This window comes from Lachnospira hominis (ex Hitch et al. 2025) (genome assembly GCF_040096395.1).
GTDB lineage: Bacteria > Bacillota > Clostridia > Lachnospirales > Lachnospiraceae > Lachnospira > Lachnospira hominis.
In genome coordinates, this window is the sequence record NZ_JBBMES010000005.1 from 1 (window position 1) to 57,671 (window position 57,671).

The 57,671-nt window shown below is 42.8% G+C and carries 55 protein-coding genes and 2 pseudogenes (1 of these 57 running past the window's edge); 2 read left to right on the forward strand and 55 right to left on the reverse strand.

Annotated elements, in window-relative coordinates; translation table 11 throughout:
* The 8 genes from WMO38_RS06100 to WMO38_RS06135 form a co-directional block, all read right to left on the reverse strand.
* Nucleotides 1-709, reverse strand: a 709-nt coding sequence (locus WMO38_RS06100; protein ID WP_349161897.1) for a hypothetical protein, incomplete at its 3' end; no start/stop codon positions are given.
* Between the two features lie 40 nt (nt 710-749).
* Entirely contained in the window at nt 750-1,439 is a 690-nt protein-coding gene (locus tag WMO38_RS06105) for a hypothetical protein (RefSeq protein ID WP_349161898.1), read from the reverse strand.
* Nucleotides 1,440-1,641: 202 nt separating this feature from the next.
* Nucleotides 1,642-2,433 carry a hypothetical protein gene (locus WMO38_RS06110; protein WP_349161899.1) on the reverse strand — a complete coding sequence of 264 codons (792 nt, stop codon included), beginning with the start codon at nt 2,431-2,433 and terminating at the stop codon, nt 1,642-1,644.
* A gap of 29 nt (nt 2,434-2,462) precedes the next feature.
* Nucleotides 2,463-3,218 carry a flagellar filament capping protein FliD gene (fliD, locus tag WMO38_RS06115; protein ID WP_349161900.1) on the reverse strand — a complete coding sequence of 252 codons (756 nt, stop codon included), beginning with the start codon at nt 3,216-3,218 and terminating at the stop codon, nt 2,463-2,465.
* A gap of 21 nt (nt 3,219-3,239) precedes the next feature.
* On the reverse strand, nt 3,240-4,016 hold the full coding sequence (locus WMO38_RS06120; protein WP_349161972.1) for a FlxA-like family protein: 777 nt from the start codon (nt 4,014-4,016) through the stop codon (nt 3,240-3,242).
* Nucleotides 4,006-4,221 carry a hypothetical protein gene (locus WMO38_RS06125; protein ID WP_055238207.1) on the reverse strand — a complete coding sequence of 72 codons (216 nt, stop codon included), beginning with the start codon at nt 4,219-4,221 and terminating at the stop codon, nt 4,006-4,008. Before WMO38_RS06125 ends, WMO38_RS06120 begins: the two co-directional genes overlap by 11 nt.
* Nucleotides 4,222-4,298: 77 nt before the next feature.
* The gene (locus WMO38_RS06130; protein ID WP_349161901.1) at nt 4,299-5,669 is read right to left on the reverse strand and encodes a sensor histidine kinase; all 1,371 of its coding nucleotides are present in this window, start codon (nt 5,667-5,669) and stop codon (nt 4,299-4,301) included.
* Nucleotides 5,666-6,379 (reverse strand): LytR/AlgR family response regulator transcription factor, encoded by a 714-nt coding sequence (locus WMO38_RS06135; RefSeq protein ID WP_055068080.1) that lies wholly within the window; start codon nt 6,377-6,379, stop codon nt 5,666-5,668. Before WMO38_RS06135 ends, WMO38_RS06130 begins: the two co-directional genes overlap by 4 nt.
* A 466-nt stretch (nt 6,380-6,845) precedes the next feature.
* Here WMO38_RS06135 and WMO38_RS06140 point away from each other — a divergent pair, with 466 nt between their 5' ends.
* Together WMO38_RS06140 and WMO38_RS06145 are read left to right on the forward strand one after the other, a co-directional pair.
* Nucleotides 6,846-7,187 (forward strand): MobC family plasmid mobilization relaxosome protein, encoded by a 342-nt coding sequence (locus WMO38_RS06140; RefSeq protein ID WP_186867623.1) that lies wholly within the window; start codon nt 6,846-6,848, stop codon nt 7,185-7,187.
* The gene (locus WMO38_RS06145) at nt 7,136-8,506 is read left to right on the forward strand and encodes a relaxase/mobilization nuclease domain-containing protein (protein ID WP_349161902.1); all 1,371 of its coding nucleotides are present in this window, start codon (nt 7,136-7,138) and stop codon (nt 8,504-8,506) included. Before WMO38_RS06140 ends, WMO38_RS06145 begins: the two co-directional genes overlap by 52 nt.
* Nucleotides 8,507-8,552: 46 nt before the next feature.
* Here the strand turns inward: WMO38_RS06145 and WMO38_RS06150 are convergent, their stop codons facing one another.
* From WMO38_RS06150 to WMO38_RS06385, 47 genes and pseudogenes are all read right to left on the reverse strand, one after another.
* On the reverse strand, nt 8,553-8,855 hold the full coding sequence (locus WMO38_RS06150; RefSeq protein ID WP_270466657.1) for a PDDEXK nuclease domain-containing protein: 303 nt from the start codon (nt 8,853-8,855) through the stop codon (nt 8,553-8,555).
* 75 nt (nt 8,856-8,930) lie between these two features.
* Complete coding sequence (locus tag WMO38_RS06155; protein ID WP_008118600.1) at nt 8,931-9,137, reverse strand: transposon-transfer assisting family protein; 207 nt, start codon at nt 9,135-9,137, stop codon at nt 8,931-8,933.
* 4 nt (nt 9,138-9,141) lie between these two features.
* Entirely contained in the window at nt 9,142-13,200 is a 4,059-nt protein-coding gene (locus tag WMO38_RS06160) for a YodL domain-containing protein (protein WP_349161903.1), read from the reverse strand.
* Nucleotides 13,201-13,343: 143 nt separating this feature from the next.
* On the reverse strand, nt 13,344-21,872 hold the full coding sequence (locus WMO38_RS06165) for a helicase-like domain-containing protein (protein WP_435390995.1): 8,529 nt from the start codon (nt 21,870-21,872) through the stop codon (nt 13,344-13,346).
* An 85-nt stretch (nt 21,873-21,957) separates the two neighbouring features.
* Nucleotides 21,958-22,254 carry a hypothetical protein gene (locus tag WMO38_RS06175; RefSeq protein ID WP_349161904.1) on the reverse strand — a complete coding sequence of 99 codons (297 nt, stop codon included), beginning with the start codon at nt 22,252-22,254 and terminating at the stop codon, nt 21,958-21,960.
* A 128-nt stretch (nt 22,255-22,382) separates the two neighbouring features.
* Nucleotides 22,383-22,802 carry a nuclear transport factor 2 family protein gene (locus WMO38_RS06180; RefSeq protein WP_006573504.1) on the reverse strand — a complete coding sequence of 140 codons (420 nt, stop codon included), beginning with the start codon at nt 22,800-22,802 and terminating at the stop codon, nt 22,383-22,385.
* Between the two features lie 74 nt (nt 22,803-22,876).
* Complete coding sequence (locus WMO38_RS06185; RefSeq protein WP_349161905.1) at nt 22,877-23,116, reverse strand: histidinol dehydrogenase; 240 nt, start codon at nt 23,114-23,116, stop codon at nt 22,877-22,879.
* Between the two features lie 75 nt (nt 23,117-23,191).
* Complete coding sequence (locus WMO38_RS06190) at nt 23,192-25,303, reverse strand: DNA topoisomerase 3 (RefSeq protein WP_349161906.1); 2,112 nt, start codon at nt 25,301-25,303, stop codon at nt 23,192-23,194.
* Between the two features lie 2 nt (nt 25,304-25,305).
* Nucleotides 25,306-27,051: a CD1107 family mobile element protein gene (locus WMO38_RS06195; RefSeq protein ID WP_349161907.1), complete on the reverse strand. Its 1,746-nt coding sequence runs from the start codon at nt 27,049-27,051 to the stop codon at nt 25,306-25,308.
* Complete coding sequence (locus tag WMO38_RS06200; protein WP_055264214.1) at nt 27,026-27,289, reverse strand: DUF4315 family protein; 264 nt, start codon at nt 27,287-27,289, stop codon at nt 27,026-27,028. The genes WMO38_RS06195 and WMO38_RS06200 overlap by 26 nt, the downstream gene beginning before the upstream one ends.
* An 18-nt stretch (nt 27,290-27,307) precedes the next feature.
* Nucleotides 27,308-30,016, reverse strand: a complete 2,709-nt coding sequence (locus tag WMO38_RS06205; RefSeq protein ID WP_349161908.1) for a CD1108 family mobile element protein — start codon at nt 30,014-30,016, stop codon at nt 27,308-27,310.
* Between the two features lies 1 nt (nt 30,017).
* Nucleotides 30,018-32,489, reverse strand: a complete 2,472-nt coding sequence (locus WMO38_RS06210; RefSeq protein WP_349161909.1) for a VirB4-like conjugal transfer ATPase, CD1110 family — start codon at nt 32,487-32,489, stop codon at nt 30,018-30,020.
* Nucleotides 32,428-32,844, reverse strand: coding sequence for a PrgI family protein (locus tag WMO38_RS06215; RefSeq protein WP_227700716.1), 417 nt, complete (start codon nt 32,842-32,844; stop codon nt 32,428-32,430). Before WMO38_RS06215 ends, WMO38_RS06210 begins: the two co-directional genes overlap by 62 nt.
* Before the next feature lie 12 nt (nt 32,845-32,856).
* A complete protein-coding gene (locus WMO38_RS06220; protein WP_147619525.1) occupies nt 32,857-33,729 on the reverse strand; it encodes a VirB6/TrbL-like conjugal transfer protein, CD1112 family in 873 nt (290 codons plus the stop codon).
* 3 nt (nt 33,730-33,732) lie between these two features.
* Nucleotides 33,733-33,948 (reverse strand): Maff2 family mobile element protein, encoded by a 216-nt coding sequence (locus tag WMO38_RS06225; RefSeq protein ID WP_178803090.1) that lies wholly within the window; start codon nt 33,946-33,948, stop codon nt 33,733-33,735.
* A 134-nt stretch (nt 33,949-34,082) separates the two neighbouring features.
* Nucleotides 34,083-34,907: pseudogene (locus WMO38_RS06230) on the reverse strand (VirD4-like conjugal transfer protein, CD1115 family); the annotation flags it as partial.
* Nucleotides 34,908-34,937: 30 nt separating this feature from the next.
* Entirely contained in the window at nt 34,938-35,126 is a 189-nt protein-coding gene (locus WMO38_RS06235; RefSeq protein WP_055163299.1) for a transposon-encoded TnpW family protein, read from the reverse strand.
* A 252-nt stretch (nt 35,127-35,378) separates the two neighbouring features.
* On the reverse strand, nt 35,379-36,644 hold the full coding sequence (locus tag WMO38_RS06240; protein WP_227589489.1) for a virulence-associated E family protein: 1,266 nt from the start codon (nt 36,642-36,644) through the stop codon (nt 35,379-35,381).
* 16 nt (nt 36,645-36,660) lie between these two features.
* A complete protein-coding gene (locus tag WMO38_RS06245; RefSeq protein WP_055163298.1) occupies nt 36,661-37,281 on the reverse strand; it encodes a CHC2 zinc finger domain-containing protein in 621 nt (206 codons plus the stop codon).
* A gap of 60 nt (nt 37,282-37,341) precedes the next feature.
* A complete protein-coding gene (locus WMO38_RS06250) occupies nt 37,342-38,577 on the reverse strand; it encodes a plasmid recombination protein (RefSeq protein ID WP_055163297.1) in 1,236 nt (411 codons plus the stop codon).
* Nucleotides 38,578-39,040: 463 nt separating this feature from the next.
* A complete protein-coding gene (locus tag WMO38_RS06255; RefSeq protein WP_055163295.1) occupies nt 39,041-39,403 on the reverse strand; it encodes a hypothetical protein in 363 nt (120 codons plus the stop codon).
* Between the two features lie 42 nt (nt 39,404-39,445).
* Entirely contained in the window at nt 39,446-41,950 is a 2,505-nt protein-coding gene (locus WMO38_RS06260) for an ABC transporter permease (RefSeq protein ID WP_055163294.1), read from the reverse strand.
* Nucleotides 41,950-42,630 carry an ABC transporter ATP-binding protein gene (locus tag WMO38_RS06265; protein WP_055163293.1) on the reverse strand — a complete coding sequence of 227 codons (681 nt, stop codon included), beginning with the start codon at nt 42,628-42,630 and terminating at the stop codon, nt 41,950-41,952. The genes WMO38_RS06260 and WMO38_RS06265 overlap by 1 nt, the downstream gene beginning before the upstream one ends.
* 100 nt (nt 42,631-42,730) lie before the next feature.
* A complete protein-coding gene (locus WMO38_RS06270) occupies nt 42,731-43,738 on the reverse strand; it encodes a sensor histidine kinase (protein ID WP_055163292.1) in 1,008 nt (335 codons plus the stop codon).
* A gap of 1 nt (nt 43,739) precedes the next feature.
* Nucleotides 43,740-44,408: a response regulator transcription factor gene (locus tag WMO38_RS06275; protein ID WP_055163291.1), complete on the reverse strand. Its 669-nt coding sequence runs from the start codon at nt 44,406-44,408 to the stop codon at nt 43,740-43,742.
* Nucleotides 44,408-44,656: a helix-turn-helix domain-containing protein gene (locus WMO38_RS06280; protein ID WP_055163290.1), complete on the reverse strand. Its 249-nt coding sequence runs from the start codon at nt 44,654-44,656 to the stop codon at nt 44,408-44,410. Before WMO38_RS06280 ends, WMO38_RS06275 begins: the two co-directional genes overlap by 1 nt.
* 216 nt (nt 44,657-44,872) lie before the next feature.
* Nucleotides 44,873-45,163 carry a hypothetical protein gene (locus tag WMO38_RS06285; RefSeq protein ID WP_055163289.1) on the reverse strand — a complete coding sequence of 97 codons (291 nt, stop codon included), beginning with the start codon at nt 45,161-45,163 and terminating at the stop codon, nt 44,873-44,875.
* Nucleotides 45,156-45,434 (reverse strand): hypothetical protein, encoded by a 279-nt coding sequence (locus WMO38_RS06290; RefSeq protein ID WP_070101529.1) that lies wholly within the window; start codon nt 45,432-45,434, stop codon nt 45,156-45,158. The genes WMO38_RS06285 and WMO38_RS06290 overlap by 8 nt, the downstream gene beginning before the upstream one ends.
* Before the next feature lie 122 nt (nt 45,435-45,556).
* A complete protein-coding gene (locus WMO38_RS06295; protein ID WP_055163288.1) occupies nt 45,557-45,838 on the reverse strand; it encodes a DUF6809 family protein in 282 nt (93 codons plus the stop codon).
* Nucleotides 45,839-46,237, reverse strand: a complete 399-nt coding sequence (locus tag WMO38_RS06300) for a TnpV protein (RefSeq protein WP_055163287.1) — start codon at nt 46,235-46,237, stop codon at nt 45,839-45,841.
* Complete coding sequence (locus tag WMO38_RS06305; RefSeq protein ID WP_055163286.1) at nt 46,234-48,102, reverse strand: recombinase family protein; 1,869 nt, start codon at nt 48,100-48,102, stop codon at nt 46,234-46,236. The genes WMO38_RS06300 and WMO38_RS06305 overlap by 4 nt, the downstream gene beginning before the upstream one ends.
* Before the next feature lie 43 nt (nt 48,103-48,145).
* A pseudogene (locus tag WMO38_RS06310) lies at nt 48,146-49,168 on the reverse strand (type IV secretory system conjugative DNA transfer family protein); the annotation flags it as partial.
* A gap of 38 nt (nt 49,169-49,206) precedes the next feature.
* On the reverse strand, nt 49,207-49,680 hold the full coding sequence (locus WMO38_RS06315; protein ID WP_349161910.1) for a PcfB family protein: 474 nt from the start codon (nt 49,678-49,680) through the stop codon (nt 49,207-49,209).
* A gap of 83 nt (nt 49,681-49,763) precedes the next feature.
* Nucleotides 49,764-49,949 carry a hypothetical protein gene (locus WMO38_RS06320; protein ID WP_349161911.1) on the reverse strand — a complete coding sequence of 62 codons (186 nt, stop codon included), beginning with the start codon at nt 49,947-49,949 and terminating at the stop codon, nt 49,764-49,766.
* A 122-nt stretch (nt 49,950-50,071) separates the two neighbouring features.
* The gene (locus WMO38_RS06325) at nt 50,072-50,491 is read right to left on the reverse strand and encodes a methionyl-tRNA formyltransferase (RefSeq protein ID WP_085980127.1); all 420 of its coding nucleotides are present in this window, start codon (nt 50,489-50,491) and stop codon (nt 50,072-50,074) included.
* Nucleotides 50,492-50,526: 35 nt separating this feature from the next.
* A complete protein-coding gene (locus WMO38_RS06330) occupies nt 50,527-51,273 on the reverse strand; it encodes a hypothetical protein (RefSeq protein ID WP_349161912.1) in 747 nt (248 codons plus the stop codon).
* Between the two features lie 17 nt (nt 51,274-51,290).
* Nucleotides 51,291-51,617 carry a DUF6050 family protein gene (locus WMO38_RS06335; RefSeq protein WP_227700726.1) on the reverse strand — a complete coding sequence of 109 codons (327 nt, stop codon included), beginning with the start codon at nt 51,615-51,617 and terminating at the stop codon, nt 51,291-51,293.
* Entirely contained in the window at nt 51,598-52,686 is a 1,089-nt protein-coding gene (locus WMO38_RS06340; protein ID WP_227700727.1) for a DUF6017 domain-containing protein, read from the reverse strand. The genes WMO38_RS06335 and WMO38_RS06340 overlap by 20 nt, the downstream gene beginning before the upstream one ends.
* Nucleotides 52,687-52,702: 16 nt before the next feature.
* On the reverse strand, nt 52,703-53,581 hold the full coding sequence (locus WMO38_RS06345; RefSeq protein WP_227700728.1) for a ParB/RepB/Spo0J family partition protein: 879 nt from the start codon (nt 53,579-53,581) through the stop codon (nt 52,703-52,705).
* Complete coding sequence (locus WMO38_RS06350; protein WP_158436725.1) at nt 53,574-54,356, reverse strand: ParA family protein; 783 nt, start codon at nt 54,354-54,356, stop codon at nt 53,574-53,576. The genes WMO38_RS06345 and WMO38_RS06350 overlap by 8 nt, the downstream gene beginning before the upstream one ends.
* Before the next feature lie 25 nt (nt 54,357-54,381).
* Nucleotides 54,382-54,558 carry a hypothetical protein gene (locus tag WMO38_RS06355; protein WP_349161977.1) on the reverse strand — a complete coding sequence of 59 codons (177 nt, stop codon included), beginning with the start codon at nt 54,556-54,558 and terminating at the stop codon, nt 54,382-54,384.
* Complete coding sequence (locus WMO38_RS06360; RefSeq protein WP_349161913.1) at nt 54,555-55,019, reverse strand: DUF6075 family protein; 465 nt, start codon at nt 55,017-55,019, stop codon at nt 54,555-54,557. The genes WMO38_RS06355 and WMO38_RS06360 overlap by 4 nt, the downstream gene beginning before the upstream one ends.
* A gap of 486 nt (nt 55,020-55,505) precedes the next feature.
* Nucleotides 55,506-56,741: a site-specific integrase gene (locus WMO38_RS06365; protein ID WP_349161914.1), complete on the reverse strand. Its 1,236-nt coding sequence runs from the start codon at nt 56,739-56,741 to the stop codon at nt 55,506-55,508.
* 15 nt (nt 56,742-56,756) lie between these two features.
* Nucleotides 56,757-56,996, reverse strand: a complete 240-nt coding sequence (locus tag WMO38_RS06370) for an excisionase (protein WP_349161915.1) — start codon at nt 56,994-56,996, stop codon at nt 56,757-56,759.
* Between the two features lie 11 nt (nt 56,997-57,007).
* The gene (locus WMO38_RS06375; RefSeq protein ID WP_349161916.1) at nt 57,008-57,220 is read right to left on the reverse strand and encodes an excisionase; all 213 of its coding nucleotides are present in this window, start codon (nt 57,218-57,220) and stop codon (nt 57,008-57,010) included.
* Nucleotides 57,221-57,241: 21 nt separating this feature from the next.
* Entirely contained in the window at nt 57,242-57,463 is a 222-nt protein-coding gene (locus WMO38_RS06380; RefSeq protein WP_349161917.1) for an excisionase, read from the reverse strand.
* Between the two features lie 97 nt (nt 57,464-57,560).
* A protein-coding gene (locus WMO38_RS06385; protein ID WP_349161918.1) for an excisionase crosses the window boundary here: on the reverse strand, nt 57,561-57,671 show its end. The gene runs 117 nt beyond the window's last position; only the last 111 of its 228 coding nucleotides appear in the window; the start codon falls outside the window, past its right edge; the stop codon is at nt 57,561-57,563.

The window sequence follows — 57,671 nt, forward strand, 5'->3', positions numbered from 1 at the left end:
TAGTCACAGATCCTGCTACAAGGCTTTGTGTCATACTTTTTACATCAGTACCAGTTACGGATAAGGTATAATCACCCATTTCCTTTCTTTCTGCCGATTTTTCTGCACGTTTCTTTGCAGCTTTTTCTTCCTCTGCTTTTTTAGCAGCTCTTTTCTCTTTTACTTTTTTCTCTTTTTCTCTGTTCTCTTTTGCTTTTCGTTCAGCATTCTCTTTCGCTATTTTCCCATCTGGATCATTTGTACAAGATGCTGTCTCTATAATATTTCCGTTTGCATCAATCATATAACTCTGATTTGTCACAGTGCCCAAACATCCATTAATCGTATCTTTTGTACAATCCGGAATGGCTGCTAAGTTTTCCTCCAAATACTTTGCTTTTTCCGGATCATTCATGCATTTTTGTAAAAATGCACTTGAAACAGATACCGTTGTCGGAATACCCTGCATTGAAGTCAGCCCTATATTCATATAATGGTATTTTCCTTGCAAGTATTTTGAATAATCATTTACATTACTATACCCTGTCTTAATCTGCTCTGTTTTTGTCACACCGGGACGTGATGTTTTTAATTCAACTGTACTTGTTGTCACGTTGCCATCTTTTGTATTTGTACTATCCTTTTCACTATCTGTTTTTTTTACAGTATTCTTATAATTTGAAGCATAATACGATGTGTAACTGCTGTTATTGATACCCGTAATTGCCATAATCCTACCTCCCTGTTATTGAAACTTAAAATAATTTCTATTATATTGAACGACTTGGATATTTAATTTCCGTTGATGTAAATTCATCTTCTGCCGAAACATTGATATGCCCACTGCTGTCAATGGCATACTCTTTACCATAAACAGAAAACGTATCTCCTTCTTTATATCCGATTTCTATCCAGTTTATATCATTTAACTGTTTTATCTTTGCGTCAACATTTATGGTCTTTCCTGATTCCTGCAATAAATAAGTGTATTTTCCTGCTCCCGCATCTATAGAAAAGAATCCCGGAGAAATCCCGACTTTCTCACAGACTGACAGTACTTCCTCATTACTGTAGAGATAACCCCACACACTCTTTCCCTGTGCCAGATCAGATAAAATATTACTTGCTTTGTGCATTTCCCACTTATAATTTGTCCCTTTTTGATTTGTATTCTCTGCAAGCAACGATTCCGAGGCTGCCCAGCCTATCCTTCCATTGTTGACCGTCCATGTATATTTACCGCCACTTGATGTTGTCCATGAATAATAACTCTTATTACTTAATACCAAAGAATTATTTGCAGCACAAATGCCTGACATGGTGCTTGTATTCATTTTCGGTACTGCATAATTAGGTACTACCTGTCTGCTCCCATTAAGGTCAAAGGAAATAACCCCGTACTCCTTAAAATCAGAATTATATCCACAGGAAACATTCTCCCCAAAATTGATTGCATCCAAAATAGCACTTGAATTATTATAGTTTGCAAAATAATAAGCCAATTCACTGTTAGAAATATTCGCATTTTTATCTATCAGTGCAGCTATTGATTGCTTTTTGGTGTATTCCTGCCTCTGCTTGCTTTGAATATGTCAATAGCTGGTTTACTGTGTTTACATCTGTTACTGTCTTCATAATTATTCTCCAAACCCTTTTTCAACATTAAACGCCAAACATATGCTGCAATTTGTCCAGCATATTATTTACTCTGCTTTCAACAGCTTCTGGCTGATTCCTTAATTCATACCTGCTTCCATAGTAATCATTTAAACGGTCTTTCATTTCATTACAAAATAATTTTTGATCTGTTTTACTTCCAATTCCAACAACCATGTAATCTGGTGTCATTTTCTCCATGATAGAATTACGTGCCGAATCATTAAAATGAACATATTCGTCAATCATGTCTGAAAAACCTGCTTGTAATTGCTCTGGAACATACATTTCATTTACTTTCCTTAGTCCCGCTTCACTTGCACTTAACAAAAATACGGATTCATAGGAAGTTCCTCTATATCCCTCTTTGGCATTTAAAGAGTCCATATCTGCTGTCATTGTATTAATTTTCTCTTTTAAATCTTTCATTTCATCTTCTGTCAAATATTCAGAAGCATTTTCGTCCAGCCATTTTCCAAAAACCTCTGACTGATTTTCCAAACAGCCTTCAAACGCACTTTGTTCTCCAGAAATGGAAGCTGCTTTCAAATCTAATTTGAATAAATTTTCACATTTGTATTCTGCTGGTATTTCTTTTATCTCTCCATTGATTGACGAAAAATGCATTGCCTGAAAATCTGAGACTTTATCACGAGCAGTCTCAACTAACTTTCTTGCTGAATCACTGATTTTCACATCATCCTCCGAAATAATATTCTGAGAAACAGTTGTTTTCTTCTCAACCTTATTTTTTATCATCTCTGGATTATTAATATACCTATTTCCTTGAACTTTCATAGCAACCTCCTTAAGTTAGTCCACACTTTCTATACTTCTTTATCTATCTTGCTTGATGTCAAAGAAAAATCCGTCTTAGAGTATGTACCATTATTTGTATAGGTTGCACTCGCCCGGTTTGCAGCATTCGATATACCAGTTGCTTTCTGCGATATTTTGCTTACAAAAGAATTATATCCTGTAAAGACCGTTTTCAGCGAACTGATATCTGCCTGCTTTAAAGCATCCTCATCTAATTCCAACTTGTTTCCTTTTCCTATGGTAATACCTATTTTGGCAAGCATATTACTGTTTTTGTCTGTCATTCCAGTCATCCATGAAGCATTTCGCAATACATCCTTTGTATTAGATTCTCCGGCTTCCTTAACTACATCATTATAATCTTCAACAAAAGATTTTACTGCCTTGGTGATTTTATCCCAGTCATAATCCTCTACCTCAATCTCTTCCCCCGTTTTTTCATCTTTCTTTTTTATTTTCTTTTTTTCCCAAAGAGAAGAGTCATTCAAAGCATCTGCTGATTTTTTCAGAGAATCCGCACTTGTTTTCATCAAGGTAATTTTTTGTGAAGTATCACCTTTTCCCGATAATTTTTCAGCATCCTGTTTTGCATAATATGCTTTCATAAGTTTTCCATAGCTTCCATTTTTGATTGCAGCATAATCAGAAAGCATATTTGTATTGCCTACTGATGAACTATCTGACGTTCCACTAAACAACGCTGAAAAATCTACATTGCTGTTATATTTACTTGTATAATCACTAAAACTTTTGATTTCTGACATAACACCAGCCTCCTTTCCGAACTATAAACGTATATCGATCGGTGTATATACTACCGACTGTCCACTTTCTGATGCTGGATTTTTTATTGTTTCTGCTGTTTCTGTTTTAACATCTGCATTCTCTGATGCATCTGTTGCCGTATCTGCATTTTCCTGTGTATTCTCTGCTTTCTGCGTTTGATCCTTCTTTGTTTCTGCTGCATCTGTACGGTTGTCTGCCTTTGCTGCTTCTTCCATAGATTTATTTGCATCTGAAAGTGAAGACATCTGTGATGCTGTTGCAGACTGCACTTTTGCCTGCAAATCTGCCAGTTCTTCTTCTTTCTTTTCGGTATTGCCTTTTCCAGCATCCTGCTTGATTTCAGACTCAAGCACACCGGCTCTTCCTTCCATCTGTGTTGCCATACTACCCTGCACTTTTGCTTGCTTCATAGATGAATCTGCGGAAATCATTGCCCGCATACCTGCCTGTGACAAGCCTGTTCCTTTCTTTGCAGATGTATTTTTTGTACCAGCCACCATATCATCCATAGATGACTTTTTACTCTGCTGCTTACTTCTCTGCTCGATCTGGTGCTGTCTTAACTGTTGATTGAGATTTGTAATTTCCTGTTGTATCTCCTGACGTTTCTTCATCTTATCCTCTAATGACAGTTCTTCATTTGATGATAAGTCCTGCAATTTCTGCTGTGCATTTGCAATCTGATTCTGAATATTTTTACTCACAGAATCATTCGCCTGTGCCATTCCCATTGCTCCTGTCTGCGTATTCGTTCCGTTAAATCCATTAATTTTCATCATTTCGTTGTCCTCCTTGAGCTAATACTCTGAAATCCGTTTCCTGAAAATCTGTATAACATGATTTCTCTTTATTTTTTCTTTCGGCATATCTTTCTTCACAATAAACTGTGATGTTGTGAACCGCCCTTTTTTCGTTGTGAAGCAGTCTGAAAATGCTTTTCAGACTGTCGCAGTGCTCCTCAAATATTGTTGCAAGCAACATATCTTCATCGCTACCTGCACAAAAAAAGCACTACATATTTCTGTAATTTACAAAATACATAGTGCCAATTTATTTCTTTATTCTACCTGCATCATAATGCTAAGGATTACTTCCTCATTTCCCTGCTCCAAAGATATATCTCCCATATACATTCTGGCAACCCGGCGAATGTTATTCAAACCCATTCCATGTTCCATCCCAGATTTGGTTGTTTCTGGCAAATCGCTATCACCAAAATTAAGCTGACCCCCAAAACTGTTTTTTATGGTTATCATAAAGATACTGTTTTTCCGAAAAGAAGAAATGCTGATATACGGATCATCTCCACTTACATTTTCCATGCAGTTATTCAAGGCATTATTCATGATCACACTCAAATCAAATGCATTTAACTTCGTATTCTGCGGATAATGAAAATCCGACAGAAACCGAATCTGCCTTTCTTTTGCTTGTCTCAGCTTTTCCATCAAAATGACATCAATTACCGGACTTCCTGTCTTTATCTCCGGAGATACCTTGTCCCATTCATTTTTCAGATGTTCCAAGTATTCTGTAGCATCATCCATATTATTATGTGCCACCAGATGTTCCAGTGTCTGTATATGATTTCCCATATCATGGCGCATGGAGCGGATATCCCGATACAACTTTTCGACTTCCTCGATATGCTTTTTCATGTCACTGATCTGATTTAATACCAGCTCTTGTCCCCGCTGTTCTTCCTGCATCTCTTTCCAGTTTTGAAACATTACAATCACAACAAAAATAGCAACTATGGAAATCAGATAGTGTAAAAAGCTTAAAGCTCCATAAAATCCATATGTATCAATCAAGTTCTTTCCAGTATCTCTTTCGTATATCATGAGATAATATTGTAAAATGCCATACCCAGTGACGCCTACAAGTGAAGGTATAATAAGCATTACCATCTCTTTGACGCTCATTTCATCTTTTTTGTATATGTACGCTTTATTGATCAGTCCTATTGCAACCGCAATAAAAGCAATACAAAGTACAATATCCAAAACTCTGGTTCCAACATATAGTCCGTACTGCAACCACACTTTTTCTGCACTCATATTCCGAAATACAAGTGCTTTTGTAACAAGATCATCAAGTCTGGCTGCCATTGCAACCGTTAACCATCGGATCGAAAAGAACGTAATTGCAAGAAATATTTTCTGATATATATTTCTTCTGTCCTCTACATACATCACAAGAAACGCTGCTATAACTCCAATCAGATATGCGGAAAAATTATCAATCTGTGGCGGAATCATATATAAAACAAGCATAATCGTAATATAAACAATACTGACTGCCACAGCCCCTTTTTTCTTTTTTATATAGGGACAAACAAATTTTCCAAAATAGATTCCTGTAATCATAAGGAGTGCAATAACAGAAATTTTCGATGTAACCATCCAGCATTTTTCTACCAAACTCATCCGATTTCTTTTCCTTTCCTCTGATTATATTTCAAATATTGTTTTACAAACTCAGAATAATTCTGTTTTGCAATCAATGCAGTTCCATTTTCCATCGTCACACAATTTGCATCATATTTCTGAACATATTTGAAATGTACGAGGTAGGCTCTGTGTGTACGAAAAAAATCTGCTCCCGCAATTTCACTCAGTTCCTGCAATTTTCCATAATATTCAATATTCGTATCCCGTGTATGGATAATGACTTTTCGATTATATACCTCAGCATACACAATATCCTTCAAAAACACTTTCATATGGCTTCCTCCGGACTGCACCATCATGTATTTTTCATCCAATTGATTTTCAGAATATTCTTTAATGCTTCTGACTGCACGTTTCACAACTTCCTCAAATTTTTCATCTGAAAACGGTTTCACCAGATAATGAAATGCTGCAACATCAAATGCCTGAAAAACATACTCCTCCACAGCAGTTACAAATATCAATACCATTCTTTCATTTTTCTGACGCAGAATCCTTGCCGTTTCCATTCCATCCATTCCTGGCATCTGAATATCCAAAAATAGAATATCCGGCTCACAACCACTTGCAATCAATTCATCACCAGATAAATATTTTTCTATTACTGCATCCGGTAATAATTTCTTTATTTTTTCTTCTAATATCAATCCTATAGATTTTTCATCATCGCAGATTGCTATTTGCATCTTGTCACTTCCTTACTTACATACAATTATATTTATTATATCGGAAAAAGTCTTTTAATAGCTAGCCGCCATGTTGTGAACCGACCTTTTTTTGTTGTGAAATAACATATCACATATATCGCTTTATTTGCTTTATTTGCTTTAATCTGTTCTATCTGGCACACCCTCCGCGAGTGCCAAAAACAACCTTAGCAAGCACTGCCTGTGTCATGACACAGGCGAAATTTCCCACACTTTCCTATCTATCGTCTGTACGGGTGAATTTCCATAGGGAAGTGTCCCTAACCCTCTTTTCATTTTTCTTTGGTTCTGCACCGGAACACCTTGACCTTTTCTGCCGCTTTTGCTACAATTTGCTGTGGGTGATTGTGTCCAAAACTGAATAAAACTTGAAACAGACTGTTGTAAAATCGAACATTTTACAGCAGTTTTTTTGTACCCAAAAGAGAGAAAGGAAGTGGCAGAAATAGCAAAGCGAAACCGCACCAATCCGGTGCAATTTTATCTCAGCGATGATGAGCAGTACATCCTCAATACCAAGTTCAAAGCATCCGGCATGAAGAGTATGTCTGCGTTCCTGCGCAAGCTGATCTTATATGGATATGTGTATGATGTTGATTACAGTTACCTGCGAAATTATAATACGGAGTTGGGACGTATCAGCTCCAATTTAAACCAGATCGCAAAGAGGGTAAACAGCACCGGAAACATTTATCAAGAGGATATAAACGAAGTAAAGGAGTTGATGAATGAGGTATGGCATACACAAAAATCCATGCTATCAAAGCAACCGTTGATAAAGCCATAGAATATATCTGCAACCCGGACAAAACCGATGAACAAATCTATGTTTCGTCTTATGCGTGTGCGCCTGAAACTGCGGCAATTGACTTTAAATATACGCTTGACCATTGCAGGGAAAACAGTCCCAACAAAGCCTATCATCTCATACAGGCTTTTGCTCCGGGCGAGGTCGGTTATGAGGAAGCGCACCTCATCGGAAAGGAGCTTGCAGACAAGGTTTTAGAGGGGAAATATTCGTATGTTGTCACCACGCATATTGATAAGGGGCATATACACAATCATATCATCTTTTGTGCGGCTGACAACATTGAATACAACAAATACCATGACTGTACACAGACCTACCACCGCATCCGTCACCTGAGTGATGAACTGTGCAAGGAACACAATCTTTCTGTCATCATTCCCGGCGGTGAACGTGGCAAAAAATACAAGGAATGGCAGTCTGAGCAGAGCGGTTCTGCATGGAAAACGCAGATCAGAAAGGACATCAATTTCTGCATCAAGTCGGCTTCCACTTATGAAGAATTTCTGCTTCTGATGAGAGCCAAAGGGTATGAAATCAAAGGGGAAACTTTTGAAGAAGAAGCTGCCAAATACATCTCATTCCGTCCTCTGGATAAAGAGCGTTTTGTGCGTGGCAGTGCGAAGTCTTTGGGTAAGAAATACACAAAGAAGCGTATCAGGGAACGCATTGAAAGGAAGCGGGAACGAAAGGCAGTTATCCCGAAAAAAGACTACTCTGCCCGCAGGCTCATTGACACCTCGGACGAGAAATTCCAGAACAGTCCCGGACTACAACAGTGGGCAGCAATCGAGAATCTGAAAATCGCCGCACAAAGCTATAATGAAGCTGGTTCTCTCTCCGATCTGGAAAATAAAATTACTGTAAAAACCGAAGCGGTCAAGTCCGCCAGACAGAGCGTTGTGGAACTGGAACACTACATGAAAGACCTTGCGGAAATCATCAAATATGCCGAGCAGTACAAAGACAACCGCTCCTATCATATCGCTTACAAGAAAGCCAAGAACCCGGACGCATATTTCCGCAGATACGAAAGCCAAATTATCCTTTATGGTGGCGCAAGACGCATGCTTGAACAAGCGGGCATAAACTTAAAGGGCTTGAATGTCGATAAGCTAAAAGCAGAGTATCAGGAACTGATGAAGCAGAAAAGCGAGCTGACTTCCACCTACAAGAAATGTGAAAAAGAGGTTCAATCATTAAACCGAAAACTGGAAAATCTGAATCAATACCTCGGTCAGACGCAGCCCGATCCGGTGCAGGCACAACAGACAAAAAACAGAAATCACAGCTTATAAAAATGGGGGAGAATCCTATCCCATAGATAGCACTCTCCCCTCTGAATCAATTTTGTTCTTCATCTAACCATTCTTTTAATTTTTTCTGTAACAGTTTCTTATCCGGCAAATATAATTTATACTCTTTTGCATAAATATTAGCATTTTCCGGAAGTGTCAAATCTACCAGAGCCTCATCACTTTGCTTGCAGAGTAAAATACCTATTGTTGGATTTTCTCCCTCAATTTTTTCATAGCGATCATAATAATTTACATACATCTGCATCTGTCCTAAATCCTGATGTGTAAGCTCATCAATCTTAAAATCAATCAAAACATAACACCTTACCCCATGATTTTTCTCAATCAATTTTATATGTCAAAAATTTGCCAAATTAAAAAAGCAGGTAGCCAGCCATTGCAACTGACTACCCACTCGATACCGCTATTCTTCTACCGCTTCTAATGAATTTTCCGCAAATTCCTTATCTGTCATGCCATCCAACTTTCTCAACACCTGCCTAGAAAGATCTTCCATATCGCTGTCCTTTATGTACGGCATTATCCGTCTGATTTCTTCCATCATCTTCATTCTGTTCTGTGTCTCAAAAACACACATGAAATTGATTTCTTCTACTGTGAATTTATTCATCAACCTACATCTCCCTATGCGAATTTTTTGATTTTTCCTGTTCCTTCGTATCCTTATTGTTTCCCTGTGTTGCTTCCTTCTGCTTGGCTGCCAGTCGCTCCTTTAAGGAAGAACGTGCCTGTGGCTTTTCCTGCTGTTCTTTCTTTTCTTCCTCACGATTGAATTTTTCCACGCCATTGTTGAGTCTCTCATCAATCATGTTATAATTCTGTTCCTCCAGTTCCTCGATCTTAGCAAGCGGCTTGTATTCTGCCAATTTCACAAGCAGTTCCTTTGCCTGTCTCTCACTGTCCTCGTCTATCCCCTCGTCAATAGATGCCTGTAAGAAAATACTTAGAGGTTTCACATTTCCAGTTCTTATATCATCAGCAATCATTTGTATCTGTGATTCTCTGTCTGATACCGAATCTCTATATCCATATGTATCAAGCTCATAAGATAACTGGTCAAGTTCTGCCGCAAGTGTCTGTATCTTCTGCTCTTTTGTCTCCATATCAATCACATCTTTCTCCGGATATGCCGCAATCAGCTTTTTAATTGCGTCCTGCACCTTTGGTGTATCACGAAGCTCCGGTGTATAATTCAGGAAATCCACATCAATTCTCTTGCCGCTTACAATGTCTGCCTGCTCATCTTCCCATTCTTCAGTCCCCTCGATGTGCATATTTACACCAATAGAAGGAATCCCATGCATACGGGAAGGATCAATGGCATTGTAAAGTTTCATAGCTTCCTCTATCGTTTCAATGCCCTCATGGTATTCACCCATATTGTGAAATTCCCCACACTCCGCAACGGTAAATGTGATATGGACTGTCTCTGGTTCAATTACAGGCTCTTTTTCCAGTTCAGAAAGCACTTTTTCTTCTGATACAAGTGCGTTTTGTTCCTGCACCAATTCTCTCCCCTGCGTGACAAGCTGATTGTTGATCTGCTCCTGCTGTGCCTTCTCATGCAGATAAATTTCCACCTCTGGAAGATAAGTCTCCAATGTTCCGGTTCTGCCCTCTGTAATCGGGTTAATATCTACCTGTATGCCTGCAATATAAATGCTGTCCTCATGAAGCATATTGAAAAGGTCATCTTCTCTGGTGGAGCCTGTGTATTCCACAACCACATCCAAATCCGAATTTTCCTGCTCAATACCTCTGCATCGGCTACCGGCTACCACTACATCCACAATCTCTGCATCCAGACCGTACTCGTCAATCTGCGATTGCACATAAGCATACACTGTTTTTTCAATATCTTCCGCACTCTGTCCGTCCAGACTGTGAAACAGTTCTTCCGTCCTTGCCCGGAAATCTGCAACCACATCCGGATTGTTCTCCCTAAATTCTGCCTGCTTTGCTTCCAAATCTGCCTGTTCCACTTCCTCGGCTTTCTCCGAAAGTTCCTCAAAATCAACAATCTCTGCTTCAGAACCTGCATACACCTCGCCCTGCAAAAATTCATCACGATAATACTGCTCTGTGACCGCTGAAAACCTCGGTTCTTTCAAATCCGCAATCACCATATCCATTGCACGCTGAATCGTAATATCAGGATTATCGTAGACACCGCCATCTAGCAAGTGATACTGTTCATTCAGAATGGAGTAATCGTATCCTTCATCACATTCATGCATGAGAATATAGCGGTCTGCGATATGTACCGCAAGCTCTGTCTCTATCTCATTTTCCTTGCCCTCCAGTGTCAGCATGAACTTCGGCAGTTCTGTAAATCCAAAAGAATCTACAAAGTGTGCGCTGTTTTCCCCGTTCTCATGTAATACCACAATATCGCTGACCGACAGTGAATGTGCCTTGTAGTCTGCCGGATGGTCAATATTAAGCTTTTTATAGATTGCTTCCAGTGTTTCCGATTGCGTCCGTCCCTGCAATTCTGACAATTCGCCCAAATACACCAGTTTATAATTTTCCGGCAATACCGCATCAAAATTGTCTTTGGTTATTCCCATACGCTTCAGGCTTTCCGTTCCCTCAAAGCGGAACTTGTCCAGTTCGGGATTATCCTTTAACTGGTAAATACCGTATTTATCGGTATTTCCATATAAAAGCAGTGCTTCCCTGTTGGAATTACTCTCTGTAAGTTCTTCCTGCATCATGAGAAGTTTCCGTTCATTCTGCCAGTCCCCTTTTTCTATTCCGCACATTCCATCATGCTCTAAAATCTGTTTTCTATCAGCTACAGTACTCTCGGAACCATCCGTATGCAGAAGATACACAGGCAAGTCATGGTCAAATAGTTCCAATGCCCTCTCCTGCGTCAGCGGAAGCATTTCATTCCATGTATAGCCATACTCCTGCATTTCAGATATTCCGACCATGCTATCCGGCAGTGCGTCGATCTCTGCCTGTGCATCTATCATTGCAAGTGCCACATCCTGATTGCCCTCTGTCTCCTGTGCATAGATATGTTCTGCAAGCTCCCTTGTTTTCTCCACATTACTCAGCTTATAAGCATAATTTACAATCAAGTTTCTTTCATCATCGGAAAAGGCAGGCTGTCCATGCTCCAACCGGTTAATGATATGCTCTGCCTGTTGCATGACAGACAATTTCTCCGCATCCGTCAGACCTGCATCAAAATCGTATTCATAATCCCAAAAGTCCGGCATATTTCCGTTTAATTCCTTACTACTGGACGCAAGTAACGTGATTTCCGCTCCCTGTTTTTCCATATATGAAAGGTAATTGCCATCCCATTCTTTTTCATCAAGAGAAGCCATATCTTTGAGCATTTTTCTGACATCATCCCTCAACATATTTGTGATTTTCAAAACCTCCCATTCGCTTTCAAAAATGGAAGCGAACTTAACAACCACATCATCGGCATTGATCGGCTCCATTGCCTTATCATAGACCGCCTTTCTCTCCTTCATATCAATCAGCTCATCTGTATCTGTGTTATAACGCACATCCAGATGATACTCTCCGTACTCTCTGGAATCCTGATTGCCGATTTCCGTTGTCCATGCACCCCTGCTTTCCAAATATGCCTGTATGCTCAACTTGTCATCGTCTGTCATTTCTGACAATGCCTGCATCAGTTCCGGTCTGTCCATGCCATATACATCAAGCAGACTGAACTCTGAAAGGTCAGTATTCTGTATGAGGAGAATACTTTCCTTTGTCTGTTCCTGTGATACTTCCCTGTTCCTTTGTAATTCCTGTAATTGTTCCTCTATCCCGGTAATCAACTCCGAAGCTGTCCTCCGTATCGTATCCATGGAAGCTCTCAGTTCCTTGGTATCTCTGCCACTGCTCCATCCGGCAATATATCCAAAGGAATAATCGGAAGTGTCCACTCCAAAATGCTGGCATACCGTATAAGCAATGCTCTCCGCTTCCACCTCTTTGGTGTTGCGGTCTTTTTTCATCTGCTCGTCCTGCTCCACTTCCTTGCTGTGCAGCTTAGAATGAGCCACCTCATGGATCATGGTCTTTAATGTCTGACTCTCGCTCATGTTTTCCTGTACCGCAATCCGCTTTGCTTCCCTGTCATAATAGCCTTTGGAATCTCCGGCTATCTCCTCCAGTTCAATCGGTACTGGTGAAATGGCTTCTACCGCTTTGATCATATCCTGATACCCTTCCACATCTGAAAGAAGCTCCTTTGCCGCAAGTTCCGGTATCGGCTTTCCGTCTGTCTGTGACACATCAAAAACAGATACTGCCCGGAATGCCGGAATTGTTATCTCGACTTCCTCTTTCTGCGGATTTCCGTCCTTATCAAGCAACAACTCTTGTGTAACCGGATCAATCTTATCCCGTTCCTCTTTAATTTTATAGGGTGCAGGTGCAAGGATACGGATTGCCTTTTCCCCTTTATTTACATGACGCTCAAAATTCTTCTGCCAAGCCTTGTATCCGGCCACTAGCGTAGCGTCAGGCTTTTGCATCGCAATTAATAGCGTGTTGTTAAAACTATAATTATGAAATTTTGACATCGTGCTAAGATAATTGCAGTAACTGTCACTGTTGAATAAATCCTGCAATCCCTGCTCCAGTTTATCCGTAAGCTCCTGCACACGCTGTTTTTCTGTATTATTTTCTGCCATAAATGACCTCCATTTTGTACGATAAAAGGCAGCCACTACTGACTGCCCTTACATCAACTGCTATAACATTTTTAATAATCCTGCTTTTATTCCCAACCCGAATAGTTCTGACAGGTTGGGAATAAAGTTGGGAATAAAACTTTTTATAAAATCTGATCTTTCCCCTTTGCCTTATCCACTGCATCCCTTTCTGCAGGTGTCCCAGACACTCTTGCCTTCATTACTGCGAGCCTTTCTTGCAATGAAGTCCGTTCTGCTGGTCGGTCTGACAGCTTATCATCCGTAATCGTTTTTCCAAGATTACTCTGCTTTGCTGGCATATCAGCAACCTCATCCCCTTTTTCATCCACCGATTTCACATCTTCATGTGGTTTTTCCGGTTCCGTGGCTTCGTCATCCATGCCAATCGCATCATCGCCCTTTTCATCCATGTTAAGCAAGGCATTAAGTTCTGCAAGACGTTCCAGTTTCTCGGAAAGTTCCGCTTCCTGCGCAAATGGTTTATTTACCTCCGCTTTCGCTGTTTCAAGCTGATGTTCCACATTGGAAAGTTTCGTCTGTGCTTCCTCAAGCTGTGTCGGCATTGCTTCCAGTGCATTGTTGATACGGGTGATATTGCCGAGCGGATCAGAGCCTACTTCCATCGGGTGGCTCATGGCACCTTTGACATTCATCACAAACTTGTTATTGAAAGAATCAAAGGTTACATTCAGCTTAAATCCAAGATATTCTCCCACATCAGCACTGGCATTGATGCCTTTAATCTCCTTGCACATGGCTATGATTGCAGTTCCAGCTTCCTTTTTGTCGGTGTATGATTTTCCACCCACCTGCATAAAGAACTGCTCCTTATCCTCCGGCTTATTTTTCGCATATTTATTCATATCAGCGGTAAAGCCTTCGATACGCTCCTTGAAAATGGCGATCTGATGCGGATAATGTTGTGTGATGTTATCCTCCAGCCTGTACTTCTGACTGGTATGGTTTGCCTTCATCAGTTTCAGCTTTGATACCTGAATATCGAGATCCATCTTTTCTTTTATATAGGGATTGCCTGTGGCAAGTGCCTTGACCTCCGCATAGGAAAGTGCCGCTTCATCCACATCCTCACAGCTTCGTACCGGGGATTTACTGGTCATAATCTGTCCGATGAATTTCTGCTTATTCTCAATGAGCTGCCATGAGTAACTGTCAAATGTACCTTCCGTAACATAACGAAATATCTTGACCTTATCATTCTGGTTGCCCTGTCGTAAGATTCTTCCCTCCTGCTGTTCAATGTCAGAAGGTCTCCAAGGCACATCCAGATGATGCAATGCAATCAGTCTGTCCTGCACATTCGTACCGGCTCCCATTTTGGCGGTGGAACCTAATAAAAAACGAACCTGTCCGCTTCTTACTTTTGCAAACAGCTCCGCTTTTCTTAGTTCTGTATTGGCATCGTGGATAAATGCGATCTCCTGCTCCGGCACTCCTTTTTCCATGAGCTTATTTTTTATATCCTCATACACATTGAAAGTGCCATCGCCCTTCGGTGTCGATAAATCACAGAAAATCAACTGTGCTGACTTCTGCTCTTTGGTATTCTCCCATATCTCATAGGCTTTCTCCACACAGGTTGCCGCTTTGGAATTTTCCTCATCCGGCAACATATCGTTGAGCAGCCTCTGGTCAAGTGCCAGCTTTCTTCCGTCATTTGTAATCTTTAGCATGTTGTCCTCGTAAGGCTGTACCTGCCTGTCCCGGACTGCTTCGGCACGTTCCGCTAGGGACGCTACCATGTCTTTCTGGAACTCGCTCGGCTTTAGAACCACATTTTCATATTCTGCTTCCGGCACAGGAAGTTTTAACATATCCGGTGTCTGAATGTCCGCACTCTCCTTGAAAAGTGCAATCAGCTCCGGCAGATTGAAAAACTTCGCAAATCTTGTCTTTGCCCGGTATCCGGTTCCTTCCGGTGCAAGCTCTATGGCTGTCTGTGTTTCTCCAAAAGAAGCCGCCCATGCGTCAAAATGTCCCAGTCCCAGCTTTTGGAGCGTTCCATACTGAAGATAACGCATATTCGTGTAAAGCTCCGTCATGCTGTTGGAAATTGGCGTTCCGGTCGCAAAAGTTACACCCTTGCCGCCCGTGATTTCATCAAGATACTGGCACTTGGCAAACATATCAGATGACTTCTGTGCTTCTGTCTGTGCGATACCTGCCACATTCCTCATTTTCGTATAAAGGAACAGGTTCTTGTAATTGTGGCTCTCATCCACAAACAGCCTGTCTACCCCCAACTGCTCAAAGGTTACGACATTATCTTTCCGGCTCTGGTCATTTAATTTGTCAAGCCGCACCTGCAATGCTTTCCTCGATTTTTCCATCTGCTTAATGGTATAACGCTCCCCGTTGTCTCTTTTTGCCTGATCAATAGCAAGCTCAATCTCATCAATCTGTTTTTCGATTGTAGCTGCCTGTCTTTCCTGTGATAACGGGATTTTTTCAAACTGACTGTGCCCGATGATAACGGCATCATAATCGCCTGTGGCAATACGGGAACAGAATTTCTTACGGTTGGCAGGTTCAAAATCCTTTTTCGTTGCCGCAAGGATATTTGCTCCGGGATATAACCGAAGGAAATCACTTGCCCATTGTTCAGTCAGGTGGTTCGGCACTACAAATAATGACTTCTGGCATAGTCCCAGACGCTTGCTTTCCATTGCCGCCGCTGTCATTTCAAAGGTTTTTCCGGCACCGACGCAGTGCGCAAGCAGGGTATTATCTCCATACAGCACATGGGCAACCGCATTTTTCTGATGCGGCTTTAATTCAATATCCGGTGTCATGCCTGGAAATTTCAGATGCGAACCGTCATATTCTCTTGGTCTGGTGGAATTGAAAAGCTCATTATATTTTGCCACAAGTGTCTGCCTGCGTTCCGGATCACAGAATACCCAGTCCTTAAATGCCTCCCTTATTGCTTCCTGCTTCTGGCTTGCAATCATGGTTTCCTTTTTATTGAGGACTCTCTTTTCCTTTCCATCCTCCTCAATGGTGTCATATACTCTCGTATCTTTGAGGTTCAGGGAATCTTCCAGTATCTTATAGGCATTTACCCGGCTTGTACCGTATGTCATGTTGACAAGCGTATTGCCATAGTCCGCATTTTTTCCCTTTACATTCCACTCTCCGGTTACACCCGAAAACTGCACACCTATCGTATCCCTGCGTAATAAATGTTCCGGTGTCTGGAAAATATCACGCATAAAATCATTGATATACTTTGGTTCAATCCATGTGGCACCAATACGTACCTCAATCTCCGATGCGTCCAGCTCCCTCGGCTGTACCTGAGTAAGAGCCTGCACATTTGGAGCATATTCCGGATGATTTTCCGCATAAGTGGCTGCTATGGCAAGTTTCTCTCGCACATTGCCACTTAGATACTGGTCTGCTGTCTCCCAGACATCGGTAAGCGGGTTCTGAAAAATGACACCACGAAGCTCCTCAGTAAGTGTATCCTTATCTTTTCCGGTAAGCTCTCCCATAAAATCAAGGTCGATTTTAGCTTTCTCTGCTAAAGATACTGCCAGCGCTTCACTTGCAGTATCCACGCTTGTGACAACCTCTGCCCTTTTAATGGTACGCTTCGTAAACATATCCGCTTTGCCTTTGAAATTGCCCTCATCATCAAGTTTTTCCAAAGAACACAACAGGCAATAACTGCTATCCTGATTAAAGGCCCTCTTATTCGTCTGTGAATTGATCAGACCATATTTCTTAGAGAAATTATCATACAGGCTATTAAGTTCTGCCTGCTTTTCCTTAATTGTTACATCGGAGTATTCCTCAAGCTGCATATCAATCAGCTCCTGCGTACAGTTACGGATTGCCACCATTCCCTTGATACGCTCTTTTGCGGTGTCTGATACTTCCACAGGCTTCATAACCGAGTTTTCACGGTAATATACCTCATTTTCAACTACGGTATAGCTGAAATTCTTGACGGACGGATCAGCCGGAATACTCTGCCTGCTCATGTCATCCGCAAGCTCCTCATCCAGATCAATCGTATCAATCTGTCCTGTAATATTTTCAAGTGCTTTTGCTAACTGCTCCGCAAAAGGTCTGCTGTCATCTGCCTTACAGGTGCTTTCCATGCCATAAGGACCGGATACCATTTCCATCTTTCCTACGATCTGCTCCGGGTGCTCTGCAAAGTAAGCGTTCATTGCAATGCCATCTGCATCCTCTCCCAGATGTACCCAGTCCGGCTCACGCTCCACCATGCGGTCACGCTTCTGGAAAAATAAAATATCCGAAGTCACTTCTGTTCCTGCATTTGCCTTAAATGCGGTGTTCGGAAGTCTGACTGCACCAAGCAGGTCTGCTCTTTGTGCAAGGTATCTTCTGACTTCCGGACTTGCCTTGTCCATGGTTCCCTTGCTTGTGATAAAAGCAACCACACCTCCAGGTCGCACCTTATCCAACGTCTTTGCAAAGAAATAATCATGGATCAGGAAATTGTTTTTATCATACTGCTTATCTGCCACCTTATACTGACCAAAAGGTACATTTCCGATTGCCACATCAAAGAAATCGTTCGGATAATCGGTCTTTTCAAAGCCTTTGATCTGCACATCTGCCTGCGGATAAAGCTGTTTTGCAATGCGTCCGGTGATACTGTCAAGCTCTACTCCGTAAAGCCTACTTTCTTTCATGGAATCCGGCATCATACCAAAAAAGTTGCCGATGCCCATGGAAGGCTCCAGTACATTTCCTTTGGAAAATCCCATTTTCTCCAATGTTTCGTACATCTGGCGGATAATGACCGGACTTGTATAATGGGCATTCAAGGTACTCTCCCTTGCCATGCGGTACTCCTCCGGTGATAGCAGTTCCTTTAACTGGTGATATTCTGCTGACCAGTTTGATTTGCTCTCGTCAAACGCATCAGCAAGACCACCCCAACCGACATACTGTGACAAAATCTGCTGTTCTTCCGGTGTTGCATATCTACTTTCGCCCTCGATCTGCTCCAACAGTTTGATTGCTGCAATATTTGTCTGGAATTTTTCTTTTGGAGAGCCTTCACCCAATCGGTCATCGCTGATATGGAAATTGACAGCGTTACTTTTATCTGGTGCTGATACCGCCCTTTCTTGTGCTGATTGCCTTTCTGATGCAGGCTGTTTTTCCTCTGACGAAGGTGTAAGCGGCTCCCAATCTCCGGTAAGCACCTGCGACAGCATATCTTCAGTCTCTTGATCTGCTTCTCCATTCTCCAGACGCTCACGGGCAGCCTGCGTGTCTATGTTGTCCAGTTCATCTTCGGTCTGTTCCCTTTCATCAGAGAACTCCGCTTCTGCTTCCCTGCCACTTTCTGCAAGCTCATTCCCCCAATCCATTGCTTCCTGCAAAGTCGAAAATGTCTCCAATGCCGGACGGGTGGTGTCTGCCGTATCATAAATAGCATATCCGTCCACTTCCTTATCAATCCAAAGGAATATTCCCTCTGATAAGGTTGCACTCCACTGTGTCGGATTGCCATATTCATCATCTGCATCATGTACCACATGCCATGATAATTTCTGCGATTCCTCTTGTGAAAATTCTTGTTGTGGCTCAGTTTCATCCGGCTCTGCGATACCATCCGTCCCCTCAAACCTTGAAAACACCTCTGCTTCGTGTCGGTCAATATCTTCCTCTGCAATGGCATTGATATAATCGTCCTCTACCTCGCTACGCTCCGGCTTATGGTCATATTCAAAGGTTTTCCCATTGACCTGTGCATAATAAAAGCTGTTATCCGCAATGTTATTTCCAAGCAGATATTTTTCTTCCTCACTGCCCCACTGATCAACCAGAGCACACTCATATCCATCAATCGTGACCTTTTCCTGTGCTTCCTTTTCTTTTTCCCACAATACATTGATATATCTTCTTGCCTGATTGGTAAATCCGTCCAATACTGCCGGATGTGAACTTAAAATCAGATCATTATTCTGCCACTCATTTTCCGCAACAATGCCTTTTGCCCATTCCTTATTGTTCTGCGAAAACCGCCCATCATAATCAAAATGCGTGACGGTATTTGCAAGAACAAATTCCACACAGTCAATGCCATATTTATCTATGATTTCATCTGCGGTATTCCTCGGAAGCACAAAACCATTGAATTTCTCGGCAATCAAGGCTTCGATGTCCTTCTTACATTCAAGTCGCTGTCCATGCTCCAGACGGGAAAGCTCTCGCTGTCTTGCTTTCTCTGCCTGTTCTTCCTTGTATGCCTTGTAGTTTTCTTTCCCCTGTGGAGATAAATATTTATCCTCATGGATCAGCTCACGTAGCCTTTTCTCGACTACATTCCAGTTCAGAAGCACTTTTGCATACGGATTTCCATAGCTGCCCTTCTCCAGACGGATACCTTTTCCATCATGTTCATTATGGGAATCATCGTTGCCTGGAAGTCCACCGGAACCGCCGCCAATACCATATTCATTTTTCAGAAAAGCAACTGTTTCTTTCTGGTCATGTCCTTCCATGAAATACTCATAAATGCGGAAAGCTCCATGCTCATAGCCGCTTCCTCTGCCAAGTGCATAGTCGATTTCATCCTGTGTGATAAAATCTTCCTGTGCTACCTCCACCGCATCCGGCAATGGAAATTCCAGTCTCTCCCTGTCAAGGTCTGCTATCTCCGATAACAGATATTCCGGTGATTTCACATGCCGCCATTTTAATTCGGCTTCACCCGATGCAAGTCGCTCTGCCGCATCTTCCAAGATATTTTTAAGCTGTTCCCTGCCCTCATGGGTGGAAAGAAGCTCCATGAGTTTTGCTTCACTTTCCGGATAATTTCCTGCTTTTAAGCCAAGCTCCTCCGGCATTTCATCCATTCCATCTCGCAGGAAGAAATAGATCTGATTGGCAACACGATTTCTCTCCTGTGTATCTACAAGAAATGCTTCACTGGCACTCATATAAGTACCATTTTCGATCATGGAACGGATATGGCTCTCCACATCTTCCCAATCCATCGTGACAATCGGTGTTTCCCTTGCCTGTGTTCCATAGCCGACGCTCATACCATGCTCATCGAACCACACTGATACTGGATTTCCATTGATTTCAAAACCTTTTCCGGTCTGTCCGTACTCATTTTTCAGAAAATCCACCATCTGCTCGGCATTTCTGCCCTCTGTGTACTTTGCAAAGATACGCTTTCTGCTGTGCTGTTTTCCTCCACCACTGCGAAGAATGGTTTCAAGCTCATTCTGTGGCAAAGAAAAAGCAGCGGGCATGGTATATTTCATACTTGCTTCCGCTGCTGCGACTGTTCCGACCTGCTCCTCAAAAGAAGGAAACAGGCTGAGTTGTGTAAAGGTGGGTTCCGGTGCTTCTCCCCGGAGAAGATCATCTGTGTCTGTTACAGACTGTAAACCAGTTCTCCCAGAACCACTTCCTCTGCTCGGTTCCGAATGCTGTTCATCTTCGCTACCCAAAGCATCTGATCGGTTTCCTTGAGCTGTTCTGTCACTCCCTCTGTTGCCGCCATCTGGCTTATCAGCTTCTCCATTCTCTCCTCTGCCTGCTTCTGAATGGTCAGCAGGTGTTCTTTCAATGTCCCTTTCAGAAGAAACGCTGAGTACACGCCCCTGTGGTTCTCCTTCAGATAAGTCTCCCTCATCATTCCGTACTTCGTTACGGTTCCCTCCGGCTGACTGTCCGCCTGTAATGTCGGGATCAGATAATCCCCATTCTTCTCGTATGTCAGATTCATTGCTATTGCCCCTTTCTACGCTGTTTTGATTGTTGTCAATATATTCCTCATGTCCGCTCTCGCTTTCACGCTTTAACGCATTGTAGTCTATTTCAGAAGTATTTGCAAGTCTTTTCTGCGTTAAATTTTCTGTTTGTTCCTGTTCGTGGCTTCTGTTATATGCCCTTATGGTTCTTCCAATCTCTAAAAGTACCGGTTTTGCAAGCTCATTGGCTGCATCTCCAAGTACTGCAAGGGTGTCCATGGAATTAAATTCATGGATAAAATCGAAAGCAAACTCCGAACCATACTCCTGCATATCTGCACCGCAGGCAGATAAAAGTGTAAAAGAAATACTCTCAGATAAAGTATCTCTTAAACGGATACCGACATTCTGCTCGTCCAGTCCTTCTAGGAAGCTGCCCTCGATCATGTACTGCAAATCCGGCAACAATTCCTCATAATAATCTGCTGCAATCCTGTCAGCTAACTCCATAAGTCTTTCTTCAAATAGCTTCTTATCATCGGTAGCACCATAAGTCTGCTCCAGACGCTTAATTACATCTTCCTTATGTTCCTCATGTAATTCCCATAGTTCCGGATACCGTCCGATTCTCCTTGCCGCATGGACATCTGAAACATCAAAAACGTATTTCAGACGCTTGCCATGTGCTTCGTCCTCGTCCAGAAGTGCAATACCCTTTGCCCCTTTGTTTACCCAGCAGTGCATCCGCTCATTCCACAGTTCTATGGAAGCACACGCTGTTGCGTCCGGTCTTTGTGCATAGATCAAAAGCTGTTCCCGGAACGGATACTTATACAGCCTTGCCGCTGTAGTCAGGTATTTCATCCATTCCTCACGATTTTTGACAACCTCGGCTGCTGTCTCTTTTGCCAGAGCCGATATAAAATCATATTTTCTCACACAGTTCTCCTTCCTGTCATAGATACGACAAAAAGGCAGCCACATACACTACATGACTGCCTTTCCCTTAATTCCCGTTACATTCCTATTCTGTTGTACCAAAGCTGAAAGTCTTACTCTCAGCCGCTTTCTTAGGCGTAAATCTCGCCTTAACTTCCGCAACCCTCCCCTCTAATGCCTGAAACATAGCATCTACCTGTTCCTGTGTATATTCGTAGGAACCTCGATTTGCAAGATTCTCCAGTCTGCCAATAGCATCCACCGCCTTATTCATGCGGTACTCACCAATACGGATAAACTTCTCCGCCTTTGTTTCATTTTCCTTTGCTGCAGGCTCGCCCTGCATTTCCTCTGTAGTCATTGTTACATTTGTTTCTTCCATGTGTTTTCCTCCATTTTTTGATAAAAAATTAGAGCGTACAGGTTTTCCCATACGCTCTGACGCTGTGTTGTTATTTTAGTTATGTGTGGTATTAGTGTTGCACCGACAAACTGAAATTTATAGTCCTCTCAAAACCAATTTGCTTTTTCTTCTCGAAATACGGGAATATCACTATCTCGATATGGATTGTAATTATGAAGATTGCAACCAAACTCTTTTAATGATTTTATTTTGTTATCCTGTGTCCATACAATTAAAGATATTCCGTCAAATTCTTCAACATTTCCATTATTCATTTTGTTTTTAAAATACCACTCCACGATTGTTTGATTGCCTTGATGAAAAAATTGCTTAATCTCCCAGACAAGAACACTTCCGCGTGTATTCCATTCGTCAAACCAGTGCTTTACCGTTTTGCGGTTTTCATATTTAGGACTCCAACTCTCAGTATATACAACATCATCTGTAAAAATATTGTCAATTCCTAAATCTGCTTTCTTAATCCACATATCAAACCATAATCGGATAATTTTTTCTCTCTCGTTCATAAAGCACCTCCACAACTACCGATTTGCAAATTTCTTTCTCTCATAATACCACACTTTTTTCATCATAGATACAGCTATTTCTGCTTCCGAAATTCTTCTAGTATTTTTTCCTCCCTTTCTCGTTCCTCGCAATATTTCCAGAAATCGTCCAAAAATTCATCGACAGATTTTTCCGGTGCTTCTGTCGGTTCAAGTTCTTCCAGCCTTTTTACAATTTTTATAACTTCCTCGGCATCAAATTCCTCATCGGTGGCTACCAACGTATAATAGTTAAGTTTTTCTTTCAGCATATCTATTTCTTTTTCCTTATTCATGCCAAAGTCCTCCCTTCACTATATACATGACAGTTTTCGACAAAATCTTACAAATTATTTTGGAATTGTTTTCTTCTATTTGTCCTTTTTCGGTGGAAATTCCATCTTAAACTTATACTGGAATCCCTTGATTTCTTTACCGTCCTTCGTATAGGAAAACTCCTCTATGCTCTCCGGAATCAAATAAGCATCATAGCTGCCTTTCTTGCCTTTTAATCCTTTTACAAGTATCTTTTTCCCTTGAAGCAGGCTCTTGACCTGTGTATCGGAAAGTGTTACCCCAAGTGCCTTGCCAACATTCATGCCACATTTCCCGGTACAATACGCTCCGAATTTTCCCTTGACTACATCAGCACCACACTTCGGGCATTTGCCTAGCACTTCTTGTCCACCCTTGCCTGTGCCAAACATGGCTTTATGTTCATCACTAACGCTGTGATAGGTCTTTACAAGATCAGTTACCATTGCTTCAATACCTGACATAAACTGTTCTGCAGCAACTTCTCCTTTGGATACAAGAGTAAGCTCATTCTCCCAGTCAGCGGTCAGTTTCGGAGATTTTACTACATCTGGAAGTATCGTGATCAGCTTCATTCCGTCCTCTGTCGGAATCATCTGCTTTTTCTCACGCTTTACAAATCCGTCTTTTACCAGCTTTTCTATGATATCGGCTCTGGTGGCAGGTGTGCCAAGTCCTTTTCTCTCCACTTCATCACCCATATCCTCTGCTCCGGCTCGCTCCATGGCGGACAGCAGGCTGTCCTCAGTGTAATGTTTTGGCGGCTGTGTGAAATGCTCGGAAACCTTTGTCTGCTCCACTGCAATCATCATGCCCTCACGAAGCTCCGGCAGCTTCTTTTCTTCCTCTGCATCCGATTTATCCTCTGCGGTTTTATAGGAATTTTTGAAGAAATCCTCAAATTCCTTCCATCCATTTTTCCACACTTCCTTGCCAGATACCTTAAATACAGTATTGTTGCAGGTAATCACTGCCTTTGTGGAATTATAAATGTGCTTCTCCCCGGTCGCACACAGCAGACGGTTTGCACAAAGGGAAAGTATCTTCATTTCGCTCTCTGGGATTGCCTTTAAGTCCTGCTTGATGATCTCCATGGTCGGAATGATTGCATGGTGGTCTGTCACTTTCTTGCTATTCAAAATTCTTTTAATATCTGGATTGAATATGATATTCTGCTCAAATAACAGCGAATTGAAAATTGCCTCAATCACATTTTTCGCTGTTCCCTCCATGTCATCGGAAAGGTACTGGCTGTCTGTTCTCGGATATGTTACTAACTTTTTCTCATAAAGACTCTGCGTATATTCCAATGTCTGCTTGGCAGTAAAGCCAAACAGACGGTTTGCATCCCTCTGGAGTGTGGTAAGGTCATAGAGTTTCGGTGGTGCCACCCACTTTTCTTCCTTTATCACAGAAGTGACAAGAGCCTGTCCGTTTTCACAGGCTCCTGCAATCCTCTCTGCTTCCGTTTTATCACTGATATGCTCCGATACAGCATCCAGACCATTTTCCATGATATGAGCCATATAATAGGCTTCTTTCTTGAAATTCATGATTTTACTTTCACGGTCTACCAGCATGGCAAGTGTCGGTGTCTGCACTCTGCCGACCTTTAATGCCTTGCCACCATACAATACCGTAAAAAGCCTAGTGCCATTGATACCCACAAGCCAGTCTGCTTCCTGCCTGCATAGTGCTGACTTGTACAGATTGTCATAATCACTGCCTGGACGAAGATTATGGAAGCCGTCACGGATAGCACTCTCCTCCATGGAAGAAATCCATAATCGTTTCATCGGTTTTCTGCACCTTGCCATGTTGTAGGTCAGGCGGAAGATCAACTCTCCCTCCCTTCCGGCATCGGTAGCACACACGACTGCATCCACCCTGTCATCATGCATGAGCTTTTTCAAAATCTGATACTGTGCTTTTGTATCACTTTTCACTTCATGCTGCCATTCCTGCGGAATGATTGGAAGGCTCTCATAGCTCCATTTCTTCCATGCTTCCTCATAGCTTTCCGGCTGTGCCAGTTCTACCAGATGTCCCACACACCATGATACCAGATAGTCATTGCCTTCCAAATAACCGTCCTTACGCTGTGTGGCACCAAGAACTGCCGCAATGCTCTGTGCCACGCTCGGCTTCTCTGCAATTACAAGCTCCATCTCTATTCCTCCCCGTTTTCTTCATCATTATCGTTGTCACTGTTATCTTCACTGTCATTCTCGCCTGTGTCCTCTGATTCCGTATCATCGCCACCATTTAAGAATGCTTCGTCTGAATCCTGCTCGGCTTCGTCCTCGTCCTCATAATCATAGTCCTCGTCAAGCTCGTCCTCATCTTCATCCTCATCAATGAAGTTTTCCTTTTTCTTCTTAGACTTCACAACATATACCACTCCGATCACAGCTACCGCAGCAATGCCTATTAAAATATATGTAAAGCCGGAACCATCTGCTTTTGCGGTATCCTCTTTCGGCTCACTTGTATCTTCCGTGCTATCTTCGGTGCTGTCCTCAACACTTTCTGCTCCCTGTGTTTTCTCTCCTGTGGTATCAGCATTATTGTTTGATAATGCGCTGTCTTTGGTAGGGATTGCAGATTCCAATGCCGCTGAATTTTTCGGAAGTGTCTCGCTGTTATCCGTTGTGGTATTCAGCAGGTCGTTTTCACTGACTTCTGTAAGGAAATACACCTTTTCATCTTCCCCATCACGATCAATCACAAGATAAAATACCTTTTCTGATGCAGTCTGGATTGTGTAAAATTCCTTGCCTTTTTCAGAAGTCTGACTGTCACTGCTCTGGTCTGCATCCTTGGAAGTATCTCCCGTACTTGGAGATTGCTTTGCTGTTGCGGAACTGCTTGAATTTGTTCCACTGCCTGTCTGGGAAACAGTATTTCCATTGCTGTCTGTCTTGGTATGGTCTGTAACCTGTGCGGTTGCAGAGCTAGGTTTGGTTGCCGACGCATCCACTGGGAGCTGCTGTGCCGGATCTTTTTCATTGCTGTCCTTATTCTCCGGATCGGTGTAATACGGATTGGCTGTTTTATAGATTTCAGAGGTATTTCCTGCATTATCCATGGCAGAAAGCGTGAAATACTGATACCCTGCATCGAACTGTTGCAGACGGATATTCAAGGCTCCATTCGTATGCTCTGTAAACTCATAGCCATTGACATAGATTGCCCTGATACCGGAATCCGTATCATGTGCCTGAATGCTCAAAAGACCGTCGCTGACTGCCGCATTTAAGGTAGGCTTGGTAAAATCAAAACACTTGATATAACGGTTTTTCTCGTAGGTCTTGCCCTTCTGGTCTGTGACCTGCACATAAATGGTGCTGTTCTCGGAAATCTCTATGTACATATCCTCGGTAATATCTGTCCAGCTTCCATTCTGCCCGACTTTCGCCTTTACTGTCTGAACGGTAAAATTACCGGAAACTATCGTATCTTCTACTTTGACTATCACCTTAGTGGTATCGTTATGCCACCCAGAAGGTGTATTGATTGTGATTTTTACGCTCGGATTGATATAGGTACATTCCTTATAGTTCTTTGCACACACCTCACAATCTTCATCCACCGCATACTGGCTGCACTTTTCTTTGCAGGTGCATTTTGCGGCAGGCTGTGTTTCTTCAGACGAATCTTCTGTTGTGCCTTCTGTGGAATTTTCCGTCTTTCCCTCTCCGGTATCTGTTCCTGAATTTTCTTCCCTGCCATTGCCGGGTGTAACTGTATTTTCTGCGTCACTTGCACTTTCCGTTTTCTGCTCGGCAGTATCCTCCGCATGAACCTCTATCGTATTTGTCCTGTTGGCAAAAAATGCCCCAATCGGCATACAAAAAAGTATTGCCGACAGCATAAGGGACACTACCGCCCTAGCCGATAATTTCCTGTTTTTCATTGATTGAAACCTCCTTTTCCTGTTCCCGTTTCTGTAATAAATTTCTGACTTCATCCTCACTGAGCTTGTTTAACATCTGCAAACGCTCCGATGAGATTTTATATTTTCGTATGATCTTCATGGCTTCGGCATCCTCCGCCATCTGTTTCTGTTCTGCAAGGTCTTTTTCCTTTGCCTGTAGCTGTGCTATCTGCTCTCTGACCTTTTTAAGCTGTGAATTGATTCGTTCTACTGACAAAAATAATTCCTCCCTTCGCTAATTCAATCTTCCAAAACCATAGAAATGGCTCTGCCAGTAAGAAGTATTGATTGATGTGTACTGAATTGGATCACCGCAATGCACCATCGTACCGTTTCCACAGTAGATACCAACGTGTGTAACCGGACGTCCTGCATTATAGGTTCCTGTAAAAAATATAATGTCCCCTGCCTTTGCATCTGCCGCTGATACCGGAGTACACTGGTCATAAATGCCCTGTGCTGTGGTTCTTGGCAGGTTATGTACGCCACTGTTTGAAAATACCCAGCATACAAAACCGGAACAGTCAAAACTAGCCGGAGCTGTGCCGCCAAAAGTATATGGCATTCCCAGATACCTGTTTGCTTCACGCATAAGCGTCTGTACGGTTGCATCATCATAGGATTCCGGCGGTATCACATTGCTGGTTCCTCCTCCGGTGCCGCCCGTTGTTTCTCCATAAATGGTCTGTTCTCCTGCTTCAAAATAAAATAACGGGTTATAATATTCCCCGTTATACAGACATTCGATATGAAGGTGGCTTCCGGTACTGCTTCCTGTATTTCCGCTTTTGCCTATATTGTCACCTTTTTTTACACTCTGCCCTGCGGACACATTTAAGCTGTCCATGTGGGCATATTTTGTGGTATATCCCTTACTGTCCGTAATCACCACATAATTTCCATAATAGGAATCGTAAGTTGCTTCTGTTACCGTTCCATCATGTGCCGCATATACAAACGTTCCTGTCGGCACCGCTATATCCACACCCCTGTGAAGCTCCTCGGCTCCGGTGTTTGGATTTTTCCGGTAGCCATAATAACTGCTGATATAGTAATACCAGTAATAATCAACCGGAGAAGCAAAGACCTGTAAGCCGCCTTTTGTCTCCGTATAGGCTCCAAAAATTTCCGTCTGTTCGCTGTCCATGCGTCCGGCTACAATGCTCTCAAGCGGTGTGACCATAAGTGTGACACGAAGAATTGTTACGGTATATTCTTCTTCCTCCTCATACTCGTATTCCTCGGTACGGGTAGTCCCGTCCGGATTTGTTACTATTCTGGTTCCGGTCTTTGTGACTGTCCTTGTCCGTGTTTCCTCTACTTCCTCGGTAGTGAGTGAATACATGGCATCAAATAATTCCTGAATCTCACTCTCTATTCCTGCGGCAGTAAATTCCGTATGGACTGCGGAAAGATAACTGATCAGTGTGTACGGATCATGCCCGATTGCACCAAGGTTATAATCGTATTCATCATATCCCGGATAATCAGTTTCAATCCGGTCAATCTTATTTTGCAGCTCCATTTCCTTTTCTGTAAAAGATAAATCTGCTGCATCAATCTCTGCCGGAAGGCTAAGATATGTGCTTGCCATCGTTGTTGTCACAGTTCCGGTAAACATGGAACCGCAGCTTGATAGTGCCGACATGATCATAATGAGCAGAAGTGCAAAAATACCCACTGTGATAATCAGTGTTTTATTTTTCGTGGCAATTTCCTGTAACTTCTTTGCAATCCCGGTTGCAGCATTGGCTGTCTTTGTAAATGTTTCCTTTGCAGTCTTGGCTTCTGCTCTTACCCGCCTTGCCTTGGCATACTCACGCTTGATGCGCTGTTTCTGTAGCTGCCTTTGCAACTGCTTCTTTGGACTGTTGCCCTTTAGATGTGGATTTTCACTGATGAATTTCTCATACTCCAGCTTCATATCCGCTGTAACCTGTTTTTTGTGCAATCGCTCTAAGCGGTCACGCTTTCTCTGTGCCTTGCTCTTGCGGTGATACTTCATATAGTGGTAAATATCCTCGGCTCGCTGTTCCGTCTTGTGTGCGCCCTCCACAGCAGAATTATCCTTTTCTGTCTCTGCAATCTTGCGATGCACAAAATACATATTTTCGGTCTGGAGCTTGTGAACCGCAGTTTTTCCCAGTCCATCCGGTTTAAATGGCTTCTCCACATCCACCGGAACCACAACATACTTTGCTTTTCCGGTCTGTTCATCAAAGACACGCTTCATCTCATACTGCCGCTTTGTCGGCATCTTGTCCTTTGCTTTCTGCAACTTTCGGCGGTTCTTTTCCGACTTATCAAAAGCCTTCTGTACTTTTTGGTCTGTAAATTCGTCCGCCTGCCCCTGCGAAAATGTGGCGTCCTTTGTCTGAAGATCTCCATAATCGGACTGCTTTGCATTTTCTGACTTTGCACGCTCTCTGTGTGCATGTTCTCTCTGCACACGCCTTTTGTGATATTTTCCTTTTTCCTCAGACCGTTGGTAGGTATTTCTAACGTGGTAATTGTCCTGAAAACTGTCTGCGTCCTCTGTATGGAAATTTGTAGCATTACCGTTTTCCTCATTGATAAAGCTGTTTTCCTTTAAGAATGTCTTTTCCTCTTCGGCTTCCGACTTCTGGACATTGTGACCAGAAGTGTCCTGTTGTTGCTGTCGGTAATATTTTTTCTTATTATTTTTCCTGTATTCTGTCCCAGTATTAAACTCTGACTTCTGGACGCTGTGACCAGAAGTTGCTTTTCCTGTACGACTGCCATGGTTCGCATCCCTTGGCAGATTGCTCACAGGCTTCTCGCTGGCACTAAACTGGTTTTCCACAGAAAAGGTGTTGTCCTGCCTGTGTTCTATATGTTTTACTCCAGTCACTTCCTTATCTTTGGAAAATGTCTCTTTTTCAAATGCCTTTGCCGCCTGCTTCTTCTGTCTTTTTTCTGCCATTTTATACTGCGTCCTCCTTCTGCACCGATTCCTCCGGCTTGGTATTCATAATTCTGTAAGTCTTGGTGTCTGTCGGATATTTGTCTACAAATGGAATTACCACATTGTCAAACAGTATCAGACCACTTCCCGGCTCGGAGTTGGTGACATAGGAAAGCTGCTTATCAGAAAGTCCCAGCTTATCAGCGAGAATTGCCTGATCTTTGGCATTCTGATTTAACAGATACACAAAATCGCTGTTACCCAAAATACCTTCAATCTCCTCAGAACGAAGAAAATCGCCCACGTTCTGCGTCAAACCTGTCGGAATACCGCCCCATTTTCTGAAACGCTTCCAGATTTCCACGGAATAAATAGCTGTCTGCTTCTCCTTCAGAAGAAGGTGGAACTCATCACAGTAATAACGGGTAGCAATCTTTCGCTCCCTGTTCTGCGATACCCTGTTCCAAACCGCATCCTGCACGATTAACATACCCAGCTCTTTCAACTGGTTTCCCAAATCTCTGATGTCAAAGCACATGATACGATTGCCGCTGTCCACGTTGGTATGGTGGTTAAAATAATTCTGGGAACCATGCACATACAGTACAAGGCTGTTGGCGATACGTTCTGCCTTCGGGTTCTTATGTTTTAGGAGCGCATTATATAAATCTTCCAGTATCGGCATATTTTCCGGCACCGGATTTTCAAAATACTTATCGTAAATATGACGGATACACTCGTCAATGATACCTTTTTCATCATTCTCCAGACCGTCCTTGCCACCTGCGATCAGGTCACACAGCGTAATGATAAAATCGGATTTCAGCTTTAAGGCTTCTTTATCCCCCTTATGGCTCAACTGAATATCCATAGGGTTCAGATAGTCTTTGGAATTGGTGGCAAGTTTTACCACCTGTCCATGCAGTGCCGCTACAAGTGCAAAATACTCGCCCTCCGGATCGCAGATGATAATATCGTCCTTCGTGATAAGGAAGCAGCTTAAAATCTCACGCTTTGCGCTGAAACTCTTTCCGCTTCCCGGTGTACCAAGTATGACTCCGTTTGGTGTACGAAGCCTTTTCCTGTCTGCCATGATCATGTTATTGCTGAGTGCATTTAAGCCGTAATAGATTGCCGGAGCTGGCATGAACAGCTCTTGCGTGCAGAATGGTACTAAGATTGCGGTACTCTTCGTGGCAAGGGTACGTTCTATCCCCGTTTCATTACAGCCAATCGGCGCAGATGCCATAAGTCCCTGCTCCTGCAAATACTGTAAACAGCGCAGGTCACAGTTTGCCTGCTGTATGATGCCGGACACCCTCTGCATCAGGCTCTCCAGTTCCCTCCTTGTTCTTCCATAACAGGTAATAAGGAATGTCATATTGATCATCTTCTGGTTGCTCGTATTCAGGTCATCCAGAAATTCCAGCGTATCCTTTTCATAGGTCACAATGTCAGTCGGTAAAATATCCATATCGTAGCCGCTTCGGACTGCTTTTTTCTGCTCCTCAATCTTCATTTTCTGGATATTGGAAATGACCGCTTTTAACTTCTTGATCGCCTTTACCGGATCTTCCGTCTGCATGTGCATGGAAATCGTAAGGTTGGCATCAATATCAAGAAGCTGCTTGATCAGCTCGTCCGTAAAGTTCGGTGCGATAATATCCAGATAGGACACACAGCCATACATATTTCCCGACTTAAAGCGGTTCGGATTGCGGAAATCAAATCCCGGCGGTGCAATATAGTCCTTGACCGACTTGCCGGATTCTGCCAAGTCCTTAAATGAAAAACGGAAAGGCTCCATGGTATCCTGGTTAAAATATTCATGCAGGATGCGCAGTCTTTCCTTTCCGTCCAGTCCCCTCGCAAGGGTTCCTATGTTGTTTAAGTTCCGTATGACATCTTTTTCGATGTTGTTAAGGCGGCTCTTTGCTTCCTTATAGCCGTTGCTCTCCACACCAAAAATCAGATATTTTGACTTGATAATACCGTTATTCCCCTTTGCCGCCTGTTTCTTTAACATCTCCGTATATTCTTCACGAATGTCGTTAAAATCATCCTCCTGCCACGGAATGTCAAACTGTTCTGTAAGCATCTGTTCGTTGACCTGCCTGTTGAAAAGCACCAGTTCAAACCTCACAGACGGATCAAAATAATTGATGAGCTTGCTGTACTGTGCCAGTATGTCCGCCTGCTCGTCCACTTCCAGAAGCGAATAGTTTATATCAAAAAATTCCACCATCTTTGTATAATAACGGTGGCTGACCTGACAGATACCGTCACGGAACATCTTTTCAAAAGTAATCGTCTTTTGTGCGGTAGTCGGCTTTTCTTTCTCATTGCTCTTTCCCGATAAAATATGTTTCAACTGTATAAGACGCTTCTTCTCTGAAAAGGTAAGTCCACCGCTTTTGCTGTTATTCCTGCTATTGCCCTGATAACTGCTTTTTCTGCGGCTTTCCGGTTCTGCCTTTTGCTTTTTCTTCAAGATAACGAACCTCCCTTCGTAATTTTTCTTTTTCTTCCAACTGCTTGTATAAGTTCTCTGACCGGTATGGTCTTATGCCCGGTGTGAGTATCTTCTGCCGGAGCATAAAATACAAAATCTTCTCTGCCGGAAATCCGTTTTTCTCATACATTGCAAAAAAGAAGAATGGAAGCATTGCTCCCATCATAAGAAGTGATGCGGCTGATGTTCCGATCAGTCCCTTGGTTAAAAAATACAAGGGTATCCCGGCTACTGCCGCACCGCTGAAACAGATGATCTGTCTCTTTGTTAAGTTCAGTGCCACTTTTGTCTTGATACCGGACAAATCCTTCGGTACCTGCACGGATATTGCCATATCGTTCCTCCCTTAGTGCGCATTCCAGATAGATTTCGATAATGAACCAGTCTTAAAGAGTGAAAAGCATAAAATAACGGTATATGCTGCCACCGACCAGAGTGCCGTATGCAGGTTGTCGGATACTGCCACACCAGCCACAAGCACTGCATAGATTGCAACGCATACCATCATAAAAAATCCCTGAAATGCTAGAGCACAAAGCCCCTTAAAATAATTCGTTCCTATCGTTCCCCATTCCCGGTTGGTTACGGTTGCACAGGGAACTGGTGCTACTGATACATAAAGATATATTTCAATCATTCGCCCATAAAGAATGACGGTGATAAGGACTGACATGATTTTCATACATAAACTGACGATCATGGTCTCCATTCCCAGTCCCAACAGCTCTCCTATGCTCATTTCCGAAAACTGCTCATTGAACATCGTCTGCAGCGTACTTGCCACATCAATACTGGTGCTTCCGGTAATCGCTGATGCGGCAGAATTTACGATATGGCTTCCCACATCAAATACCGCCATTACAATGTCAAAAGTCTTGCTAAGAAGCATGACTGCAATACACGCTTTCATAAAAAAGCGGATAAAAATGGCTGTATTGAAGTCATGCAGGTTATTTTTGTCAATGACCATGGAAATAAGCTCATAGACGAGTACAAAACTGATGATCATTCCCGCTATGGGAATCATCACATTGTCGGACAAGGTTTTTATCATATCAAAAATACCGGAGTTCCATGTGCTTGGAGTTTTGCTGACCTCCCCTGCAATCGTGCCTACTTTGTCATTGACATCGGTAAACATGGTTTCAAAGTTGGTCAGAACCCACCCCTGCAACAGTTCCTTTATGAATTCAGTAATCTTATCAATGATCCCGCCCATGAATTATGAGAACAGAGTGGTAAGCTGTGGAATTACCGTCTGTGCCACAATGATGATACCACCGCCACTCATAAGCTGCTTGATGCCCTGTGATTTTGCACCGGGATTATCGTTTCCATATCCTTCGAGAAGATTGATAACTCCCCACACGCCTACACCTGCTCCGATTGCGGTTACTACTGTTTTAAGTCCTGTTACTGATGTTGTAAAAAAGCTCATTCGTTTGTCTCCTTTTTCTTGAAAATTAAATGAAAAAAGGGAGCTGTTCTGATTTATGATTTTTCAGAAAAACTCCCATAACAATAGTTCCAATATTTAGTTGTAAGGTCACTTCTGGACATTGTGACCAGAAGTTACTCAGCAATTTCTCCGACATCGCATACCTCATCCACCATATCATTCTGCTTAAAACGCAGTTTATTCCGGTTTTTGACGTATTTTTCAATGTCAAATTCATTCTTTTTGTCATAATCGGATAACAACGGGTACTGCTTATGCTTCGTTATATCAAACTTATCTGAGAAAAATGGTCTTACACCTCTAAGCTGCATGATACACTTACTGCCATCCATGACCGCAATCTCGTCCTGACTCATTAACTCTTTTCCGGTCTTTTGATAGTTCAGACCGTAGGACTGGCTCGTACCTCTCGTATCCGAGGTATTATAAAGGTCAATCGTTTCTTTTCCAAGGATTTCTGCCAGATCTTTCAGAGTATCTTTCTCTTTTCCTCCCAGAAACAGGGTTGTGTCGCAGTTTCCTTCAATCGTGGAAGCGTTATCCCGGTACAGAGCCTTTAGCTGTGACTTTGACTGCAAAATAATAGAAGCTGATATTTCCCGGCTACGAATGGTAGCAATCAGCTTCTCAAACTGCGGAATCTGCCCAATGTTCGCAAACTCGTCCAGTAAACACCGGACGTGAATCGGCAGTCTCCCATTATATACATCATCTGCCTTGTCACAAAGCAGATTGAATAACTGTGAATACATGATACTTACAATGAAATTGAATGTTGCATCGGTATCCGAGATAATGACAAACAATGCTGTCTTTTTCTCTCCCAGAGTATCAAGCTCCAGTTCATCATAAGAAGTCAGGTCACGCAGTTCCTTAATATCAAATGGTGCCAACCTCGCACCACAGCTAATCAGAATTGATTTTGCTGTCTTTCCAGAGACGAAAAGTCAAGGACTTTTTCATCAAATTCACAAACAAGTTACATTTTGCTGAATCTCGTTGCGAAGCAGACGCTTGATTTTGTCCTCCATTGTCTCTCTGGCGTTCTCGTTGAAGTGGACACGGACGATATAGGTCGTGCCGTTTATCTGCTTTCTGACGGTGGGTGCGGTGTGCTGGGTGGTGGTCTGTGCTGCTGTGTTTCTGTTTTCTGTCATTCAATACCTCCTGTGAATGAAAAATGCCCGACAAGGAAAGGCTGACAACGAAGTCCTGACAACGGACATTCAAAAACCTTTTATCTTATCGGGCGGCTCTTATTGCTTACTATTTACTTTTTCTTTGAAATCTTGGTTGTCAAGGTTGTCAGAGAGAGAAAAGTCCAGTCTTGACAAGGCTTTTTCGGATTTTGCCCGACAACGGGATTGACAACCGGCTCGGCAACAAGCTGACAACAGGATAGCAATTTTCTATCGCCATCCCTCCGGCAGTTCCATCTGTTCAAGCTCCGCATCGGAGAGAGGAATAAATCTTCCGTCTCCGTTGTCAGCTTCTCCGTTGTCGGGCAACTCACGCTCCCAACCTTTCTGACGAAGATACGGCTTCGGGAAGTGTCTCGGATTGCTGAAAGACTTCCAACCTTTGACAACATTGTTCATAATGTCGTTTATCTCTCGCAGTTCCCATTGCTTCGGCTCGTCATACTCATGCCCCAATGCTTCTCTGTAAAGCTGTTTGGAGCAGACGGCATTGCCTGTGTAGCTGTCCAGATAATCAAGTATCTGTCCGGCTTTGGTGTCCTCCGGCATAAACTCCCTTTGATGTGCTTTCAGATACTCATTCATTGTCGGGCTAAACCGCAGCTTGAAGTCTCTGCTTCGGTAGATCGCCATTGCTTCTGCCCACATCTGATGAATGTAGGCTCTGGATTCTTCCTCATTGTCGAGGATATGCACCTCGGCTCTTTCGGGGTAAACCATGACCGGCACGAAACGGCGGTTGCCTGTGCGGTCAAGGGGTAGGAAGTCCAGAGTATTTGACGAACCGCCAAACACGCATTGTCGCTTGCGGTCTGCCGGATGTGTCTCATAGGGGACTTTGTAGGTCTCTTTCTGTCTGCTCAAAAAGGACTTGATTTCCTCAATACTCTTTGCATTGGCTGTGGCTATCATCTCCGACATCTCGATTATCCAATGCCCTTGCATTTTGCGGTACACATTTTCATCATCCAGCTTTTTAAGGTCATCGGTAAACCAATCGTCCTTGACCGCAAGCAGACGGAAGAAAGAGGACTTTCCGGCTCCTTGCCCTCCGACAAGGCATAGCATGACTTCAAACTTGCACCCCGGCTTAAAGGCTCGGCTGATTGCCCCAAGCAGAAACAGCTTCAAGGCTTCATAGGTATAATCATCGGCATCCGACCCAAGAAAGCGGTGCAGACAAAAGCGTATGCGTTCCTGTCCGTCCCACTCCAAGCCGTTCAGAAAATCGCAGACAGGGTGGTAGCGGTTTTCGTTGGCAATAACCAATGCGGCATCCTCGATTTTCTTCTCAACCGTCAAGCCGTAGTGTTCTTCAAAGTAGAGAAGCAGATATTTAATATCCACATCGGTCAGAGTGGAGCTTTCACGATACCAACCAAGCGGCTTTACAATGTCGGTGCGTTCCGTCAACAGATTTTTGCGGATAGCACCTTTCAGTAGAGGGTCATTCTGAAATACCGTCTTGTAATTCATGGCGGTATTCGCAGGCTTACCTTGCTGTGTCAGTTCTAATCGGTCTCGAATTTCCTCTCTGGCGGCTGTCTGCAAATCTTCGTTCAAGTTTCATCACCTCGTTTCTTTGCTCGGCTACAAGTGCCTTTCTATCTTCAAGTGTTCCGTCAATCAAAATATCAAGGAGATATTCAATATAATCTCTCTTGTTCAAGGCTTCTGTAAATAGCGGATGCCATTCGTCCTCTGGCTGCTTCGGTGCATAGTCCTTTTCCCACGCTCGGAGCTTGTGGAAGTAATCGGACAGCACACGAAAGCACCGTTTTTCCTCCGCTTCAAACTTCTGTTTGGCGGTAGGCTCTCGGATTTTTGCCACGATGGACGGCTTGCCGTTTCGGTCATAAGCGATACCGAAATCGTCAGCCAGTTTCATAGCGGCTTCTTTGCTCGGCAATTCAAACAGTCGGGAAACAAAGTCAACGGCATCCCCATCCGCACCGCAGCCGAAACAATGAAAACGCTTATCCACTTTCATGCTCGGTGTGCGGTCATTGTGAAACGGACAGGCTATCATTCCGGCTCGGTTTACACGAAAGCCGTAAAACTCTGCCGCCTGCCTTGTCGTGACCGACTGCTTTACTGCTTCAAATACATTCATTATCAACCTCCCAAAATGGAAAAAGCACCTGTCATTCTCAAATCGAAAATGGCAAGTGCCTTAAAGCTCCATATTCTGTTTTTTGTGCGGACGGTGTTCGCTCCGTCTCGCTTCATTTTCCTGTTTTGCCAGTTCCTTGTTTCTTTCAAGTCTGGCAAGGATGGAGGGCTTGACCTTTTCCTTAATCTGCTCTTTGCTCGTTTTCTTGACCTCCGGCGAAAGAAGTCTGGACTGGATTTTCTGCAATGCAGACTGCATGGCATTTTTGATTTTGCCAATCACGCCATCCAAACGGCTGATTGCATAGTCACGCTCTTTCTTCGGTGCTTTGCGTTCCGGCGATTGAAGCCATGTCTTTGTTTCCTCAATCAGCCGAATGTCCTCCTTGTGGGTTTCCACTCTGACTGTATCTGTCACGACCTCCACCGCCTTGTCATAGGCAATATCGGCAACATCATCAATCAGCGTTTCCACATCCTCGATTTTCAAAGTCAGTTCCTCTAATCTCTGCTCCTGTACCTCCAACTGCTCTTTTTGTTTGGCAAGAATGAAGTCCTGTTTTTCAAGATAGGCTCGCCCTCCATATTCCGGCTCTTGCTCCAAATGCAGACCATGCCTTTTTGCAATATCAAAGAGCATGGCACGACAGGCAGAATCGAAAGTCATTTTTCGGTTGTTGTGTCTGCCTTGCTTCTTGGTGGGGTCTGGCAGTTCAAAGCCTAATGCTTCAAGTGCCTTTTCCTGTTGTGGGCAAATCTCGCCGTAGCGGTTTTCACAGTCGAATACATGGCGTTCTTGAATGTGCGGTGTCGCTTCATCCAGATGTAATGCCCAATCCAGAATGTGAACATGAGAGCCGAAACGCCGTTCCATCTCCACGAAGAAATCCGTCACGACTTTCAGCAGAACATCAGGCGAAACATGGTCGCCCATCTTTCCGATCTGATAGATGGTTTCCTCCGGGCAAGTCCTTTTGTCTTTAAGCAAATCCGTTGTGGTGCGGTTGCGTTCCGAGTGCCTGTTCTTATCGTTTCTGGCGTTCTGTGCTTCGACATAAGCACCGTATTTTGCGGAGTAGAACAGTTCCTCCACTTCCTCGAAAGTGTCTGCAAGCTCGCTCTGGACTTGCTTCTCTGCAAAGGTGCGATAGCCGTTGAAGCAGTCCCAATAGACATTGTGCTTGGCTCGTTCTTCGTCAATGTGTTCGCTGTTGCTCACATCAAAAGTGCGGTCATTGTGCTTCGGGTTGTAAGTGCCATGCTTGCCGGAGCGACCGTTGTGTCTTGTTAATTTCAAACCATTTCTAACCTCCGTTCAGATTTTCCCCGCAGGGGAAAGGGGCAGCGAAGCTGCCATCCTTGCTGCAATTTTGCGACAAGTAATACCCAGTACTAAGTGGCGAAACGCCACTTAACTGGGCAAGGCTGCCGCCCTTGACCTGCACAGGGATATTGCATTCCCTGTACCCATGCACAAAGGGCTTGCCGCCCTCTGTACTCCTGCCCGATAAACTGCTTCACATCGTCAGCTGCCGACATTTGCAGTCCATCGGTTTTTGCGAAACTCTCCATCGGAGACTTTCACAAAAAAATGGAGAAGTCCAATTTCGTCAAATCGGATTTCTCCACTTTTCGGATATGCCGTTTCCGACACATCCGCTTTGCAAATGAGCAAAGCAAAAGCGACCAACTTTTTACGGTTAGTCGCCTTTGGTTTGTTCATTCTATTCAGTTTTTACGAAACAAGAGAGTTTCTACCATTACCTTTCTAACGCTAAGTATTCTTGCCCCATAAAGAAGATTGTCAATTCGTCATGATCTACTTCTATCTCAAATTCTACACTACTATCTCCCTGTGTCACGCAGATTATATCCGAGTAAGAAAAACCATAAGATGCGTTACCGCAGGACAGACCCGAATCGGGCATATCTTTACTCACAGCAAGTTCCCCGTTCTCTTGAAAGGTAAATACCTCCTCCGCATTTGTATCCTTCCATGTGCCAATAATATCTTTTTCGTTCTGAATGCGATTTACTTTACCGACACATACAATGGCAAGTATAACTACACCAACAGTCAAAGCAATGCCTGCAACTCTCTTTACCAGTTTCTTTTTACGCAATTTCTATTACCTCCGTTTCAGTTGCTTTGTTAGATTGAATGATTACATATTGCTCAATTTCAGTTCCTCTACAATTTCCACCTTTGATACGCTTCTGACAGCAAACAGCATAGCGATACATACCATAGCACCGACCGCCAGAACTGCAAGAGCATAAATACCACCGTTGATATAAAAAGCAAATGGTGTCATACCCGACGATATGAAGTAGTAGATGGCACAATGAATCAAAAAGCTCACAGGCAACGCAAGAACCAATGCTTTTACGCCGTACAAAACAGCTTCAAGCAATAGCGTACATTTCAATCCTTTGGCAGTCATACCAACAGAACGCAGAACAGCAAATTCGCTTCTTCTCAAATGAATTGTATTTGAGATAGTGTTGCAAACATTCAAACTGATAATAACCGTCATCAGGATCGAGAACAGGCAGATTACCAGTTTTGCAATCGTATATACCTGTCTGGAATTATTCGTTGCGGCTGCAATGTCCACAGTTTGCGGAAATCCTCTGTCAGCCAGACAGTCCATTGCTTCTTTATGCTGTGCTGTCTGTATTCTCATTTCCACATAGGCGTTATCATCTATCAGCCAGTTAAAATAACTTAAAGGCACAATGAGGACAGCTCGATCTCTCACAAACATGGATTGGATATTTGCATTTTCTTCTGAAACGATTTCTTCCACGATAATCGGCAAGGCATCCTCGGATGCCCCCAACGGAATGATTTCAGTTCCCGGTTCAATAAGAAACGGGGAGCCTGCAATCACTCGATTTTGACCCGCATTATAATATCCCATTGTCTGATTGAGCAGGATTCCACGATTGGAGCTGCCAGTCATAATATGAAAGCCATTTTCCTCACAAAAGGAAGTAAAATGTTCTTCGTCCAGTCCTACGACATATACCTCTGCTTTCGTACCATTGATAAAATATCCCTGCATATCAGGATTGATTTGTTCCTGCGAAAATTCAGCAGTCATATATCGCTGAAAAGAATAGGAAACATCCGCAGTGATATTTTCATCCGATAATGCCCCGATTGCGGTAGGAATATCTTTGTATTGAATCGTCGAAATCACATCAGTATAACAGGAACCGTCCTCCTTCATGTCCAAGGATGTCTGATAAAGCATAAAATCAGACAAACTGTATAAGGAAAGGGCAATTACCACCGACAAGAAAATAGAGCCAGTAATTGCTCGGAAGCGTTTTGGATTACGCTTAATATTTTTAGCTGCCAGCGAACCATAAATGCCAAAAACCAAAGAAACGATTTTTCCATCACGGAATTTCTTTTTTGATACCGCATTGTTAGACTGGCGGATAGCTTCAATAACTGTAATTTTAGCAGCTTGCTTCACAGGCTTTCTGCTTCCGAAGTACAAAGAAGCAATGCCGGATAATCCGCTGACGAGTAGGATAAGTCCGTTTACCTTTAAGGACAGTTCTACAATGCCAAAAGTGAATGTTTCTCCAAAAGCTGCCCTGACCACACTTAACAACAGAGCAGACAGCAGTATGCCGACAACCAATCCCAAAGGTATGCTTACCACACCCAAAAGAAAGGCTTCTAAATATACACTAAGGCGTTTTTGCCCTTTTGTGGCTCCAATACTGGATAACATTCCCATCTGCTTAATTCGTTCCTGCAAGGAAATGGAGAGGGCGTTGCTGATCATTGAAGCGGATGCAGCCATCAAAAGGCAAATGACCATGACTACCAAAGCAATCAGTTTGGCAGCTCCTTTGCCGCCGGTAATTCCATGATAGACTAACAGTTCAGAATGAAACTTTGCTACATGACTGTCTACTGCCGCAGCCACTTCTTCGGCTTCTGTATAGATCGAATTGGATAAATTCTTTGCCTTGACATACGCAGCAAAATCGGATGCCGTTTTGTCAACGCCTGCAAAGGCATTATAGTTTGCTGCGATTTTTGAGTCATTCACATCTGACAGAATACCAACAACTACATACGCTTTCTCTTTCGTTGGAACGAAACTTTCTTCTTCGCCCCTATAATTTGTCAGCCCGGAAAGCTGGGCATTATATTCATCCCAAATTCTTGAACCAAGGGTTAAAGAAATCGTATCTCCAATCTCTGTGTTCATATTGTTTTTCTTCAAAAAAGATTCTGAAATAACAAGCTCATTTTCATCTTGCGGGAAACGCCCCGCAAGCAAATACTGATTTAACGAAAATCTTTGGGTAAAGTTCTCGTCAATCTCGCCAACGGAGAGCATTGTACTGTTGGATTTCTCCCCGTAAAAACTGTTTCCGGCAAAGCGGAGAAGCGAAACCTCGCCTACATTGTTTTGACTATATAGCTCTTGAACCTGCTCCCAAGTCAAATCCTCCATGTAGTAGTCATAATCGCCACCATACACTTTTTCTTTCTCTTTCAAAAAATCAACCAACGACCATCCCCCACAGAGAATAGCGGTTATCATACTGATTGACAAAAGAATGGTTAAAAGTGTGAGTAGGGTACGCTTTTTATTCGACAGCAGATTCCTGAGTGTAAGCGTGAAAATCATATTCATCAGCGTATCACCTCATCCCTCACAAGTCTGCCATCCTGAATTTCCAGAATACGGTCTGCCTGCATTGCGATTTCACGGTCATGGGTAATCAGGATCATTGTCTGGCGATAGACTTCATTGGATTCACGCAGAAGTTTCATAATATCCCTTGTGTTCTCCGTGTCCAGATTTCCCGTCGGCTCGTCCGCAAGGATAATCGCAGGTGCGTTAATCAACGCTCGTCCGATTGCCACTCTTTGTTGTTGACCGCCGGATAACTGACTTGGCAGGTGCTTTCTACGCTTTACCAGTTTGAGCGTGGATAGCAGTTCTTTCAAACGCTCCTTATTGATTTTACGCCCATCCAATCGAATCGGCAGCGTGATATTTTCCTCGACAGTCAAAACCGGGATCAGATTATAAAACTGATAGACAAGCCCAACCTGCCTTCTTCTGAATACAGCCAATTCATCTTCGTTTTGCTCATAAACATCCTGTCCATCCACAAATACTTTTCCCGAAGTTGGTCTGTCAACACCACCTAAAATGTGCAACAGGGTAGACTTGCCAGACCCAGATGCTCCAATGATTGCAACAAACTCTCCTTTATCGACGGAAAAAGAAACATCTGACAAAGCATGGACAGGAGCATTGTCCATTTCATAGGTTTTGCAGATATTCTCTACTCTTAATATTTCCATAAAAAGTTCCTCCATATATTTTTGCAATTCAGTATAGCAAAGCCAAGTGACTGCTTCATTACTTTTTCATTACAAAAATGTCACTTAAAAAGGGGCTGCATTAAGCAGTCCCCCGATAAAAGCAGATTTCAAATTCTGCACCGCCTGACTTCCGGTTTTTCGCCTGGATGACGCCGCCCTGATTGACGATGATTGTTTTTGCCAGAGCCAACCCCAAACCGGCATTACCGATTGTAGAGCCACTTCCTTGATAAAATCGGTCAAATAGATGCGGTATATCCTTTTTCCGAAAACCTGCTCCATTATCCGCTATAATGATCTGTGTCAAAAGAGGTCTTTCTATTGCCTTGATTTCAATACTGCTGCTCTCTGGTGAATGTTCGATACAGTTTTTAATTACATTCCCCAAGGCTTCAGCAGTCCAATCAGCATCAAGAGCAAGTTTCAGTTCTGCCGGAATCACTTGCGTTATTGTCTGCATTTTTAATTCTGCCGCAATCTCCAGAGGACGAATTGCTTTTTCTACCACATCTTTTAAGTATATCTCCTGTGGCTTTAGAGTAATCGTTCCTGCATCCAGCTTGGATATTTTCAGAAGTGTGGCTATCAGCCACTCCATTCTTGATAAGAGCATAGTCTGTTTGCGGATCAGCTCATACCTTTCTTCGTCAGTCAGTTCCTCATTACACAGAGAAGCATTTAGGATATTCAGCGATGTCAAAGGTGTTTTTAATTGATGTGAAATATCGGCTAAAGCATTCGCCAAATTACCTTTCTCCATTTTCAGAGCTTCTGCCTGTTCAATAAGTCGTCTTGTCATCTTAGATATTTCATCATGTAAAACAGATAATTCGCCTTCTTGAAACTGCCCAAAAGAAATCGTTTCATCTCCATGCAGCAGCCTATCAATATGCAAACTAAAATCAGCAATTTTCTTGTATCTCTGATATGTAAAAAAGAGGGAAACTGCACTTGATGAAATGATAGCCGACAGAACAATCCACACAGCTTTGCTATCAACGATAATGCCAATGCCGCCCCAAAATAGAATAAGAATACTGCTGACAACAATCTGCCTTTTAACTTCTTTATTTCTGATAAAGTCCATATCAACCCACCTTATAGCCAAGCCCACGAACGGTAATTATGATTTCCGGCTCCTGTGGATTTGTTTCAATTTTGTCACGCAGCCTTTTCATGTAAACAGTCAGCGTATTATCATTGATAAACTCTCCGGTAGTGTCCCATAAAAGCTCCAACAATCTTCTGCGAGAAAGGACAATACCTTTGTTACGCAAAAAGACTAACAGCAACTTATATTCCATAGCAGACAATAAAATCTCTGTTCCGTTTTTTACCACGGTTGCTTGATTTGTGTCCACAACTAAGTCATGGTAGCTGATAATGTTTTGCGTGTTCTTAGTTCTCCTTAATACGCTGTTGATCCTTGAAAGAAGCTCCCTTGGTCTAAATGGTTTACTGATATAATCGTCAGCTCCCATGTCCAGTCCTGCCACAACACTATATTCATCATCAGACGCCGTTAAGAAAATAACCGGCATAGTTCCTCTTTCTTTAATTGCAGAACAAACAGAAAAGCCATTTCCATTTGATAATTGAATATCCACCAAGGCTATATCGTATTGGTCGTTATCCAATTTTTCTATTGCTTCTTTTTGCCCGGAAGCACTTTCGATTTTGAACCCTTCATTTCCTAAATAGTCCGATAATGAGGATACGATACTTTGGTCATCCTCCACTAATAATAATTTACTCATCATGTATTCTCCTTGCTGAAAGGATTTCTGGCATCATTGCCTTTTTCGTTAGGTATAAATTCAAGAATATCATCAACTCCGCAATGGAGTGTGTTGCATATCTTTTCGATGGTGTCAAGGGAAAGGTAATTATCTCGTTTCAATCGGGTTATGATGTTGGCACTAAAACCTGCCTGTTCCATCAATTCCGCATTGCTCATACCCTTGTCAATCATTAAATGAAACAACTTTTTATATGTTACCGCCATAGCTTACCCTCCTTGTGCTTACATATTCTATTATTATATCACGCAAGTGTGAATAAATCAACACTCTTGCGGTAAATTCGTAGTTCATATTAGCTCCATAACGCATACTTTTCCTTTTTTGGGTAGGTAAGGACTTTATACCTTGACGATATGTAACAGTCAAAACATCGGGTACAGACCCGACATTTTGACCGCAAACAGACCCGAAAAGCTACATTATCCGTTCTGACCGTTAAAACCGTTTTGCTTCGCCAATTCGCTTGCTTTTCGTCTGCGTTCCTCGCTCATGGGCGGCTGAAAGCGGATAGACAATCTGGACTTGTCAATCCAATAGGACACACCGCCTTGCCCCATACTCATATCCAAACGGCAGAGGTCGGGGTACTTCTTGCTGAACGCTTCAAGGCGTTTCCGAAGTCCGGCATTGTAAGTCTGGATATGAGCTTCTTCGTCTGCTTCATTAAACAGGACGATTGTTTCTTTCTCATACTTCGTCAGCTTACTCATAAAGCCCCTCCATAATCGGAACAGGATAGCTGTCCGGCACATACTTGTGGTGAGCAAAGCGTTCCATTTCCACCCTCATGTTGTAGAAGAAACAGCGATACCAACGGTCACAGTCCTTGTCATTCAACTTGACTGCCAGAGCGAAAAACAGCTTCTTAGCCGCAGGGTCGGGAGCAAGTGCAGCCACAAGACGCAAGCGTTGAACGGTCGCTTCTCGATTCGGACAGCCAAAAGCATAAAGAGCTTTCTTTTCATTGATGTTCATATTCATAGTGGGTTCCTCCTTGAAAGATTAAGATTTAAGGTTAATAAAAGCAACAAGCATTTCACGAAGAACGAAACACTTGCCGCTTGAATTACGGTATTAAATTGTCGGGTTCAGACCTTGTTTTTTTAATCCTCTTTGGGATTGAGTGGATATTCATAGGCTTCTTTCATAAGTAGCAATCCTGTGGACAGTCCGCACTTAAAATGCTCGGTGCTTTCGTACTGCTGAATAATCGTCATTCGCTGATGAAGCTCCTCCACTTTGGAAAAGTCAGCTTTTGAAAACCTGTTCGCCAGTTCGTCCATAAGGTCGGCAATGGCTTTGACCTCTGCCTTGTAGCCGTCCTGTTGCGGTACAATGTTCTCCAATGGGTACATATCGCCGCCGAAAATCGCTTCCATAATCATTTAATCACCCCCTCCGCTATAATGGCAGTAAATCATTTCATGCTTGACAATTTCCTCGGCTCGGTTGCGGATAGAGTTCATAGACTGCACCCACAACATCTGATTTTCCGCTTTCATTTGCTCTGTCACGCCCTCGGCTCTTGCCATCTGCTCCATAATCAGAGAGAAGCGGTCATTTGCCTGTTCGTTCAGATCCGCAAGGACGGAATGAAGCCGACAGGACAAAACAAGCTCGTTGTAAACGGTGGGGCGGTAGTTCTGCAAATAGGCTTTGTGAAGTCTGCCCCAATGCCCGATAGGTCGCTTTTCCTCCGGCAGCTTCAAATCCGGCACATAGTAATCTCCCACAAGGACATAGTCAATGCCGTTTTCATGGATTCTCGCTTTCAGTTCGTTCATGCTGTGATAGCTCCTTTCTGTGGTTCTCGCTTCGGAAGATTGCTGACAGGGATAAATACGCCCCTTGCAATATCCTCGGCTCGAATGGCATTTTTCTTTTCGTCCATCTCGGCTTTCTTTGCCGCCTTGATTTTGTCCTCATAACGCTTCTGGGCACCGCTGGCTTTACGCTTCAAGTAGTTCTGATGAAGTTTGTCCTTGCGTTCCTCACGCTTGCGGATTTCCTCTAATTCTTCCGGTGTAAGCTCCACTTCGGCAAATGCCGGAGGGACGAAACGCCCGACAAAGTTAAAGAAGATTTCAACCTCTTGCGTAGTCTCTCGACTGCCTTTTCTGGCTCGCTCATGGACAAGGATTTTATCGACAAACTCATTGAGCATGGTATTTGTCAGCTTGTCGAAGTTCTGATACTTGTCAATCAGAGCGATAAAGCGGTCTGCGGATTTCTCATGCTTCTCATAATCTCCGACAGCCTTTTCAAGTGTTGCAATCTCGGCGGTAAGTGCCGCCTGTTCCTTTGCGTACTGTGCATCCAGAACGGCATATCTGGCATCGGGGAGCTTGCCCAATACATTGTCCTCATAAATTTTACAGAGCAAAACTTCCAGTTCTGAAACACGCTGTTTTGCCGTAGCAAGCCTTGTGCGTTGCTTCTTGACCTCGCTTGTCTGCTGACTGGACTGTGCTTCTTGTACCACTCGGACAAACTCGGCTCGCTCATGCTTTGCATACTCGGCTATGGCTCGGAGCATATCGGAGACAAGGGAAAGTACCACATCTTCATTGATACGGTGCTGTGTCTTGCAGAGCGTTCCACAAGGGACTTTTGTGTACTGTGAGCAAGTGTATTGAGAGATACGCTTGCCGTTGTTAGTGCGGTGGACATACATCTTGCCGCCGCAATCGGCACAGTAGAGCAAGCCTGTGAGGGGAGCAGCTTCGCCCCATCCATCGGGGTATCGTCTGACCTTGCTTCGGATTTTCTGTGCAAGGTCGAAAGTCTCTTGGCTGATAATGGCTTCGTGGGTATTCTCGAAAATCGTCCATTCGTCCTCCGGGACATAATGGCTTTTCTTGTCCTTAAAGTGCTTTCGGGTCTTGAAATTGACGGTATGACCGAGATATTCACGCTTGTCCAACAGATTGACGATAGTGGAAGAACCCCAACCGTACACATCCTTGAAAGTCTTGTTTTTGTTCACGCCCTCGTTATGCTGTGCAAGGTAGGCAGAGGGAATGAGTATCTTGTCCTCGGACAGCTTCTTTGCAATCTGATACGGTCCGTAGCCGTCAATCGTCATAGCAAAAATACGCTTGACAACCTCGGCGGCGTATTCATCAACAATCCATTGGTCTCTCGTCTCATTCCAGAGATAACCATAAATGACCGTCCCTGTCAGATGCTTGCCTGTCATGCCTTTGGTCTTGAAAGTGGACTTGATTTTGCGGCTTGTGTCTCTGGCGTAGTATTCGTTCATGATATTGCGAAAAGGGGTAAAATCATCGTCTCCTCTGGCACTGTCCACACCGTCATTGATGGCAATGAGACGGACACCTCTCTGGCGTAAAATCTCCATAATCTGACCGACTTTGAGATAATCACGCCCCAGACGGCTCATGTCCTTAATGCACAGATAGTCCACATTTCCGGCTTCGACTTGCCGCATCATATCAAGAAAGCCGGGTCTATCGAAACAAGTCCCGCTTATTCCATCGTCCGTAAAGTGGACACAGTTTGTAAAGCCTTGCTGTGCGGCGTATTCCTCCAATAATTTTTTCTGATTGGATATGGAATTACTCTCGCCTTGCAGTTCATCGTCACGGCTCAAACGCTCATACAGGGCGGTTATTTTCTGTTTGCTCATGGGGGTCTCCTTTCTGCTTTGTAGCCTTATATGTTTTAAGAGACTTACTCATATCGTGATGAATAAGTCTCTTAAAGCATACAACACCCGCCGCCAGCTTGTATTTTTTATACTGTCTGACCGCAAAGTGGTTCGGGTTCTCCTTTTCCAGCTCCTCAAACAGCAGGTCAACCGCATTTTTGAAATTCTCATCATCTTCCCTTGCTTCACTGGCATCCACCAGATCAATCAGCATGGAAAAATTCTGTTCCTCCTCCGGTGCTTCGTACCAGATATATGCGATTAAGGCTGTATAATAGAGCTTTTCCGCTTTCACCCAGAAATCCTCAGAGGCTTGCTGTCCTTCCCCTTTGGTATTTACAATGATTGTGTTTACGAGTTTCAGAATATCCTTTTCGCTACGGATATAAGCGAAAGGATTGTAATGCATTGATTTTGCAAAGTTAATGGTATTCAGCACCTTGATCCGGTAATCATTCTTGGACAGCATTTTGCCACATTCCACGAGGACTGTGCCTTTGGGATCAGTCACAACGTAGGAGCTGTGCATCTGCATAAGGTTCGGCTTTACAAAAAATCTGGTCTTGCCGGAACCGGAACCACCGATTACAAGTATGTTTTTGTTTCTCGCATACTTCGGCTGCTTTGGTCTGCCCGACATCATAAGCCGTTCCGTTGCTGTTAAAAGCACGTTATTTTCAAATACAGGATCAACATACGGTTCAATATCTTTGGCAGTTCCCCACCTTGCCGAACCGTACTCAACTCCCTGCCGGAATTTCTTTGCATTTTTCGCTTTATAATAAACTACCATACGAAATCCTATTCCGCATCCCACTCCTACCAGTAAATCTCTCGGCAGAAAACTTGGAAGCGGATTATGGAACGCACCTCCAATCCCATTGATTGTGTCCAACACCTTCTGTAATGTATTGTCACCTGCCTGCTGTCCATACAGCCATGAAACCTTATTCAGAACATACCCGAAGATCACATAGGGAGCGCACTTCAGGGCAAGCTGTTTCTTATTTACCCCTTTTGTTTTTTCTTTGAGAGTTTTCGGAATTGACTGTAAATCCTTTTTAATTCCGTCAATGACCTTGCTTATAAGCTCTGTCCTCTGTCCTTATTTTTCTCTCTGCTTCGCTCCCTATTCTTATTCTGTGCAACAATCTTCTGAAGTCCTTTCAATTTCTGTCTGAGTGACGGACGCTGCTGTTTTTTCTCATTAACTTTGACAAATTCCTTGAATGCCTGTGCAATCACATCGGCATCTTTGCCCTTGAAAAACACAAGATACTTGGGTGGTTCCATGGTCTTATCCTTTTTTACTGCGAAATCGACATTGTATTTCCTTGCAACACGCTCAAAGGATTTAATATTGCTATCCGTAACCTCAATGGACTTTGCACCCTCTCCCTGACCGACCAGCTTCTTTACCGGAATCTTTCCATGCGAAGGCTGCTTATGCTTCTGATGCTCCAGATACATCTTCATTGCCTTCTGTAAAACGCTTGCGGTCAGCTTGGAAGTCTTGATTGCAAGAGCAATGGTTTTCTGTGTTGTTTCCTCCTGCACGGTGTACCTCCTTCCTTATCTGCACCGGTCGGATTCAGGGTGGAACAAACAGCCTGTGAAGCTGTGTTTTCATTGCCATATCGTTACTCCTCCCCTTCCTCAAGGTCTTTATCCCACCAGTTCATTTCTTCCTCATAAAAATCCTCGAATGTATCAGCATGAATGTTTTCTTTCTGCTTTCTCGCTTTCATAATGTCTCTTGCTATTTTTGCCACAATTACCACAGCAATAACAGCAAGCAATAATTTCTTCACATCTTTTCTGTTCATTTCCTTTTCCTTTCCACTTCTGGACGCTGTGACCAGAAGTTGTTGCAATAAAAAAAGCAGATACAAAACCTTTCGATCTCATATCTGCCTTAACGCTGTATATTTTTCTATATTCTTTTTAATTAGTAGAGCTTTGCACCTGCCGGAATTGCATCATCCAGCATAACTAAATTCAGCTTTTCCTCTCCATTTACTGTATGAACAGCGGATAAAAGCATACCACAGGAATCAATTCCCATCATACTTCTAGGTGGTAAATTTGTAATTGCAAGTAATGTCTTTCCGACCAGTTCCTCCGGTTCATAATATGCATGGATTCCAGAGAGAATAATTCTGTCTGTTCCTGTGCCATCATCTAAAACAAAATGTAACAGCTTTTTGCTTTTCTTCACAGCACTACATTCTTTTACTTTTACAACACGGAAATCTGACTTGCTGAATGTATCAAAATCCACCATTTCCTCAAATAATGGTTCTGTTTCCACCTTTGGCTCAACAGGCTCAGTAACCTGTTCTTCTAAATTCATATTTTCATCGCACATATTCATTTCCTCCAGACATAATAAGCTAATGCCCATTATAGCAGAAAAGCTGTGCTTTGAGAAGAATTTCCTAATTTGAAAATCGTGTACATCTTTGCACCAATCAGATTATTTTCTATCCATACATCATCAAGCAGCAAACAATGTGACAACACTTCCAGATTATCCATATTTATAAGCCGCTGAATAATTGTATTTGTATTCTCTGGTATTTCATTAGCTTCCATTGCAATATCCCGCCTTGCTTCCCTGCAATATTTATACAATCCCAAAATATACTTATTCGACAGGATAAAACCAAACGCATCATTATTCAGATACATCATTTTATGCTTTTCCCATTCCTCCGGCAATGAAAAATAGCACTTTGCTGTTTCGATATAACAATCTCCGTCATAAACTGGCTTCATCTTCTTTTCCTGCCGAAGCATCTGATGATATATCTTTTCCCGGTCAAATATACTTCTTGCTCTGGTAAAATCCGGTGTTCTTCCACGCATAAAAGTGTAAACATTATTGATCACCGTTTTTCCCGCTAAAGACTTGTAATTGCCTACCCTGTGAAGGTACTGCAATACCTGTGTCAGTTTCTCCACAGAAGTAATCTCTTGATAATTATTTGTATCAATCTCCATTTGTTCAAAAGATAATGGTGTGCTTCCTTTTTTGATTTCACGCTCCATGATACGCTTGGTGTCTCTCATTGATTCCATATCAGTTCCTTTCCACTTCTGGACGCTGTGACCAGAAGTTATAAAATAAGCAGGTATAAAAACTTTCATTTCATACCTGCTCCTATTCAACAAGAAATTCTCTTTCCTGCAAGTTCCATTATGATATTGATTACTTCCCTAATGATTGCAATAATTTTTATTGCAAGGGCAATCACTCCGATCATGCCACCGATGATTGCGTCTAATGCCAACACTCCTATGCTCCCGGCTATTCCAAAATTACGAGGTATCAGCAATACAAGCATCCTTTGTATGCCGAAGGGAAAGCCACCCATAATCCAGAACTGAAACCAGTTCATACCGTTTTCTCCCAGACATATCCAGTAACACATATCCAACCAGATCACAATAAATGCCATCGGCAAAATCACCTTAAACAATACCCTTTTCATGCCATCCTCCTCCATACATATCATGCTGCACTTCCTGCTGATAGAAATGATTTATCGTGGCTGGTGCATTATAAAGCGCTGTTATCATATACGACTTGATATTGGTTATCTTCGTTATTGTCTCTTTCATGCAACCAATCACATACTCAAGATGACTGCTATTCAGTTTCAAAAATCTAGATTTTACGAGTTCATACGGATAGTCCTCTCCTGCAACCCGGATTGATTTTCTTTTTACGCATACCACTTCACAGATTATCCCAAACAATTCGTCATAAAGTTCCTTTTCCCCATAGCCATCATACTTCATGTGATGATCATAACTGATATTCTCTTTAATCAGTTCTATGTAAGACTGTGCATCATCCATCGCATCCATCACATCAGCTTGTGGCTTTTCTGTCACAGATTGATTGATTGGATTGGTATAACTCAACTCAGTCTGGTTATAATTAGTCTGATTCATATAAGTCTGATTATAGTTAGTATAATTAGGGTTCGATTCTCCGACTTCTTGAGGTTTGATTTCCGAACTTCCAGAGGTTTGATTTTCTGACTTCCGGAAGTTCGATTTTCTGACTTCTTGTGGTTCGGTTTTCTGACTTCCAGAAGTTCGATTTTCTGACTTCTTGAAGTTCGATTTTCCGACTTCTGTGATTTTATCAGCATTTGCTGGCTCTTTTTCGTCCATCTGTTCAGTAATAGAAGCAAAATTTTTCACATAAATTATATCCGGTTTTCCAAGTCCTCTGCGAACCTTTTCTACCAGACCAATTCCTTTTACAGAATCAAGCTCTGCCAATACCTTAACAGCTTTTTCCTTAGCGCATCCCAAATCCTCCATAATGCTGTCTATGGTATAAATGATGTATGCACGATTTTCATCGTCAAACCATTCATTCTTCATAGACAGCGACATACGATCAAGCATAAGTCCATACAACAATTTAGCATCACTGGACAGCTTCTTAAATCTCTCGTCCTTTATCAGCAGGCGTGGAACACGATAGAATGAGAACTGTTCCGCTTCTATTCCGTAATAATAATCTAGCTGCAAAATTTCTCCCATTCTCGTCTCCTCCTTCCTACTGTGTATTCTTCCAGTTATCTAATAGCTGAAATATTATTTTTTCTATATCATCTGTGCTGTATGTATCCGGAAAATAACTGTTAATGCGTTCCGTTTTTATAACAACCTTACGCTCTACTGGCTTTTCTTTCTCCAGAAGCATACGCACCATTGGAAAAGTCAGTTCTCCCTTTTTGTCACTCTCCTTTAGCATGGCACTCTGCTGTTTGCTTATGACAGCATTGGTGTCCTGTATGGCAACCAATACCCATTGCTGTGCATCCTCGGATAAAAATGAAAGGTCAACAGCCTGCATAATGCCTATTTTCCCTGCATCAACCATATCAAGCAATGGTTCCGATAAGCGTGAAATCCATATATATCTTTGAACTGTTTTTGCACTTTCTCCTGCGGCTTCTCCAAGTTCTTCCAAAGTAAGTCCGCCTGTTCTGCTTCCCTGATGCTTCATAGCATCATATTTCATGCGGTATGCCTTTGCTTTTTCGCTTGGAAGAATATCTTCTCTTTGGATATTGCTGTCCACCATAATAATCGTGGCTTCATCATCCGTATAATTACGGATAAACATCGGCATTGTTTCAAGTCCTACCAGTTCACACGCATGTCTCCTGCGATGTCCTGCAATAATTTCATAGCCGCCCTCAGCTCTTGGTCTTGCAATACCCGGCATCAGCACGCCATGCTCTCTGACACTCTCCACCGTCTCCTGCATCTTTTCATCGTCCAGTACCTTAAATGGGTGACCTTTGAACTCATGCAGTTCTGATAATGCAATTTCCTGTACCTGCTCTATTCCTGCCTGTGGCTGTCCATCTCCGAATAAATCATCGAAGCTGTTCAGTTTTACCTTTGCGGCACTTCCTGTTTTATTCATCTGCAAGCACCTCCTCTGTCAATGACTGATAGGCACTCGCCACTTTTCCATTTGGATCATGCTCATAAATGCTGACACCTTCAGCAGAAATCTCCGCAGCCCTTACCGACATCGGAATACTGTTTTCAAATATTCTTACCTTGCTACCATAATTCTCCACAACCAATGCACTGATGTCTTTTGCATAATTCGTTCTGTTATCAACCATAGTAAGCAGAATACCTTCAATCTCCAATTTTGGATTGATCTGCCTTTTTACCTTTCCTATGGTCTTTATAAGCTGTTCCAGACCTTTTACTGGCAGATATGCTGCCTGCACCGGAATAAGGATGCTGTCGGCACTTGCAAAGGCATTTATGGTAATCATGCCAAGGGAAGGCATACAATCAATCAGAATGTAATCATACCTTTCTTTCTGCTGTTCTATATAAGTCCGAAGCACAAGCTCCCTGCTCATGACATTTACCAGTGATACTTCCAATCCCGACAACTCTATATTGCCGGGCATAAGGTCTACACCCTCGTCGTGCTTTAGGATGCCATAATCCGGCTCCATATCTTCTTCATTGATGATATTCGCCATAATGGTTGCAAGAGATACATCCAGTTTATCCGGCTCCTGAAAGCCTAAACTTGCTGTCAGGCTTCCCTGTGCATCCGCATCTATCAGAAGCACCTTTTTCCCCTTTTTTGCAAGTCCAATACCTAGATTACTTGTTGTGGTGGTCTTTCCAACTCCACCTTTCTGGTTTCCGATTACTATAACTTTACACATGATGAAATTCCTCCAAATTCTACTATTATTCTTTTACATTGCTCTTTTTTACTTCTACATACGATCTGTAATATTTATCTGTTCCCTTGTTGGGATAGAGGTCTGACATTTCCAGAACCTCTACCTTTGGGTGTCTCTGCATGATTTTTTTGAACCATGTAATATCATTTTTTGTTCCCATCAACCGAATCTTTAACATCAATCATTTCCTCCAAACATTGCATACAAATTTTTATTGTATGCGGCATACTCCGGATAGCGAATCTGTATTGCCTGCCAGAAATATGGTGCATAGCAACAGCAGAACAAATCCTCTACTGAATATCTCCGGCACTCATCCACCTGCTCCTCTGTGTCCTGTTCATCATCCACGCTCGGTGTACCATTGCAATACAGATTAAATGCCATTCTGACAACCTTTGCACTTCCACTGGTCTGCCAGCCTTCATGCAGGCACTCCGGTTTTACACATCCAGTCTTGAAATTATAAATTCTATCCACATTTCTTCGTGTATCTTCGTTCATTCCAATGCAATAGCAAAGTGCCTTGTGATATACATCTGCTTCTCTAACTTTCTGAATTTTTTCATAGTAGAATTTCTCATGTGCTTCACTAATAAAGTTAATATTTTCTTTTTCTGCTCCTAACGCTGTACTGTTCATACTGACTTCCTCCATTTTCTTATTTTGTTCCGTTGACCATAACAAAAAAGGACATTCCTCTAAAATTTCTTTTAGAAAAATGTCCTTATAGTACAAAATATGAACTTGAACTGACTCGATTTTAATTTAAAATCGTTTGTTTTAACCCTTTAAGATAGGTTATTTTGTCGTACTCCTGTCGTACCATACAAGTTGGAAGTCCGCAAACCCTTGATTTTATTGGTCTTTTTTATCCAAGGACTTCATCGTTGGGACGAAAGCAGACTCCCTTTTACAAGCTACGGATTTCAACGAGAGCCTTCTATATCTCGCTAAAATCAAAATCTTCAATTCAAGGTTACAGCAGGTTTCCGCTCTTATACGGATTGAAATGTGTAAGATTTGATGTAGTTGATGTAGTCAGCTCGTCCAGCCAATACAACCGATATATACAATAAATTCGGGTGTGCCGATATTCCTTTATGGAAATCCAACACACCCGATATTTTACACTGTTTTGAAGTAAAAATCAAGACCTTCAAATTCTGAGCGCCTCAACTCCTTTGTAACATCCGTATAAATGTTAAGCGTTGTAGAAATATCTTTATGCCCAAGTGTATCCTGCATAACTTTGACATTGACGCCTGCTTCGCACATTCTCGTCGTGAATGTATGCCTGAGTGAATGGCAGCTAAAATGCGGAAGCAACACTTCAGGATTTTCATCCTTCAAAAACTGTTCGTCGTTGCAGTCACGGATAATCCGGCGAATCGCCTTATTCAATGTGGACTGGTGCTGCGGCTGTCCAAAGCGGTTGATAAAGATAAAATCCGTGTATCCGTCAACAGTTGCTTCACAATGCAAATCCAGCATTTCTTGCCGTTCCTTTTCCATCTTGAAGGCTTCCTTTACAAAGTCAAGCATAGGCACTTGCCTGTTTCCAGCTTCTGTCTTTGGCGTATTCACATTGAAATAACAGCCTCTCTTTCCTTCAGAAGTCCTATGGTCGTAATAGACCAAAGTATGATTCACATCTATAATACCTTCCTCCAAGTCAATATCGCACCAACGGAGTCCCGTGAGTTCCCCTACACGAAGTCCTGTCCCTGTCATTACCGCAAAGACCGAATACCAATTTTGATATTTAGGCGTGTCCTTCAGATAGGAAAGAAACAGCTCTTGCTCCGGTCGTGTTAAACCTCTGCGCTTTTCGGTCTTAAATATATGGGACTGTTTCAGCTCCTTCAGAACATTGTCAGACGGATTATTCCTGATATAGTCATCGTCAACCGCCATATCCAAAATCTGATGGAGTACCGTGTGAATACTGTCAATCGTTGAGGCTTTCAAGCCTCTTTCATCGGCAAGGTAGTTGTAAAACCTCTTAATATCCGATTTCTTCAGCATTGCAATCCGCTTATTCCCTATTTGCTGGCGGACAAAAGTTTCATACATATATTTATAGTTTTCAAAGGTATTGTTTTTCAGCCCCCGTTTCAGGTCTTTCCATAAAGCGTACAGTTCATCTATGGTCGTATACCGAGCCTCCGCCTTAATCCCGTCGCTGATGTCCTTTGCTATTTGCGCTTCCTTTTCCCGCAGATTATCAAGAGACTTGGAATACACATATCGGCGTTTCTTATTCTTATCCGTCCAAGAATACTGGTATGTACCGTCTTTTCTCTGAAGTTCGCCGACACGAAGTACCACTCTTGATTTGTCTTTTCTCCTTGTGCTTGCCATTCTATTCCACCTCACTTAAATTCGCTTTCGCCCTTTTAGATAAGCGTCAAACTTTTCCCGTACAATGAGTATCTGATTGCCAATCGGCATTGAAAACGAGCATTTTTTCTGCCGTACCAATGCTCTTAACTTTGTTCGTCCGATACCTGTATACTCAGCAGCTTCTTCAATCGTTAAACACGCTTTTTCCCATATAGGTGTTTGCGCTGCTTGTTCTTCAAGTCGCTGCTTATACCTTAAAATTTCATCGTCCATAACGATACCTCCTAAATCGAGTACACTTTGCTGATGTACTCGTCAAATTCTTTTCTTTTTATCAATCGCCGACTTTCAACCCATAGGACAAAAGGACAATCCTCTCTATTCGTCATTTCATAAAGCTTTGCTCTGCCAATGCCAGAGTATTTTGCCGCTTCTTCTATGGATAAGTTCAGCTTATGCCATATCGGGACATCGAATCGTACATTTCTTTCTTCCATACTGTTTCAGCACCTCCGCTCTCAAATGGAATACACTTTAAGAATGTACTCGTCAAACGCTTGCCTTTTGATCAATCTCTTGCTTCCGTTCCAAAGAATAAACGGGCAGTCCTCACGATTGGTCATTTCTCTGAGTTTGTCCCTTCCTATCCCTGTATAAGCCATTGCTTCTTCCATTGAAAGAGTGGCTTTATGCCAAATTGGGACTTGGTACGACCGGCTTATATCGCTTTCGTTCTTCATTACTGTAACCTCCTTGTGTTTTGTGGTTACAGCATAATGCAAGTGAGGCGATAAGCCAATTATGCGAATCGACCTATCGCACACTTGACGAAACAACTTATATCGAGTACATCTTGGCAATATACTCGTCAAAGACCTGCCTTTTTATTAACCTGCGATTCCCGATCCATAAAACGAACGGACAATCTTCACGGTTTGTCATCTCGTA

What these genes read in the sequence shown, in the direction of transcription:
- WMO38_RS06120 (WP_349161972.1), bottom strand. Translation starts at nt 4,016, where the DNA reads ATGAAAATTAATGGATTTAACGGAACGAATACGCAGACAGGAGCAATG.
- WMO38_RS06125 (WP_055238207.1), bottom strand. Translation starts at nt 4,221, where the DNA reads ATGTTGCTTGCAACAATATTTGAGGAGCACTGCGACAGTCTGAAAAGC.
- WMO38_RS06335 (WP_227700726.1), bottom strand. Translation starts at nt 51,617, where the DNA reads ATGAAAAGGGTATTGTTTAAGGTGATTTTGCCGATGGCATTTATTGTG.
- WMO38_RS06300 (WP_055163287.1), bottom strand. Translation starts at nt 46,237, where the DNA reads ATGAACGAACTGAAAGCGAGAATCCATGAAAACGGCATTGACTATGTC.
- WMO38_RS06375 (WP_349161916.1), bottom strand. Translation starts at nt 57,220, where the DNA reads ATGGAAGAAAGAAATGTACGATTCGATGTCCCGATATGGCATAAGCTG.
- WMO38_RS06215 (WP_227700716.1), bottom strand. Translation starts at nt 32,844, where the DNA reads ATGGCAATATCCGTGCAGGTACCGAAGGATTTGTCCGGTATCAAGACA.
- WMO38_RS06220 (WP_147619525.1), bottom strand. Translation starts at nt 33,729, where the DNA reads ATGGGCGGGATCATTGATAAGATTACTGAATTCATAAAGGAACTGTTG.
- WMO38_RS06225 (WP_178803090.1), bottom strand. Translation starts at nt 33,948, where the DNA reads ATGAGCTTTTTTACAACATCAGTAACAGGACTTAAAACAGTAGTAACC.
- WMO38_RS06145 (WP_349161902.1), top strand. Translation starts at nt 7,136, where the DNA reads ATGGCATACACAAAAATCCATGCTATCAAAGCAACCGTTGATAAAGCC.
- WMO38_RS06260 (WP_055163294.1), bottom strand. Translation starts at nt 41,950, where the DNA reads ATGAATATGATTTTCACGCTTACACTCAGGAATCTGCTGTCGAATAAA.
- WMO38_RS06365 (WP_349161914.1), bottom strand. Translation starts at nt 56,741, where the DNA reads ATGGCAAGCACAAGGAGAAAAGACAAATCAAGAGTGGTACTTCGTGTC.
- WMO38_RS06185 (WP_349161905.1), bottom strand. Translation starts at nt 23,116, where the DNA reads ATGAATAAGGAAAAAGAAATAGATATGCTGAAAGAAAAACTTAACTAT.
- WMO38_RS06160 (WP_349161903.1), bottom strand. Translation starts at nt 13,200, where the DNA reads ATGGCAGAAAATAATACAGAAAAACAGCGTGTGCAGGAGCTTACGGAT.
- WMO38_RS06345 (WP_227700728.1), bottom strand. Translation starts at nt 53,581, where the DNA reads ATGAATAAAACAGGAAGTGCCGCAAAGGTAAAACTGAACAGCTTCGAT.
- WMO38_RS06350 (WP_158436725.1), bottom strand. Translation starts at nt 54,356, where the DNA reads ATGTGTAAAGTTATAGTAATCGGAAACCAGAAAGGTGGAGTTGGAAAG.
- WMO38_RS06265 (WP_055163293.1), bottom strand. Translation starts at nt 42,630, where the DNA reads ATGGAAATATTAAGAGTAGAGAATATCTGCAAAACCTATGAAATGGAC.
- WMO38_RS06330 (WP_349161912.1), bottom strand. Translation starts at nt 51,273, where the DNA reads ATGAAAGTTTTTATACCTGCTTATTTTATAACTTCTGGTCACAGCGTC.
- WMO38_RS06295 (WP_055163288.1), bottom strand. Translation starts at nt 45,838, where the DNA reads ATGATTATGGAAGCGATTTTCGGCGGCGATATGTACCCATTGGAGAAC.
- WMO38_RS06360 (WP_349161913.1), bottom strand. Translation starts at nt 55,019, where the DNA reads ATGAACAGTACAGCGTTAGGAGCAGAAAAAGAAAATATTAACTTTATT.
- WMO38_RS06270 (WP_055163292.1), bottom strand. Translation starts at nt 43,738, where the DNA reads ATGGACTTTATCAGAAATAAAGAAGTTAAAAGGCAGATTGTTGTCAGC.
- WMO38_RS06290 (WP_070101529.1), bottom strand. Translation starts at nt 45,434, where the DNA reads ATGAATATGAACATCAATGAAAAGAAAGCTCTTTATGCTTTTGGCTGT.
- WMO38_RS06245 (WP_055163298.1), bottom strand. Translation starts at nt 37,281, where the DNA reads ATGAATGTATTTGAAGCAGTAAAGCAGTCGGTCACGACAAGGCAGGCG.
- WMO38_RS06325 (WP_085980127.1), bottom strand. Translation starts at nt 50,491, where the DNA reads ATGTGCGATGAAAATATGAATTTAGAAGAACAGGTTACTGAGCCTGTT.
- WMO38_RS06155 (WP_008118600.1), bottom strand. Translation starts at nt 9,137, where the DNA reads ATGAATAAATTCACAGTAGAAGAAATCAATTTCATGTGTGTTTTTGAG.
- WMO38_RS06195 (WP_349161907.1), bottom strand. Translation starts at nt 27,051, where the DNA reads ATGAAAAACAGGAAATTATCGGCTAGGGCGGTAGTGTCCCTTATGCTG.
- WMO38_RS06380 (WP_349161917.1), bottom strand. Translation starts at nt 57,463, where the DNA reads ATGAAGAACGAAAGCGATATAAGCCGGTCGTACCAAGTCCCAATTTGG.
- WMO38_RS06240 (WP_227589489.1), bottom strand. Translation starts at nt 36,644, where the DNA reads ATGAATTACAAGACGGTATTTCAGAATGACCCTCTACTGAAAGGTGCT.
- WMO38_RS06370 (WP_349161915.1), bottom strand. Translation starts at nt 56,996, where the DNA reads ATGGACGATGAAATTTTAAGGTATAAGCAGCGACTTGAAGAACAAGCA.
- WMO38_RS06180 (WP_006573504.1), bottom strand. Translation starts at nt 22,802, where the DNA reads ATGAACGAGAGAGAAAAAATTATCCGATTATGGTTTGATATGTGGATT.
- WMO38_RS06190 (WP_349161906.1), bottom strand. Translation starts at nt 25,303, where the DNA reads ATGGAGCTTGTAATTGCAGAGAAGCCGAGCGTGGCACAGAGCATTGCG.
- WMO38_RS06280 (WP_055163290.1), bottom strand. Translation starts at nt 44,656, where the DNA reads ATGGCGGTAACATATAAAAAGTTGTTTCATTTAATGATTGACAAGGGT.
- WMO38_RS06175 (WP_349161904.1), bottom strand. Translation starts at nt 22,254, where the DNA reads ATGGAAGAAACAAATGTAACAATGACTACAGAGGAAATGCAGGGCGAG.
- WMO38_RS06235 (WP_055163299.1), bottom strand. Translation starts at nt 35,126, where the DNA reads ATGACAGAAAACAGAAACACAGCAGCACAGACCACCACCCAGCACACC.
- WMO38_RS06305 (WP_055163286.1), bottom strand. Translation starts at nt 48,102, where the DNA reads ATGAGCAAACAGAAAATAACCGCCCTGTATGAGCGTTTGAGCCGTGAC.
- WMO38_RS06340 (WP_227700727.1), bottom strand. Translation starts at nt 52,686, where the DNA reads ATGGGAGAAATTTTGCAGCTAGATTATTATTACGGAATAGAAGCGGAA.
- WMO38_RS06285 (WP_055163289.1), bottom strand. Translation starts at nt 45,163, where the DNA reads ATGAGTAAGCTGACGAAGTATGAGAAAGAAACAATCGTCCTGTTTAAT.
- fliD (WP_349161900.1), bottom strand. Translation starts at nt 3,218, where the DNA reads ATGTCAGAAATCAAAAGTTTTAGTGATTATACAAGTAAATATAACAGC.
- WMO38_RS06130 (WP_349161901.1), bottom strand. Translation starts at nt 5,669, where the DNA reads ATGAGTTTGGTAGAAAAATGCTGGATGGTTACATCGAAAATTTCTGTT.
- WMO38_RS06205 (WP_349161908.1), bottom strand. Translation starts at nt 30,016, where the DNA reads ATGGCAGAAAAAAGACAGAAGAAGCAGGCGGCAAAGGCATTTGAAAAA.
- WMO38_RS06275 (WP_055163291.1), bottom strand. Translation starts at nt 44,408, where the DNA reads ATGAGTAAATTATTATTAGTGGAGGATGACCAAAGTATCGTATCCTCA.
- WMO38_RS06320 (WP_349161911.1), bottom strand. Translation starts at nt 49,949, where the DNA reads ATGAACAGAAAAGATGTGAAGAAATTATTGCTTGCTGTTATTGCTGTG.
- WMO38_RS06110 (WP_349161899.1), bottom strand. Translation starts at nt 2,433, where the DNA reads ATGAAAGTTCAAGGAAATAGGTATATTAATAATCCAGAGATGATAAAA.
- WMO38_RS06135 (WP_055068080.1), bottom strand. Translation starts at nt 6,379, where the DNA reads ATGCAAATAGCAATCTGCGATGATGAAAAATCTATAGGATTGATATTA.